Annotated in this window: 47 protein-coding genes and 1 tRNA gene (1 of these 48 cut by a window edge); 29 read left to right on the top strand and 19 right to left on the bottom strand. The window is 63.1% G+C overall.

What is annotated here, in order from left to right; genetic code table 11:
- The coding region (locus FOY53_RS02630) for a tyrosine-type recombinase/integrase (protein ID WP_222435210.1) at positions 1-687 on the top strand (687 nt) is incomplete at its 5' end.
- Between the two features lie 85 nt (positions 688-772).
- Here FOY53_RS02630 and FOY53_RS02625 read toward each other — a convergent pair.
- Positions 773-862: transfer RNA gene (locus FOY53_RS02625), tRNA-Ser, on the bottom strand.
- A gap of 1014 nt (positions 863-1876) precedes the next feature.
- On the opposite strand from FOY53_RS02625, the gene FOY53_RS22970 reads away from it, so the two are divergent.
- Positions 1877-2038, top strand: a complete 162-nt coding sequence (locus FOY53_RS22970; RefSeq protein ID WP_186766489.1) for a hypothetical protein — start codon at positions 1877-1879, stop codon at positions 2036-2038.
- 148 nt (positions 2039-2186) lie between these two features.
- Entirely contained in the window at positions 2187-3056 is an 870-nt protein-coding gene (locus FOY53_RS02620) for a bifunctional allantoicase/(S)-ureidoglycine aminohydrolase (RefSeq protein WP_146585382.1), read from the top strand.
- Here the strand turns inward: FOY53_RS02620 and bhcR are convergent.
- The gene (gene bhcR / locus FOY53_RS02615) at positions 3037-3888 is read right to left on the bottom strand and encodes an HTH-type transcriptional regulator BhcR (protein ID WP_146585380.1); all 852 of its coding nucleotides are present in this window, start codon (positions 3886-3888) and stop codon (positions 3037-3039) included. The two genes, FOY53_RS02620 and bhcR, sit on opposite strands and share 20 nt — an antisense overlap.
- Positions 3889-4056: 168 nt before the next feature.
- Here bhcR and bhcA point away from each other — a divergent pair, with 168 nt between their 5' ends.
- The 8 genes from bhcA (at position 4057) to FOY53_RS02575 (ending at position 13883) form a co-directional block, all read left to right on the top strand.
- Positions 4057-5223 carry an L-aspartate--glyoxylate aminotransferase BhcA gene (gene bhcA, locus FOY53_RS02610; RefSeq protein WP_146585378.1) on the top strand — a complete coding sequence of 389 codons (1167 nt, stop codon included), beginning with the start codon at positions 4057-4059 and terminating at the stop codon, positions 5221-5223.
- 29 nt (positions 5224-5252) lie between these two features.
- A complete protein-coding gene (gene bhcB, locus FOY53_RS02605) occupies positions 5253-6203 on the top strand; it encodes a beta-hydroxyaspartate dehydratase BhcB (RefSeq protein WP_146585376.1) in 951 nt (316 codons plus the stop codon).
- 13 nt (positions 6204-6216) lie between these two features.
- Positions 6217-7380: a 3-hydroxy-D-aspartate aldolase BhcC gene (bhcC, locus tag FOY53_RS02600; protein ID WP_146585375.1), complete on the top strand. Its 1164-nt coding sequence runs from the start codon at positions 6217-6219 to the stop codon at positions 7378-7380.
- Between the two features lie 77 nt (positions 7381-7457).
- The gene (locus FOY53_RS02595; protein WP_146585373.1) at positions 7458-8903 is read left to right on the top strand and encodes an NCS1 family nucleobase:cation symporter-1; all 1446 of its coding nucleotides are present in this window, start codon (positions 7458-7460) and stop codon (positions 8901-8903) included.
- Positions 8904-9004: 101 nt separating this feature from the next.
- On the top strand, positions 9005-9970 hold the full coding sequence (bhcD, locus tag FOY53_RS02590) for an iminosuccinate reductase BhcD (protein WP_146585371.1): 966 nt from the start codon (positions 9005-9007) through the stop codon (positions 9968-9970).
- A gap of 107 nt (positions 9971-10077) precedes the next feature.
- Complete coding sequence (locus FOY53_RS02585; protein ID WP_146585369.1) at positions 10078-10590, top strand: AmiS/UreI family transporter; 513 nt, start codon at positions 10078-10080, stop codon at positions 10588-10590.
- A complete protein-coding gene (locus tag FOY53_RS02580; RefSeq protein ID WP_146585367.1) occupies positions 10587-11588 on the top strand; it encodes a type I glyceraldehyde-3-phosphate dehydrogenase in 1002 nt (333 codons plus the stop codon). The genes FOY53_RS02585 and FOY53_RS02580 overlap by 4 nt, the downstream gene beginning before the upstream one ends.
- A 15-nt stretch (positions 11589-11603) precedes the next feature.
- Positions 11604-13883, top strand: a complete 2280-nt coding sequence (locus FOY53_RS02575; protein WP_146585365.1) for an NADP-dependent malic enzyme — start codon at positions 11604-11606, stop codon at positions 13881-13883.
- Positions 13884-14409: 526 nt separating this feature from the next.
- Here the strand turns inward: FOY53_RS02575 and FOY53_RS02565 are convergent.
- From FOY53_RS02565 to puuE, 3 genes are read right to left on the bottom strand one after another with little or no spacing between them, the layout of a single operon-like run.
- Positions 14410-15846, bottom strand: a complete 1437-nt coding sequence (locus tag FOY53_RS02565) for a uracil-xanthine permease family protein (RefSeq protein ID WP_146585361.1) — start codon at positions 15844-15846, stop codon at positions 14410-14412.
- A gap of 58 nt (positions 15847-15904) precedes the next feature.
- A complete protein-coding gene (locus FOY53_RS02560; protein ID WP_439332533.1) occupies positions 15905-16402 on the bottom strand; it encodes an ureidoglycolate lyase in 498 nt (165 codons plus the stop codon).
- Positions 16399-17814, bottom strand: a complete 1416-nt coding sequence (puuE, locus tag FOY53_RS02555) for an allantoinase PuuE (RefSeq protein ID WP_146585359.1) — start codon at positions 17812-17814, stop codon at positions 16399-16401. The genes FOY53_RS02560 and puuE overlap by 4 nt, the downstream gene beginning before the upstream one ends.
- Positions 17815-17964: 150 nt before the next feature.
- Here puuE and uraH point away from each other — a divergent pair, with 150 nt between their 5' ends.
- Positions 17965-18318: a hydroxyisourate hydrolase gene (gene uraH / locus FOY53_RS02550; RefSeq protein WP_146585357.1), complete on the top strand. Its 354-nt coding sequence runs from the start codon at positions 17965-17967 to the stop codon at positions 18316-18318.
- Between the two features lie 7 nt (positions 18319-18325).
- Here the strand turns inward: uraH and FOY53_RS02545 are convergent, their stop codons facing one another.
- A complete protein-coding gene (locus tag FOY53_RS02545) occupies positions 18326-19246 on the bottom strand; it encodes a LysR family transcriptional regulator (protein WP_146585355.1) in 921 nt (306 codons plus the stop codon).
- A gap of 100 nt (positions 19247-19346) precedes the next feature.
- On the opposite strand from FOY53_RS02545, the gene FOY53_RS02540 reads away from it, so the two are divergent.
- The 14 genes from FOY53_RS02540 to FOY53_RS02480 all read left to right on the top strand — a co-directional run bounded on the left by FOY53_RS02540 (position 19347) and on the right by FOY53_RS02480 (position 32247).
- Positions 19347-20585 (top strand): urate hydroxylase PuuD, encoded by a 1239-nt coding sequence (locus FOY53_RS02540; protein WP_146585353.1) that lies wholly within the window; start codon positions 19347-19349, stop codon positions 20583-20585.
- An 18-nt stretch (positions 20586-20603) separates the two neighbouring features.
- Positions 20604-21437: an aspartate dehydrogenase gene (locus FOY53_RS02535; protein WP_146585351.1), complete on the top strand. Its 834-nt coding sequence runs from the start codon at positions 20604-20606 to the stop codon at positions 21435-21437.
- Between the two features lie 58 nt (positions 21438-21495).
- Positions 21496-21672, top strand: a complete 177-nt coding sequence (locus FOY53_RS22965; RefSeq protein ID WP_186766488.1) for a hypothetical protein — start codon at positions 21496-21498, stop codon at positions 21670-21672.
- 6 nt (positions 21673-21678) lie between these two features.
- Entirely contained in the window at positions 21679-21870 is a 192-nt protein-coding gene (locus tag FOY53_RS02530; protein WP_146585349.1) for a hypothetical protein, read from the top strand.
- A gap of 218 nt (positions 21871-22088) precedes the next feature.
- Complete coding sequence (locus FOY53_RS02525; protein WP_222435209.1) at positions 22089-22922, top strand: MurR/RpiR family transcriptional regulator; 834 nt, start codon at positions 22089-22091, stop codon at positions 22920-22922.
- Between the two features lie 176 nt (positions 22923-23098).
- Positions 23099-24127, top strand: coding sequence for a TRAP transporter substrate-binding protein (locus FOY53_RS02520; protein WP_146585345.1), 1029 nt, complete (start codon positions 23099-23101; stop codon positions 24125-24127).
- A 27-nt stretch (positions 24128-24154) separates the two neighbouring features.
- The gene (locus FOY53_RS02515) at positions 24155-24712 is read left to right on the top strand and encodes a TRAP transporter small permease subunit (RefSeq protein WP_146585343.1); all 558 of its coding nucleotides are present in this window, start codon (positions 24155-24157) and stop codon (positions 24710-24712) included.
- The gene (locus FOY53_RS02510; RefSeq protein ID WP_146585341.1) at positions 24709-26010 is read left to right on the top strand and encodes a TRAP transporter large permease; all 1302 of its coding nucleotides are present in this window, start codon (positions 24709-24711) and stop codon (positions 26008-26010) included. The genes FOY53_RS02515 and FOY53_RS02510 overlap by 4 nt, the downstream gene beginning before the upstream one ends.
- A gap of 13 nt (positions 26011-26023) precedes the next feature.
- Complete coding sequence (locus FOY53_RS02505; protein WP_146585339.1) at positions 26024-26704, top strand: aspartate/glutamate racemase family protein; 681 nt, start codon at positions 26024-26026, stop codon at positions 26702-26704.
- A gap of 272 nt (positions 26705-26976) precedes the next feature.
- The gene (locus tag FOY53_RS02500) at positions 26977-27744 is read left to right on the top strand and encodes a maleate cis-trans isomerase family protein (RefSeq protein WP_146585337.1); all 768 of its coding nucleotides are present in this window, start codon (positions 26977-26979) and stop codon (positions 27742-27744) included.
- A gap of 40 nt (positions 27745-27784) precedes the next feature.
- The gene (locus FOY53_RS02495) at positions 27785-28819 is read left to right on the top strand and encodes a TRAP transporter substrate-binding protein (RefSeq protein ID WP_146585335.1); all 1035 of its coding nucleotides are present in this window, start codon (positions 27785-27787) and stop codon (positions 28817-28819) included.
- An 83-nt stretch (positions 28820-28902) separates the two neighbouring features.
- A complete protein-coding gene (locus FOY53_RS02490) occupies positions 28903-29457 on the top strand; it encodes a TRAP transporter small permease subunit (protein WP_146585333.1) in 555 nt (184 codons plus the stop codon).
- A gap of 58 nt (positions 29458-29515) precedes the next feature.
- Positions 29516-30829, top strand: a complete 1314-nt coding sequence (locus FOY53_RS02485; RefSeq protein WP_146585331.1) for a TRAP transporter large permease — start codon at positions 29516-29518, stop codon at positions 30827-30829.
- Positions 30826-32247 carry an amidase gene (locus tag FOY53_RS02480; protein ID WP_146585329.1) on the top strand — a complete coding sequence of 474 codons (1422 nt, stop codon included), beginning with the start codon at positions 30826-30828 and terminating at the stop codon, positions 32245-32247. The genes FOY53_RS02485 and FOY53_RS02480 overlap by 4 nt, the downstream gene beginning before the upstream one ends.
- Here the strand turns inward: FOY53_RS02480 and FOY53_RS02475 are convergent.
- Positions 32221-32988, bottom strand: a complete 768-nt coding sequence (locus FOY53_RS02475; RefSeq protein ID WP_146585327.1) for a 2-keto-4-pentenoate hydratase — start codon at positions 32986-32988, stop codon at positions 32221-32223. The two genes, FOY53_RS02480 and FOY53_RS02475, sit on opposite strands and share 27 nt — an antisense overlap.
- Positions 32989-33113: 125 nt before the next feature.
- On the opposite strand from FOY53_RS02475, the gene FOY53_RS02470 reads away from it, so the two are divergent.
- Complete coding sequence (locus tag FOY53_RS02470; protein WP_186766487.1) at positions 33114-33848, top strand: GntR family transcriptional regulator; 735 nt, start codon at positions 33114-33116, stop codon at positions 33846-33848.
- A gap of 63 nt (positions 33849-33911) precedes the next feature.
- Here FOY53_RS02470 and FOY53_RS02465 read toward each other — a convergent pair whose 3' ends face one another.
- From FOY53_RS02465 to FOY53_RS02420, 10 genes are all read right to left on the bottom strand, one after another.
- Entirely contained in the window at positions 33912-35105 is a 1194-nt protein-coding gene (locus FOY53_RS02465; RefSeq protein WP_146585323.1) for a pyridoxal-phosphate-dependent aminotransferase family protein, read from the bottom strand.
- Between the two features lie 212 nt (positions 35106-35317).
- Complete coding sequence (gene hydA, locus FOY53_RS02460; RefSeq protein ID WP_146585321.1) at positions 35318-36727, bottom strand: dihydropyrimidinase; 1410 nt, start codon at positions 36725-36727, stop codon at positions 35318-35320.
- Positions 36728-36761: 34 nt separating this feature from the next.
- Entirely contained in the window at positions 36762-37439 is a 678-nt protein-coding gene (locus tag FOY53_RS02455) for a GntR family transcriptional regulator (RefSeq protein WP_186766486.1), read from the bottom strand.
- A 51-nt stretch (positions 37440-37490) separates the two neighbouring features.
- Positions 37491-38243: an aspartate/glutamate racemase family protein gene (locus FOY53_RS02450; protein WP_146585317.1), complete on the bottom strand. Its 753-nt coding sequence runs from the start codon at positions 38241-38243 to the stop codon at positions 37491-37493.
- Between the two features lie 21 nt (positions 38244-38264).
- Entirely contained in the window at positions 38265-39545 is a 1281-nt protein-coding gene (locus FOY53_RS02445; RefSeq protein WP_146585315.1) for a TRAP transporter large permease, read from the bottom strand.
- A complete protein-coding gene (locus FOY53_RS02440) occupies positions 39542-39994 on the bottom strand; it encodes a TRAP transporter small permease (protein WP_186766485.1) in 453 nt (150 codons plus the stop codon). Before FOY53_RS02440 ends, FOY53_RS02445 begins: the two co-directional genes overlap by 4 nt.
- Positions 39995-40077: 83 nt before the next feature.
- A complete protein-coding gene (locus tag FOY53_RS02435) occupies positions 40078-41064 on the bottom strand; it encodes a TRAP transporter substrate-binding protein (protein WP_146585311.1) in 987 nt (328 codons plus the stop codon).
- Positions 41065-41919: 855 nt separating this feature from the next.
- Positions 41920-42222: an SH3 domain-containing protein gene (locus tag FOY53_RS02430; RefSeq protein ID WP_146585308.1), complete on the bottom strand. Its 303-nt coding sequence runs from the start codon at positions 42220-42222 to the stop codon at positions 41920-41922.
- A 193-nt stretch (positions 42223-42415) separates the two neighbouring features.
- Entirely contained in the window at positions 42416-43663 is a 1248-nt protein-coding gene (locus tag FOY53_RS02425; RefSeq protein WP_146585306.1) for an Hsp70 family protein, read from the bottom strand.
- Positions 43664-43747: 84 nt separating this feature from the next.
- Complete coding sequence (locus FOY53_RS02420) at positions 43748-44761, bottom strand: zinc-binding alcohol dehydrogenase family protein (protein WP_146585304.1); 1014 nt, start codon at positions 44759-44761, stop codon at positions 43748-43750.
- A 101-nt stretch (positions 44762-44862) separates the two neighbouring features.
- Here FOY53_RS02420 and FOY53_RS02415 point away from each other — a divergent pair, with 101 nt between their 5' ends.
- Positions 44863-45237, top strand: a complete 375-nt coding sequence (locus tag FOY53_RS02415) for a winged helix-turn-helix transcriptional regulator (protein WP_146585302.1) — start codon at positions 44863-44865, stop codon at positions 45235-45237.
- A gap of 69 nt (positions 45238-45306) precedes the next feature.
- On the opposite strand, the gene mdeB is transcribed toward FOY53_RS02415, so the two are convergent.
- Positions 45307-47982, bottom strand: a complete 2676-nt coding sequence (mdeB, locus tag FOY53_RS02410) for an alpha-ketoglutarate dehydrogenase (protein WP_246107248.1) — start codon at positions 47980-47982, stop codon at positions 45307-45309.
- A gap of 132 nt (positions 47983-48114) precedes the next feature.
- Here mdeB and FOY53_RS02405 point away from each other — a divergent pair, with 132 nt between their 5' ends.
- Positions 48115-48579, top strand: coding sequence for an Lrp/AsnC family transcriptional regulator (locus FOY53_RS02405; RefSeq protein ID WP_146585298.1), 465 nt, complete (start codon positions 48115-48117; stop codon positions 48577-48579).
- Positions 48580-48599: 20 nt separating this feature from the next.
- Here FOY53_RS02405 and FOY53_RS02400 read toward each other — a convergent pair whose 3' ends face one another.
- Positions 48600-49812, bottom strand: partial view of a dihydroxyacetone kinase subunit DhaK gene (locus FOY53_RS02400; RefSeq protein WP_146585296.1) — the 3' portion only. It continues 416 nt past the right edge of the window; only the last 1213 of its 1629 coding nucleotides appear in the window; its start codon lies beyond the right edge, outside the window; its stop codon occupies positions 48600-48602.

Raw genomic sequence — 49812 nt, 5'->3', positions numbered from 1 at the left:
ATCCAAATCAGTATAAGGGGGTCACTTTTGGACGCCGATCACCCCGCCACGGGGTCAAAATTGCATGCTTGTTCACATTTAGCCATCGACCTTGAGTGGAGAGCTGATAATCCGGTTAGGCATGTCAAACCTATAAAAACTCGGTCTGCAGGTTTTCACACGTGGATTGAAGAAGAGATTGAGAAATTCTATTCAGTACATGCTGTTGGATCGACGGCCCACATCAGCATGACGTTGATGCTCTATACAGGCGCGGCGCGTGCGGACGCTGTGAACTTGGGTTGGGGGAATGTTGACGGAGATCGCATACGTTACCGGCGTCAAAAAACTGAAGACAACGGCGGTGTTCTCATCGACATCCCTGTGCATTCCGTACTGCGCTCGGCGCTGGACGCATGTCCGATCAAAAACTTTACTTTCCTTCAAAAAAAAGCTGGAAAAAATCGTTCGGCCAACGGACTCGGAAACAGTATGCGAAGTTGGTGCGACGCCGCCAACCTCCCGAAATGCACCTCGCATGGCTTGAGAAAAGCCATTGCGAGACGTTTGGCTGAGGCCGGCGCATCCCCTCATGAGATCATGGCCGTCACTGGCCACACTACTCTGGCTGAGGTGACTCGCTATACAAGGGACGCAAGTCGCCCTATGCTTGCTGATGAAGCTATCACGAGGCTGGGCCGGATCTAAAGGGGAACAAAACTTGACGAACCAAAATCTCAGGTTCGCCAATCGCCCCCATAAACCATTATGAATAAAGGATAAAATATGAAGGTGGCGGAGACGAAGGGATTCGAACCCTCGAGACCCTTCCGGGCCTACTCCCTTAGCAGGGGAGCGCCTTCGACCACTCGGCCACGTCTCCGCCGACGCGTATAGCCCGCCAAGCATAGGATATACAAGGCGAAATCCCTATTTTTGTCGATCATGCCATTTGCGGTCTCAACCCCTTGAAATGGCACCGAAAGGCACTGACCGGCACCCCTCGGGGGAAAGATTTGGTCCAATCTCTCACACGGGTTCGCGGCTTGGACGAGCGCGGGATTCCTCAAGGGAAGTTTTCCGGTCACGATTCGAAGCGCTTGGTCGGCGGGTTTCCGTGGTGTCTCCGACGGTCCAGCTCCTCGTCAGGAGGAGGTTGCACCATGACCGCACCGGCCCAAGATCCCGGCTACGCCACGCTGGGAGAGCTGACCGCCTACTGGCGGACGCCATCAGTGCGCGCCACGCGCGAGCTCGCCCGCACGGTCGGCCTCCGCCAAGTGCGGGGGAACACCCTTGGTTCGCGATATGGCAAGTCGAAGGGCTTGCGCCTCCAGTTCGCAGCAAGTGGGACGAGTTCAAGCTCTCCCACCTAACCACCGGCGATCTGGCCGAACTGCTCGGAGAGTCCGAAGGCTCCGCGAGACGGCGAGACCGCGCGAAACCTGATGCGGCCTTCCCCGATCCGGTGTTGATCCGAAAGAAGCCCGAGCTGTGGCGCGCATCGCACGTCAATGCCTGGTGCGCAGGCCTCCCGGCCCCCGTCTGTCCGCTGAAGTCGACATCGGCACAGGTTGCCACGACCGAGCCGCCAAAGGCCCCGTCGCAGCACGGCTAAAACGGTTTCGATCCCTTCGCTCAGAAACGGTCTGCGGCTAAGTCAAACGGCCAAAAGACAGCCTCTACGATATACGGAAAAAACAGACAAACACTGCCCTGCCCCCTGCCGGTCCCTCATTCATGACGAGAGACTGCAGGTTGGTGCTCTGCCATGGTTCCGGTTTCCAGAGCTGCATCGAAACTGGCTTCAGCTTCTGTCGGCGGGATGTTCCCGATCGGCTCGAGACTGTTGCTGCAAGCGCAATCAGCATTCTGTCAAATATCGATTCATTGAGACATGACTGCTGCGGTAGCCCTGGCGGCGGTGATGGCACTGGGGCCGCTGGTCGGGGGATATATCGGCGCGCGGCCAAGCCGCATGATGGTCAGGACCGACTTGCAGCAGCCGTTCGTGACAGCCGTGGGTGTTGCGATGGTGCTTGCGGTCGTCCTGCGGTGACCGCTGACCGGCATACCCATCATTGCCAAACAAGTCGGCATGAATTTTCAATTTTTCCCGAAAAGAGCTGTTTCCGCTTTGCGGGTGGCAGGCACAAGGCTTCGAACGCATAGTCCCTGCAACCTTCAAGTCGGCTGCAGGAGCCTCCATGACCGCAAAATATTACTTCCCCCACGGCGGCCATCCCGGCCAGGATCAGCTTCTGACCGACCGTGCGGTCTTCACCGATGCTTATGCGGTGATCCCGAAAGGAACGATGCGCGACATCGTCACCAGCTTCCTGCCGTTCTGGAACGACACACGGCTCTGGGTGCTGTCCCGTCCCCTGAGCGGCTTTGCCGAAACCTTTTCGCAATACATCATGGAAGTGCAGCCGGGCGGCGGTTCGGACCGGCCGGAGCCCGATCCGGGTGCCGAAGGCGTCCTGTTCATCGTCGGTGGCACTGCGCAGCTGACGGTCAATGGCGAGACCCATGAAATGACGCCGGGTGGCTATGCCTACCTGCCGCCGTCCTCCGACTGGACGCTCTCCAATCGCGGCCAGGAAGTTCTGCGCTTTCATTGGGTGCGCAAGGCTTATGAGGCGGTCGACGGGCTCGACCAGCCGGATGTTCTGATCCTGAACGAGAACGACATCGCGCCGACGGTCATGCCGGACACTGACGGCAAGTGGGCCACCACCCGTTTTGTCGATCCGACCGATCTGCGCCATGACATGCATGTCACGGTGGTGACGTTCGAGCCCGGTGCAGTGATCCCCTTCCTCGAAACCCACGTGATGGAGCACGGTCTCTACGTGCTCGAAGGCAAGGCGGTCTACCGGCTGAACAACGATTGGGTCGAGGTCGAGGCCGGCGATTACATGTGGTTGCGCGCTTTCTGCCCGCAGGCCTGTTACGCCGGTGGTCCGGGCAAATTCCGCTACCTGCTCTACAAGGACGTCAACCGCCACATGACCTTGCGTCCGGTGCATGGCGGCGGTGTCCAGCCCGCGAAGGTCAGGTCCGCGGCGGAGTAGCCACGCCGGCGATGGCCAGCGTCAATTCATAAGCCGCCTCGATCACGGGGCGGCTTAACCGTTCGATTTCGTCTTCGCTGACGCGACTGGTCGGGCCGGAGACCGAAATCCCGGCGATGGCTTCGCCATTCATGTCGAACACCGGGGCGGCGATGCAGCGCATGCCGATGTTCTTTTCCTCGTTGTCGATGGAATATCCGCGCGCCCGCACCGCAAGCAGGTCTGCTTTCAATTCACCTGGGTCGACGATTGTATGATCGGTGAACGCTTCCAGTTTGCCCGACCTCAGGAGCCGATCCAGGTGGGTTTCTTCCATCTGCGCCAGAAGAGCCTTGCCGATGCCGGAAGAATGCATCGGCGAGAGCGAGCCGGGCGGGAAAAAGGCACGGATGTTCGCATGTGTCTCGACCTGGCTCAGAAACAGCACGGCGCCGTTCTTTTCGACCCCGAGATTTGCGGTCTCGCCAGTGTCCTCCATCAATCGTCGCAGGATCGGCCGGGCCCGGTCAACGAGGCTGGTACGGCGCAGGAAACGCGCGCCGATCACGAAGGCCTGCGGGCCGATGTGCCAGGTCTGATCCTTGGGGTCGAAATCCACCAGCCCCCGGTCCTCCAGCGTCACCAGAATACGGTAGACGGTGGCGTTCGACTGGCCGGTCTCGGCCGCCAGGGCCGTGAGCGTCTTGCCCTGCGCTTCGCTGAGATACTCAAAGACCTCCATCGCCCGGTCGAGCGACTTTATGGTATTCTGCGCCGTCTTGTCGTCCCAGCCGCGCGGCCTGCCGCGCGCCCGTCCAGGCTTGGCGTTTCGTGCATTATCTTGGGAATCCATAAGAACCATCTGCTTTCACATGAAGAATGATTTTAAATTATGAAAAATTCAAGGCCCTGACAACACGTACTTTCTACGGCTTCGCATAAAGTAAAAAAACATTTCAAAAAAGTATCGTCACAAGAACCGTAGCCCTAGGTTGGCCTCAACGACGAAAAGGAGACGATCATGAGTTTTCAGAACCCGGTTTTCATACCTGGCCCGACCAACATGCCCGAGGCCATCCGCCAGGCCTGCTTCATGCCGACGATCGACCACCGCTCGCCGCTGTTTGGCAAAATCCTGCACCCCTGCCTTTCCGGTGTGCGCAAGGTCCTGAAATCGGACAGCGCGCATATCTTCATCTTCCCCTCCACCGGGACCGGCGGTTGGGAAACCACGCTGACGAACACGCTGAATGCCGGTGACAAGGTGCTCATCGCGCGCAACGGTATGTTCTCGCACCGTTGGATCGACATGTGCCAGCGTCACGGCCTTGACGTGCAGATTGTCGAAACCCGCTGGGGCAACGGCATTCCGGTCGATGAATACGAAGCGATCCTGAAAGCCGACACCGGCCACGCCATCAAGGCCGTGCTGGCCACGCACAACGAAACCGCAACCGGCGTGAAATCCGACATCGCAGGCGTGCGCCGTGCAATGGATGCCGCAGGCCACCCGGCGCTGTTGTTCGTGGACGGCGTGTCCTCGATCGGCTCGATGGACTTCCGCTTCGACGAATGGAAGGTCGACGTTGCCGTGACCGGGTCGCAGAAAGGCTTCATGCTGCCTGCGGGCCTGGCCATTGTCGGCTTTTCCGACAAGGCCCGCGCCGCGGCCGACAGCGCCACCCTGCCGCGCACCTTCTTTGACATCCGCGACATGGAAAAGGGTTATGCCAGCAACGCCTATCCCTACACCCCACCCGTCGGCCTGATGAACGGGCTGAAACTGTCGCTGGAAATGATCCTCGACGAAGGCATCGACAACGTGATTGCCCGCCACACGCGGATCGCGACCGGTGTCCGTCACGCCGTGGATGCCTGGGGCCTGACGCTCTGCGCCAATTCGCCCGAGGTCTATTCCGACAGCGTCTCGGCGATCCGCACCCCCGAGGGCTTCAACGCCACCGACATCGTGGCGCGCGCGGCCGAGAAATACGGCATGGCCTTTGGTGTGGGCCTCGGCGAAGTGGCTGGCAAGGTCTTCCGCATCGGTCACCTCGGCAGCCTGACGGACGCAATGATGCTGTCCGGTCTGGCCACCGCCGAGATGGTGATGAAAGATCTCGGTCTCGACATCAAGCTGGGGTCCGGTGTCGCCGCCGCGCAGGAATTCTATCGTCACGGTTCCTGAGCCGAGCATCCCTTGAGAGGACATTGAAAATGTACATCCCAACCTATCAGGACATGCTCGAAGCGCATGAGCGGATCAAGCCCTACATCCGCAAGACGCCGGTCCGCACCTCGGACTACCTGAACGAGCTGACCGGGGCCCAGCTGTTCTTCAAGTGCGAGAATTTCCAGGAGCCGGGGGCCTTCAAGGTCCGCGGCGCCTCGAACGCGGTGTTCGGCCTGAGTGACGAGCAGGCGAAATTGGGTGTGGCGACGCATTCGTCGGGCAACCATGCTTCCTGCCTGTCCTATGCAGCCATGAAGCGCGGCATTCCGTGCAATGTGGTCATGCCGCGCACCGCGCCGCAGGCCAAGAAGGACACCGTGCGTCGCTATGGCGGCAAGATCACCGAATGCGAGCCTTCGACCAGCTCGCGTGAAGAGACCTTTGCCAAGGTTCAGGCGGAAACCGGCGGCGATTTTGTCCATCCATATAACGATCCGCGCGTGATCGCCGGACAAGGCACCTGTTCGAAGGAATTCATCGAGCAAGTCGACGGGCTGGACTATGCGGTCGCGCCCATCGGCGGCGGCGGCATGATCTCGGGCACCTGCCTGACACTGTCGCAAGCGGCGCCCGAGACCAGGATCATCGCGGCAGAGCCGGAACAGGCCGACGACGCCTATCGCAGCTTCAAGGCGGGCCACATCATCGCCGATGACGCGCCCAAGACCATCGCCGACGGGCTTCTGGTGCCGCTCAAGGACCTGACCTGGCACTTCGTGTCGAACCACGTCTCCGACATCTTCACTGCGTCGGAGCAGGAAATCATCGACGCGATGAAGCTGACCTGGAAGCACCTGCGCGTGGTCATGGAGCCGTCTTCGGCGGTGCCGCTGGCCACCATTCTGAAAAATCCCGACACCTTCAAGGGCAAGCGTGTCGGCATCATCATCACTGGCGGCAATGTCGATCTCGACAAGCTGCCCTGGTACCAATGAGGGAGAGAAGACAATGAATGCACCTGTGAATTTCGACCAACTCGAAGTGGGCTATGACATCCCCGCCGTTCCCGGCATGGACGAAGCCGATATCCAGACCCCCTGCCTGGTGCTGGATCTCGACGCGCTGGAACGCAACATCAAGAAGCTGGGCGACTATGCCAAGGCGCATGGCATGCGTCACCGCGCCCATGGCAAGATGCACAAGTCGGTCGACGTGCTGAAGCTGCAGATGGAATTGGGCGGCGCCATCGGCGTCTGCTGCCAGAAGGTCTCGGAAGCCGAGGTTTTCGTGCGCGGCGGCATCAAGGAAGTGCTGGTGTCCAACCAGGTCCGTGATCCGGCCAAGATCGACCGGCTGGCAAAACTGCCCAAGCAGGGCGCCAACATCATCGTTTGCGTCGATGACGTTACCAACGTGGCCGACCTGTCGGCAGCCGCCAGGAAGCACGGCACCGAGCTCGGCGTCTTCGTCGAGATCGACTGTGGCGCGGGCCGCTGCGGCGTGACCACCACCGCCGCCGTGGTCGAGATCGCCAAGGCCGTGCGCGACGCCGACAACCTGACCTACAAGGGCATCCAGGCCTATCAGGGCGCGATGCAGCACATGGACAGCTACGACGACCGCAAGGCCAAGATCGAAGCTGCCGTCGCACAGGTCAGCGACGCTGTCGAAACGCTGAAATCCGAGGGCATCGAATCCGAGCTGGTCTCGGGCGGGGGCACCGGCTCTTACTACTTCGAGAGCAATTCCGGCGTCTACAACGAGCTGCAATGCGGCTCCTACGCCTTCATGGATGCCGATTATGGCCGCATCCTCGACAAGGACGGCAACCGCATCGACGCCGGCGAATGGGAAAACGCCTTTTTCCTCCTGACCTCGGTGATGAGTCACGCGAAAGATGACAAGGCGATCTGCGATGCCGGTCTCAAGGCGCAGTCGATCGACAGCGGACTGCCCTTCATCTTTGGTCGCGACGACGTGGAATACATCAAGTGCTCGGACGAGCATGGCGTGATCGCCGATCCGAAGGGCGTGCTGAAGGTCAATGACAAGCTGAAGCTTGTGCCGGGCCACTGTGACCCGACCGCAAACGTGCACGACTGGTACGTCGGCGTGCGGAACGGCAAGGTCGAAACCGTCTGGCCGGTCTCGGCCCGCGGGAAGGCCTACTGAGCCGTCTAAGCGCCAATGATACGCGGGCCGGTTTCCGGCCCGCATGCATTGAAAAATCTTGAGAGGAGGAGAGAACCATGAGTGTTGTCGCTCAGGACCATGTGGCTCACGGGGGCACCCTGGACCCCAATGCCATGAACACGCTGAACCCGGTCAGCGCCGAGGAAAAGACCTGGGGATGGTTCGCCATCTTCAATATCTGGGCGAACGACGTACAGTCGCTTTTCGGCTATTCGCTCGTGGCCTCGTTGTTCATTTCTTACGGCGTCGGTGGCTGGACTGCCTTCGCCGCCTTGATTGCGGCAGGCCTGTTCACGATGTGGATGGTAAATCTGTCCGGGGCGCCGGGAGAGAAGTACGGTATCCCCTATCCGGTTCTGGCGCGGGCCAGCCTGGGCACGGAGGGCGCCAAGCTGCCGGCCATTCTCAGGTCGACGGTCGCGGTGTTCTGGTACGGGGTGCAGGTCTATTTCGCCTCAACCGCCGTTGCGCTTCTGATCCGCTCGCTGACCGGCGCCGGCGGCGGCGCGGAATTCCTGGGCCTCACCGGGATCGACTGGTTCTCGTTCGTCATCGTCTGGGCGTTTCACATCGTCATTTTCTGGCGCGGCATGAACTGGGTCGAGGCATTTCTGAACATCGCGGGCCCCTTCGTCTATCTGGTCATGATCGGCCTCGTCATAGTGCTCTGGCAGCGCTCCGACGGTGAATTGCTCTCGGCGACGGCCACGATCTTCGCCAATCCCGAAGGCACCTTTGCCACCGAGTTCAAGGGCTTCGTCGCCATTGTCGGCACCATGGTGGCTTATTTTGCTGCGGTGATGATCAACTTTTCCGACTTCTCGCGCTATGCCAAGGACAAGCCGACCATGCTTATCGGCAACCTCACCGGCCTGCCGCTCAACATGATCCTGTTTTCGGCGCTGGCGCTTCTGACCACCGGCGGGGCGGCCGTGGTCTTTGGCGAGGAAATCATAAACCCGACCGAGATCGTCGAGCGCACCGACAGCGTCCTGCTGGGCGTGATCGCGGCGATCACCTTCTTCGCGGCAACCGTCGGCATCAACCTCGTGGCCAATTTCATCCCCGCGGTGAACGGCATCGCCAACCTGTCGCCGGACAAGATCAGCTTTCGCAATGCCGGCCTGATCACCTCGGTCTTTGCGCTGGTGATCGGCGGTTTCTGGAACAGCTTCATCAGCCAGTTCGGGATCACGGGCTTTGTGAACACGCTGGGCGCGACGCTGGCTCCGATCTTCGGGATCATGATCGTCGATTACTACTGGCACCGGAACCAGGAGCTGAACGAAGACGACCTCTACAACATGTCGGGCGGCGCCTACCACTACGGCAACGGCTGGAACGGGTCCGCGGTCAAGGCCTTCGGCTTCGCGGCGATCTTCTCGGTCATCACGGTCTGGGTGCCGTGGTTCTCCTTCCTGTCGGGATACACCTGGGTCATCGGTGCCATTCTCGGCGGGGCGCTGTTTCACTACTTCGCCAAGCGTCAGCCCAACGCCTGAACACCTGCCATGCCCGGCACCGCCGGGCATGGCTCCCAAGGGTCCTGCGACACGGACTTCGCGGACCCGAAGATTAGACACATAAGCAAGGACACTTTAAAATGCTGATCGTACCCGAGCGCGAGATCGCCGACCTTATGACCCGCAAAGCGGCTTTCGACGCCGTCGAGAAGGTCTTTGCCGCCATGGCATCGGGCGAGGCCTACAATTTTCCGGTGGTGCGCGAAGCCATCGGGCACGAAGATGCGCTTTACGGCTTCAAGGGCGGCTTCGACCGCGCCGGGCTGACGCTGGGCCTCAAGGCCGGCGGCTACTGGCCCAACAACCTCGACAAGCGCGGCATCATCAACCACCAGTCCACAGTCTTCCTGTTCGATCCCGACACCGGCAAGGTCAAGGCAATGGTCGGCGGCAACCTTCTGACCGCGCTGCGCACCGCCGCCGCGTCTTCGGTGTCGATCAAGCACCTGGCCCGCAAGGATGCCAAGGTCATCGGCATGGTCGGCGCAGGCCATCAGGCCAAGTTCCAGTTGCGCGCCGCCCTGGAGCAGGGCACCTTTGAAAAGGTCATCGGCTGGAACTTCCACCCGGAGATGCTGCCCAACCTCGAAGAGGTCGCCAAGGAAGCCGGCCTGCCGTTCGAAGCCGTGGAACTTACCGGCATGACAGAGGCCGATGTGATCATCACCATCACCTCGTCCTTCGATGCGATCCTTCACGCCGACCATGTCGCGCCAGGCACCCATGTCGCCTGCATGGGCACCGACACCAAGGGCAAGCAGGAAGTCGAGGCCGCGCTCCTGGCCAGGGCCCGCGTCTTTACCGACGAGGTTGCGCAATCCGTCTCGATCGGCGAGGCGCAGCATGCGATCCAGGACAAGACGATCAAGATCGAAGACGTCGCCCAGCTGGGCGCGGTGATCAACGGCACCAACCCGGGCCGGACCTCGGATGACGAGATCACCCTGTTCGACGGCACCGGCGTCGGCCTGCAAGACCTCGCGGTCGCGGCAGCCGTGGTCGACCTGGCGGTCGAAAAAGGCGTCGCCATCGAAGTGGATTTCTGACTCCGCCCACGGCGGTTTTCTCTCTCCGAGATCACTGGTTCTACCTCGGGTTGCGCTCTAACGGGCGCAACCACCTTCTTCCTGCGTGCTCAAAGGACTGTTTCGCTATGCTCCTGCCGCTGTCGCTTCTGTTCGTGGGGGCCGTTCTGGTGCTCAACGGCCTGTGGATGTCGGGCCGCATCGACGATCGTGAGATCGTGCTGATCAACGGTGCCACTGCCGCGATCACCGCCGCTGTGGCCACGGTGTCGCTGGTACGGGCCGAAAATGTCGAAGACGTGCGCGCGGTGGCGATGACGCTGCTGTTCAGCGTGACCTACCTGTGGGTGGCGTTCAACCGGGTCAGCGGCTCGGACGGGCGCGGGCTGGGGTGGTTCTCGCTGTTCGTTGCGCTCTCGGTCCTGCCCGAAGCGATCCGAACGCTGAGTACGGCATCATCGGTCATGGAAACCTGGCTGGGCCTGTGCTGGCTGGCCTGGGCCGGACTGTGGTTCCTGTATTTCCTGACGTTGGCGATGCAACGCTCTTTCCGCAAGCAAACCGCGCTGGCCACACTGCTGAGCGGTGTGTTGACCGCATGGTTGCCTGCGCTGTTCCTGATGTATGGATCACAGACATGAGCCGCCCGATCCGGGTTTTCATCAACGGATTTGGCCGTATCGGCCGGACCATCTTTCGCCAGCTTCTGACCGAAGAGGCAAGGGCACGGTTCGACATCGTGGGCGTGAACGACATCGCGCCGTTGGATACCTGCGCTTATCTGCTGCGCTACGACAGCGTTTATGGCCCGCTCCCGCAGCCGGTCGAGACCGGACAAGGCTGGTTGAGCATCGGCGCGCAGCGTATCCGGTTTTTCGGCACCGCCGATCTGCGCAAACTGGACCTGCGGGATGTGGACGTGGTGCTGGAATGCACGGGGCGGGCACAGGACCGGGCCACTGCCGAGGCGGGGCTGGACGCCGGCGCAGGCAACGTGCTGATCTCGGGGCCCTCTTCCGCCGCCGATGCCACGCTGGTCATCGGCGCCAACGACAGGGAGCTGGGCAAGGCACGGATCGTGTCGAATGCCTCCTGCACGACAAATGCCATCGCACCACTTCTGCGCAGCCTCGATCTCGGCCTCGGGATAGAGCGGGCGCATGTGACGACGATCCATTGCTACACCGGCAGCCAGCCGACAGTCGACCGGCCGGGCAGCAGCCTCGAGCGCAGCCGCGCCGCGGCGGTGTCGATGGTCCCGACCACGACAAGTGCCGCCGATCAGGTGATGGGCATTCTGCCCGAGTTCCGGGGACGGCTGAGCATCGCCGCGGTCCGCGTCCCCTGCCTGTCCGTTTCGGCCATCGACGCAACCATCCAGTTCGTCGAAAGCCTGGATCAGACCATGAACGACTTTCTGCGCGAGGCCTTTGACGGCTCGCGCCTGATCGGGCTGGTGGAGGATCCGTGCGTGTCCACCGACTTCCGTGCGCGCCCGGAATCACTGGTGATCGCGCTGCCCGAAACCCAGACCAACGGGACGCGTCAGGTGCGCCTGTTCGGTTGGTACGACAATGAATGGGGCTTTTCGGCCCGAATGATCGAGATGGCGGAACGCCTTGCGGTCAGACACCCGTAATCGGAGGAGAGAAACATGACGCTGGACGCATCCCAGAAAGAGGTCGAACGCCAAAGGGCGCTCGATTATCACGAATTCCCGAAACCCGGAAAACTGGAAATCCGGCCGACCAAGCCGATGGCGACCGCGCGCGATCTGGCACGCGCCTATTCGCCGGGCGTGGCCGAAGCTTGCACCGAGATAGCGGCGGACCCGGCCAAGGCGACCCGCTATACCGCGAAACGCAACCTGGTTGCCGTGGTGTCCAACGGCACCGCGGTCCTAGGGCTGGGCAACATCGGGGCACTGGCGTCAAAGCCGGTCATGGAAGGCAAGGCCGTCCTGTTCAAGAAGTTCGCCGGCATCGATTGCTTTGACATCGAGGTCGACGAGGCCGACCCAGAGGCGCTGGCCGACATCGTCTGCAAGCTTGAACCCACATTCGGGGCGATCAACCTAGAAGACATCAAGGCGCCGGACTGCTTTACCGTCGAACGCATCTGCCGCGAGCGGATGGGCATTCCGGTGTTCCATGACGACCAGCACGGCACGGCCATCGTGGTGGCAGCGGCGGCGCAGAACGCGCTGAAGATCGCGGGCAAGTCGCCCGAGAACGTCCGCATCGTCGGCCTTGGCGCCGGGGCTGCCGGCGTGGCCTGTCTGACCATGCTGCACAAGATGGGCGTGCCGCTTGAAAACATCACCGTGTTCGACCGCAACGGCGTCCTGCATCCGGACCGCAAAAACCTGGCACCGGAACAAATGCTGTTTGCCAGGTCGAAAGACGGCGCGACATTGGAGCAGGCTCTGAAAGGTGCCGACATGTTCCTCGGGCTTTCCGGCCCCGGCGCGCTGCCTGCCGACGCCGTCCGCGAGATGGCGGACAACCCGATCATCTTTGCCCTGGCCAATCCGATCCCGGAAATCATGCCGGAAGAGGCCCGCGAAGCCGCGCCCGGGGCCATGATCGCAACGGGTCGCTCCGATTATCCCAACCAGGTCAACAACGTGCTCTGCTTCCCGTTCATCTTCCGCGGTGCGCTGGATTCGGAATCGAAAGAGATCAACGACGCGATGAAGCTGGCCTGTGTCGACGCTATTGCCTCGCTGGCGCGCCAGACGACTTCGGCAGAGGTTGGCCTCGCCTATGAAGGTGAAACGCTGACCTTCGGGCCGGACTACCTGATCCCGAAGCCGTTCGATCCGCGGCTGTTGCCGACCATCGCCGTAGCGGTCGCCAGGGCGGCCATGGAGTCCGGCGCCGCACGCCGCGATCTCGATCTCGACGCCTATCGCCAGAAGCTCGAGGCCGAGGTATTCCGCTCGTCGCTGATCATGCGCGGCGTCTTTGCAGCCGCCCGCCGCTCGAAACGCCGGATCGTTTTTGCCGAAGGCGAGGACGACCGCGTGTTGCGCGCCGCACAGGCAATGGTCGAGGACAGCGTCGATACACCGATCCTGGTCGGCCGCCCGGATGTGGTGGCGCAACGCCTGGAGCGCGCCGGACTGAGCATCGTTGCGGGCCGCGACTTCGAGATCGTGAACCCGGAAAACGATGATCGCTACCGCGACTACTGGCAGGCCTATCATGAAGTGATGCGCCGTCAGGGCGTGACGCCGGACTTGGCCAAGGCCGTGCTGCGCACCAACACGACCGCGATCGCGGCAACCATGGTGCATCGCGGCGAGGCCGACAGCATGATCTGCGGTTCCTTCGGGCAGTACCACTGGCACCTGAATTACGTGACCCAGATGCTGGCAAACGCCGAATTCTCGCCGGCCGGCGCGCTGTCGCTGGTTATTCTCGATGAAGGTCCGTTGTTCGTGGCCGACACTCATGTCAACGTCGAGCAAACACCCGAGACGCTGGCCCGCACCGTGCTGGCCGCAGCCCGCCATGTCCGCCGTTTCGGCACCGAGCCAAAAATCGCGCTCTGTTCCGGCTCGCAATTCGGCAATCTCGACAGCCGGTCGGGGCGGGTGATGCGCGCCGCGCTGGAGATCCTGAACAGCGAAGCACAAGACTTCGAATACGAAGGCGAGATGCAGGCCGATGCGGCGCTGGACCCCGAACTGCGCGAATGGCTGCTGCCCGGCAACCGGCTGACCGGCCGGGCCAATGTGCTGGTCTTCGCAAATACCGACGCTGCGGGTGCGGCGCGCAACCTGCTCAAGAGCGCCGCAGGCGGTCTGGAAGTCGGGCCGATTCTGATGGGTATGGGCAACCGCGCTCACATTGTGACCCCGGGTGTCACCCCGCGCGGCCTGCTGAATATCGCGGCCCTGGCCGGCTCGGACGTGTCGAGCTACGGCTGACAAACGGCCCGGCCGCGCCTGGTGCGTACGGCCGGGCCACATCTCTCCCGCACCCGAAAGACGTTCCGGCAGCGCGGAGCAGAAAGACATGCCGGACATGACTGGCGCGCCTGTCACCCTGCATGCGGCTCACTCGGCTCGTTGATCGGTGGTCTGTTCGACACCTTCCGCCACATCTTGTTGAGCCAGAATGCCGGTCTTGTCGGCGTGACCGGCATCCGCATGCCCGGCAGAGTGGACCGAAACCAGCGAGAAGCGGACGCAAACACCGGCTTTACCGGGAAGCGAAACCCGAGCCCCGGCCGATGACGGCCGGGGCTATTTGTTTCTTGCCCGTCGCATGCCGGGCCACTGAAGAACATCTGTCTGACCGAGCGGTCGTTTCTTCCCGCCAGCACCTGGGCACGATCCGGCGCCGCTCACAAACCTGCCCTGCCAATAGCAAGCCCACTGCCATTCCCTCCGCCGGATACGAAAACGGCGCTCCGAAGAGCGCCGCAATCCTTAGGTTACAAGGGGTTTGCTCTCAGACGTGGTCGTCGTGGGCCAGTGAGCCTTCGCCGTGACCCGCCATGCCTCCGGACATTTCCTCCGTGGCTTCATCGGCCAGCTCTTCCGGCAGGACCAGGTTCAGCACGATGGCCAGGAAGGCCGCCGGCAACAGACCCGAGGTCAGCAAGACACGGGCGGTTTCCGGCAGGTGCTGGAGCGCACCGGGTTCCAGCTGAAGACCCAGACCAAGGCTGAGGGAAATCGCAAAGATCACCATGTTCCGCCGGTTCCAGTGCACATCCGACAGCATCGAGATACCTGCAGCCACGACCATGCCGAACATCACGATCACGCCGCCGCCAAGAACCTCGATCGGCACGGTGCGGATGACCCCGCCGACCTTGGGGACCAGACCGCAGATGATCAGGAAGATCGCGCCGCAGGTCACCACATGGCGGCTCATCACACCGGTCATCGCGATCAGACCGACGTTCTGACTGAACGAGGTGTTCGGGAAGCCGCCGAAGATACCCGCCAGCGCCGTGCCGAAACCGTCAGCATAGGTCGCGCCGGTGATTTCCGCGCTCGTCGCTTCGCGTCCTGCGCCACCCTTGGTGATACCCGATACATCACCGACCGTCTCGATGGCCGAGATAAAGGCCATGAGGCAGAAGCCGATGACCGCTGCGATCGAGAACTCGACCCCGTACTTGAACGGCTGCGGCAGCGCGAAGGCGGCGGAGCGTTCCCAGGACCCAGTGATGGCCTCGACTGTCAGCATGCCGACCGCAATGGCGTAGACGTAGCCCACGAGCAGGCCGATCAGAACCGCCGAGATCGACAGCATGCCCTTGGTAAAGAACTTCAGGCCGAGCGTGACAAGGATCACGATGATTGCTGCGGACCAATTCAGCAGGCTGCCGTATTCCGGCGTGCCGATGGCCGGGACACCGCCCGCCGCGTACTGGATGCCGACCTTGACCAGCGCCAGACCGATCATCGTCACCACGAGTCCGGTTACCAGCGGCGGCAGGGCAAATCGCAGCTTGCCGACGAAGGTACCGATAAAGGCATGGAACATCCCGCCGATGATGACGCCGCCAAAGAACGCGGCAAGCGCATCGACGCCCTTGCCCGCGACCAGCGGGATCATGATCGGCAGAAAGGCAAACGAGGTCCCCTGCACAATGGGCAACGCCGCGCCAACCGGCCCGATCGTGATGGTCTGAAGCAGCGTCGCGACGCCGGCAAACAGCATCGACATCTGGATCAGATAGAGCAGTTCTGGAAAATCGGCTGACCCCGACCCGAAACCGAAACCCGCAGCACCGGCAACGATGATCGCAGGCGTTACGTTGGATACGAACATCGCCAGGACGTGCTGGATGCCCAGAGGTATGCCCTTGGCCAGGCCCGGAAAGTAATTCGGGTCGCGGAGTTGCTCCGGTGTCCCGATAGTTAGATCAGCCATTTATTTTCTCCCCACTGTTAGCTGTATCTGGCCGCCTATCCTCCCGGCGGCCAGGTCGTCAGGCAGCCACCACTTCGAAAGCGGTGTCGAACCAATGCTCTTGCAGATTTGCCCCGTCGCCGATCCGGTCGACCACGGCAAACAACCCCGAACCGCCAAGCGGCGTCAGCACACCGTGCCAGACGTTGCGGCCGATATTGACCGCCTGTCCCGGTGCGGTGACATAGGCGCGCGGCGCGCCGGGACGGCCGTCGTCGTCCTCGGCCAACACGACCAGAAAACCAAAATCGCTCATCGGGATGAACGCCTGCGATCCCAACGGATGGCGCTCCATCATCTCGAGGCGAAACGGAAGCGAGAATACCTCGGAGTTGAACAGGCTGATGCCCGCCTTGCCGTCGATGATGTCGAGGTCTGCGAGGTCGTGAAACCGGCCGCAAAGCCCCTTGTTGATCAGCTTGTCCGGCTCACCCGTGCATTCGATCAGTTGGGCTAGGCCCGCCATCGCATCGGCGCGGGCGGGCAGCGCCGGTAATCTGTCCAGTGTCACACTCACGGCAATAGATCCTTCAAGCGGAATTCGGCGATGCGTTCCACCTGGCGGCAGGCCTCGACAAACTCGGTTTCGGTGTCATTGCTGATGCGGCGGCCGAAATTTTCCAGGATCGACGCCTTGTCGTGATCGCGCACGGCGATGATGAACGGAAAGCCGTGCTTTTCGACATAATCCGCGTTCATCCGGATCAGCGTCGCACGCTCTTCATCGGTCAGCATGTCGAGGCCGGCACCCGCCTGTTCCGACGCGCTTTCAGCCGTCAGACGCCCGGCGGCCGCCAGCTTTCCGGCGAGGTCGGGGTGCGCGGTCAGCACGCCCTTGCGCTTGTCGTCACCCGCAGACCGGAACACCCGGCAAAGAGCGTTGTGCAGCCCCAGCGCGCTGTCATGTGCCGGACCTAGTTCAAGGCCGTGCGCGCCTTCGGCAATCCAGGCGGAATGCTCGAAAATGCCGCCGAAGTTGGCCACGAAATCCTCGCGGCTCATCTCGCTGGGTCTTGCGCGCCGCTCATGCGGGTGGGTCTTTGCCCAGTGCTCGGCAATCTCCAGCCGGGTCGGGCACCAGACATCGTCAAAGCCCTGGATGTAGTCGATAAAGCGCTTCAGCGCCGCGATCTTGCCGGGACGGCCGATCAGTCGGCAATGCAGGCCGATCGACATCATCTTCGGACTGCCCTCCTGTCCTTCGGCATAAAGCGTGTCGAAAGCGTCCTTGAGATAGCTGCCGAAATGCGCGCCTGTGTTCCAGCCGGGTGCAGTGGCAAAGCGCATGTCATTCGCTTCGAGCGTATAGGGAATGATCAGCTGGTCGCGGTCGCCGTATTCCTTCCAATGCGGCAGGTCATCGTCATAGGCGTCCGAGATATAGTCGAACTGCCCGGTCTCGGCGGCCAGCCGCACTGTATTCTCGCTGCACCGCCCGGTGTACCAGCCGCGGGGTGCCTCGCCCACCACCTCGGTGTGGAGGCGGATCGCCTCGGCAATTGTCGCGCGCTCGTCCTCTTGGGGCATGTCCTTGTGCTCGACCCACTTCAACCCGTGGCAGGCAATCTCCCAGCCTGCGGTCTTCATGGCTGCCACCTGCTCGGGGTTGCGGGCCAGGGCCGAGGCGACGCCGTAGATCGTCACCGGGATGTCTGCCCCGGTGAACAGGCGGTGCAAACGCCAGAACCCGGCGCGGGCGCCATATTCGTAGATCGATTCCATGTTCCAGTGGCGCTGGCCCTGCCACATTGCGGCGCCGGGAATGTCAGAGAGAAAGGCCTCTGATGCCGCGTCGCCATGCAACACGTTATTCTCGCTGCCCTCTTCGTAGTTGAGCACGAACTGCACCGCCACCTTTGCACCAGCGGGCCATTGGGCGTCAGGAATGCGGGGACCGTAACCGATCATGTCGCGCGGATATCGTGTCACTGTGGAACTCCTCGTAGATTTACCTCTTCATATCCCAAACAATACCAAATTTTTTTCAAATTTTTCTATAAGGTGCATCTTTTACGGTACTGTTTGTGGACGACGGGCCGTCCCGACTACAAAGTCCTAGGCGATATAAGGAGGCTATCCGTGACCGGCTATCTGACAACACATGTCCTCGACACCGCGCGCGGCTGCCCTGCGGAAGGGTTGGACATCGACCTTTACCGGATCGAGGGCGACATCCGGACCTTGATCAAATCGTTGAAAACCAACAGCGACGGGCGCACCGACGAACAGATCCTTCCCGCCGAAAGCTTCGAGACCGGCACCTATGAGCTGGTATTCCACGCCGGCGCCTACCTCGATGCCTGCGGGACACCGCCGGAAGAGCCGCGCTTCCTCGACATCATCCCGATCCGTTTCGGAATGTCGGAGCCGTCGCATTACCATGTGCCGCTGTTGCTGTCGCCGTTCGGCTACGGCACATACCGCGGCAGCTGAACGCAAATCAGCCTTTCTGGGTGGTGTTGCGAACCGCGGCACCGATCCGGTCGATCATGAAGTCCATGAACAGCCGGCTCTTGGGATCCTGGCCGCGTCTGTGCGAGTAGAGGCACGCCATCTGGATGGGTTCCGGCGGGGTTTCCGTGGCCACCGGGACCAGGGCGCCGGATTGCAGGTGCTCGGAGACCTCGAAAATCGGTTTCAGCGCGATGCCTTTTCCCGCCAGGGCCCAATCGGTGAGAACGTCGCCGTCGTCGGATTCATAGCGGCCCTTGACCGGAAAGCGCTCGGGACCGTCCTTGGTCATCAACCGCCACTGAAACTCTGCGGCGCCGGGGAACCGCAGGTTGAGACATTCGTGCTGCTGGTCAAGAATGTCCTGACCATTTGCCGGCATGCCGCGCTTTTCCACGTAGGAAGGCGCGGCGCACAGGACACGCTCGACGTCGGCGATCTTGCGGATCCGCAGGTTGCTGTCCTCGGGCTGGCCGAGGAAAAAGGCAAGGTCCAGTCCCTCCGTGGTGAGATCGACCTTTCGGTCGGTCAGTCGCAGGCGCACACTGACCTCGGCATATTCATCCAGGAAATCCGGCACTGCAGGTGCAATCAACCTGCGCCCCACCCCAAGCGGCGCCGCCACGTAGAGTGACCCCTTGAGGTTCTCGGTCATGTCCACAATCTGTGCTTCGGCGTTTTCGACCGCTTCGAGGATCTCGATCGCGCCGCGGTAAAACGACTTGCCCTGCTCCGTCGGATTCAGGGACCGTGTCGTGCGCTGGAACAGCCTCACGCCCAGATGTTCTTCGAGCTGCGCGATCCGTGCCGAGGTCACCGCTGGTGAAATTCTCAGGTCGCGCCCGGCGGCAGACATGCTACCCAGTTCGTAGACACGGACAAACGTGCGGATGCTGTCGAAATAGGACATTATTCGGATTTCTTTGAGACTGCTTGGCGTTTCCCGGCAATACCAGAACAAACCGCACTTGGCTAGACTGGCCGCGAACTCGAAACTTGGGAGAACCGCCATGTACGACCTGGCAATCATTTGGGATTGGATCGCTTTTTCGGTGCGATGGCTCCACATCATCACCGCGATGGCATGGATCGGCGCCTCGTTTTACTTCGTGGCACTCGACCTGATGCTGAAACCCAATCCGAACCTGCCCGATGGCGCGCATGGCGAGGAATGGGAGGTGCATGGCGGCGGCTTTTATCACACTGTCAAATACCTCGTGGCCCCTTCCGAGATGCCCGAGCATCTGACATGGCACAAGTGGCAGAGCTATTCGACCTGGCTCTCTGGCGCCGCGCTTCTGATGATCATCTACTGGGTGGGCGGCGAGCTGTTCCTGATCGACCCGACCAAGGCCGACCTGTCGCTGTGGCAAGCGGTACTGATCTCGGGCGGCTCGCTCACCATCGGCTGGATCTGCTACGACTATCTCTGCAAATCCAAGCTCGGCGAAACCCCGACGCTGCTCATGCTGCTTCTGTTCGGGATCCTCGTCGCGATGTCCTGGGGGTATAACCAGATCTTCACCGGCCGGGCCGCCCTGCTGCACCTCGGGGCCTTTACCGCCACGATCATGACCGCCAACGTGTTCTTCCAGATCATGCCGAACCAGCGCATCGTGGTCGAGGATCTCAAACAAGGCCGGGTTCCGGATGCCAAATACGGCAAGATCGCCAAGCTGCGCTCGACCCACAACAACTACCTGACACTTCCGGTAGTCTTCCTGATGCTGTCGAACCACTACCCGCTGTCCTTTGGCACCGAGCATGCCTGGATCATCGCCAGCCTGATTTTCCTGACCGGTGTCACCATCCGTCACTACTTCAACACCATGCACCGCACCGGCAAGGGCCCAAACTGGACGTGGCTCGTGACCGTGGTGATCATGATCCTGATCGCCTGGCTCTCGACCCAGCCGGGAATGGACACCTACGAGGAAAGCGAAGCCCGTGATCTGACCGCTTACGAACAGAAGTTCGCCTCTGCCGACACTTTTGACGACGCCTTCAACGCGGTGGTCGGCAATTGCTCGATGTGCCACGGGCGCGAGCCGTCCTGGAACGGGATTCACTGGCCGCCCAAGGGCGTGGTGCTGGAGACCAGGGCCGATGTGGCGCGGCATGCGGAGCAGATTTACCTGCAGGCCGGACGCAGCCACGCGATGCCGCCGCCGAATGCGATCCAGATGGCGCCGGAGGCCCGTCAGCAGATCGTGCGCTGGTACCGCGACGCCAAAGGTGGTGATGGTTGAGAATGCAAAGGCGGTGACATGCGACTTGGTCTGATTGGATACGGCACCATCGCCCGACAGCTTGTCGGGCTTTTGACCGTCGATCCGACATGGCAGATCACCGTTCTGGTGCGCCCGCAGGCTCTCGACGCCGCGCGGGCGCATGCGCGCGAGACGGGCGCGCCTGCCGCGCTGCACTTTGTGACCTCACGCGCGGCGCTTCAGTCAGAAAATCCGGACCTCGTCGTCGAATGCGCGGGTCAGTCCGCGGTCGCAAAGCATGTGGAGCCGCTGCTTTCTGGCGGCACCGACTGCCTGATCGTATCGGTTGGCGCTTTGGCCGATGCGGACCTGCACCACAGGCTGACGCTGGCGACCCGATGTGGCCGATCGCGAATGATCCTCCCCGGCGGCGCGATTGGCGGGCTCGATCTTCTGGCCGCGTTGTCCGGCGCCGGCGACGTCAAGGTCACCTATCGCGGCACCAAACCGCCCGCCGCCTGGAAAGGAACGCCAGCCGAAACCCGCCTGACCCTCGACGACCTGACACAGCCGACGACCATTTTCACCGGCACGGCCCGCGAGGCTGCCACCCTCTTTCCCAAGAATGCCAACGTGGTGGCCGCGCTGGCGTTGGCCGGGCCGGGGTTCGACAATGTCATGGTGACGCTGGTTGCCGATCCTTCGGCCGTCGGCAACCGGCACAGCTACGAAGTCCGGTCGCCGATCTGCACGTTCAGCGCCGATATCGAGAACACGGCGTCCGATGGCAACGCGCGGACGTCGATGGCCACGGTCTTCAGTCTCCTGCACGAAATCCGGTCTTACCGGGCAGGACACCCCGTACGAGACCGGGATATCGGATCGACCTGACCGAGTTCCGCAGGACCGCTTCGCCCTGATCCCCAAAGGGGCGTTCGGCGGCCGCAGAATGCTGGTGAAGATCATCGCCGACGAGCACGGCAAGGGCTTTGCCATCATGGTCGCTGACATGTGCCCGATCACATCTTACTCTGCGCCCGACCGCGAACAGCGCGCGTCGATTGCCAAGGCCATCACCTCGAGGGACGCCAGGATAGCGCGCCGTCAGCCGGTACGGCTGTTTTGATCGTTTATGATAGACCGACCGGCCACAGCCTTCCGCGACATCCACCTGGGCCGGGCCCATTCGCTGCTTGCCGAGACGGATATGAGCGGCATGGAAGATGCCGTTACCGGCTGCTTTTGCGATGTGGCTCTGGTGTCGCGCTATTTCCAGGCGCAGTTCGACGAAGAAACACAGTCTGGCAAGCGTCGCAGGACATGACCGTGCGGCGCTCGGGGCCGGACGCTGTTGCCCCCTGCCCCCGGAGTTGACCGGAGAGGTTTCAATGTCGTCGTGGCGAGGATCGTGAACGCCATTGCTCGACAGACCCCGCAAACCTTTCGGGGAACCACCACCTGCCTTGGTCCGGAAATACGCTCCGACTTGGCAAAACCGGGATCAGGTTGTATCTAAGAAAATACATTTTCATGGAGGCGGCCGTGTCGGACCTACCCTTTCTGGCGCGTGTACGCCGCCATCTTCCCGAGATGCACCCCGCAGAACGGCGGCTGGGCGATCTTGTCTGCGGCTTTCCGGGCGAACTTGCCAGCTACTCTGCCTCTGAACTCGCCGCTCTCGCCGGGGTGTCTAACGCCACGGTGACCCGATTTGTCCGCCGCCTTGGCTACGACTCCTATGAGGATGCCCGGCGCGACGCGCGCGACGAGGCCAGCAGCGGGTCTCGTCTGTACCTGCAACAGAAGGGACAGGACGATCACGCCGGTCCTGACAGATTTCTCGAGACTGACATCCGCAACCTGCGCGACACCCTGGGGGATATCCCGCACGCCGACGCCGATGCGCTGAGCCAGGCTATCCTGGATGCGCGCAAGGTCTGGTGCGTCGGCTTCCGGGCCTCAAATTCCCTTGCCAAATATCTGCAATGGCAGCTGATACAGGCGGTTGATGACGCGGTTCCCGTGCCCGGCGGAGGCCAGACCATGGGTGAACACGTGGCGCGGATGAGACCGGCCGACGTTGTGGTCCTGTTCGGTTTGCGGCGACGAATCTCCGGGTTTTCCAACTTGCTCGAGGCGATCTCGCGCACTGGCGCGACCATCGCCCTGGTCACTGACGAGGGTGTGCCGGTCAACCCCGACGTCCGCTGGCACTTCCGCTGTGCCACCCGGTCGTCAGGTCCGCTGTTCAGCCACGTCGCGGTGATGGCCCTGATCAACCTGATCGCCAATCGCACGATCGAACTGGCGGCCGAATCGGGGCGCGAACGATTGCAGCACATCGAAGGCTACAACGACCTGCTGCGGGAACTCTGACGAAATTACGCCGCTGAAGACTGCGGCACCCCCAGAAAAATACTGTATCCAATCCGGGCGTTGCCGCAGTGCAGCAAAGAAAATTGCGTTTCTTACGTGAAAACTTCTTTGTGATTTCGCGAAAATGAGTTTTCATTGGTGCATCGAATTGCGTCTCATCCAAAAAGGACATCGCCATGCGCACCATTCTTGCCACCACCGCCCTGCTCGCCCTTGGGCAGACCGCCGCCGCCGAGACCGTCTCCCTGCGTGTTCTCGGCCAGCCGGTCGGCTCCGGCCTGATCCAGCAGCAGAAGGAACAGCCCTTCTTCGAGACCCTTGCCGAGACTGCCGGTCTCGATGCCACGGTCGAATATCTCCCCGTCGACGTCGCCGGCATCCCCGACAATGACGGCATGCGCGTCATCCGCACCGGCCTGTTCGACATCGTGTCCTTCCGCGGCCCGCAGGTGAGCCGCGACGAACCCACAATGCTGGGGCTCGATCTTGTCGGCCTGAACCCGGATTTCAAAAGCGGCAAGACCCACACCAAGGCGTTCCTCCCGGTGGTCGATGCCTCGGTACAGGATCGTTTCAACGCCAAGGTTCTGGGCGTCTGGCCCGCCGGGCCGCAGGTGGTGTTCTGCAAACCCGAGATCAGCGGTCTTGCCGACCTCGAAGGTCTGAAGGTCCGGGTCGGTGATCAATCCGCCGCCGCCTTCGTCGGCCAATTCGGCGCCACCGGCATCCCGCTGCCCTTCGGCGAAGTTCAGCAATCGCTGGCCCGCGGCGTCGTGGACTGCGCGATCACCGGCCCCTCTTCGGCCAATTCCGCCGGCTGGCCGGAAGTGACCACCACCGTGCTGCCGATCGCGCTGCAACTCGCGGTCAATGGCTATGCCATCAACCTCGACAGCTGGAACAAGCTTGATGGCACACAACAGGAACAGCTGCAGGGCGCCATCGACACCCTGGTGGACGACGTCTGGGCCTATTCCGAAGAGCTCTACGTCGATGCGATGAACTGCAACACCGGTCAGCAACCCTGCGAGCACGGCACCAGCTATTCGCTGAACAGCGTGCCGGTCACCGATGCTGACCTCAAGGCCGTCGCCGATGCGCTGGTCGGATCGTCGCTGCCCGCATGGGTCAAGCAGTGCAATGCGGTGAACGAAACCTGCGAGGCGGACTGGATGGCTTCGGTCGGCGCCAAGCTGGGCCTCTGAGGCCAGGCGGAAGGAAGGGATGTACCAATGAAGACCTACTCGCGGATCTGCGCGATCGTCTTCGGCCTGATGATGACGGCGCTCTGCGTCGTCATCGCGGTCGAGACCGTGCTGCGCAAGCTTCTCAACCACTCGCTGGCCGGGGTCGACGAGCTTTCGGGCTATGCCATCGCCATTGGTGCGCCCCTGTGCTTTGCCGTCACGGCGGTAGAGCGCAGCCATATCAGGATCAACCTGCTGCACATGCGGATGCCGGAACGGGTACAGGCGATCCTGAACCTGGTATCGGCATTGAGCCTCGCGGCTCTGGCGATATTCCTCGCGGTCTTTACCGTGCGCACCGTTCAGGAAACCCAGATGTTCGGCTCGGTGGCGCAGACACCCTGGATGACGCCATTGATCTGGCCGCAGACGGCCTGGTTGATCGGCATGGGGATCTTCACGATCTCGACCGTGCTTCTCGCGCTGCGTGCCCTGTCACTGGCTGTGCAAAAGAATACCGCTGGCCTCACCCGCGAATTCGCCCCTGAGACCGTCGAAGACGAGCTCGAAGCTGAACTGTCCGATCTGGAGGCACGCGCATGAGTATCACTGTCATTTTCGCAGGCTTCATGGCCATGCTGCTCTTGATGTTCCTGTCGATGCCGGTTGCGGTGTCGATCCTCACTGTGGGCGGCGTTGGTGGCTACATGGCCTACGGCATGCCCTTGGTCGAAACCATGGGCGGCGTCGTCTGGGGCACGCTCAACAACCCTGTCATGACCGCGATCCCGCTGTTCATGCTGCTGGGCGAACTGCTGCTGCGTGGCGGCATCGCCGACCGGATGTTCGACACGCTGGCGGTCTGGCTTGGCCGGTTGCCCGGTGGGCTGCTGCACACCAACATCGGCACCTGCGCACTGTTTTCGGCAACTTCGGGCTCTTCTGTCGCCACCGCGGCGACGGTCGGCACCATCGCCTTGCCGGCCCTTGGAGAGCGAGACTACCCGATCCGTCCGGCGCTTGGCACCCTGGCCGCCGGCGGCACGCTCGGCATCCTCATCCCCCCCTCGGTCAACCTGCTGGTCTACGGCTCGCTGGCCAACGTCTCGGTCGGGCAGCTCTTTATCGCCGGCATCCTGCCGGGGATTCTGCTGACCCTGCTGTTCTCGGCCTATGTTGCCTTCAGCTATCCCGACGCTGGCCGCAATTCCGATGCACCCGAAGTCTCGAAGGCCGAGAAGCGCCGGTTGCTGCGCCACCTGATCCCGCCTGCGGTGATCTTTGGCATCGTCATGGGCTCGATCTATGGCGGGCTCGCCACGCCCACCGAAAGCGCGGCACTTGGTGTCATCGCGGCCTTCTATTTCGTCTGGAAGGGCGGACGCCTGAAATGGGATCTGCTGGAAAATTGCTTCATCCAGTCGGCCCGGACCTCGGGCATGGTGATCCTGGTGATCGTCTGCGCGCTGCTGCTGAACGTGACCCTGTCGATGACAGGCGGAACACAGGCGGTGACCCGCTGGGTGACCGGGCTGGGCTTGTCGCAGACCTGGCTGCTGCTGCTCCTGGTGGTGTTCTACGTGATCCTCGGCATGTTCATGGACGCAATGTCGATGCTGGTGCTGACCGTGCCGATCGCTGTGCCCATGGTAACGGCCCTTGGGGTCGATCCGGTCTGGTTCGGCGTCTTCGTGGTGGTGATGTGCGAGATCGGCCTGATCACACCGCCGGTCGGCATGAACCTCTTCGTGGTTCAGGGCGTGCGCAAGGGCGGTGGCGACTTCAACGACGTGATCCGCGGCGCGACACCCTTCGTGATCATCATGATCCTCTTTGCCGGGTTGCTGGTTGCGGTGCCGCAGATCGCCATGCTTCTGCCCGACATGGCAGCGGGGCGCTGAGGTGGAGAAAGTGTTGACATCCCCCGCCCTGAGCCAAGCCGCCCGCCGCCGGATCCTGGTGGTGAACCCCAACGGCAACCCCGAGGTCACGCGCCTGGTGTCAGACATGGCGACACGGTTGCTCGACCCCAAGACCGCGGTTCGGGTGGTCTACACCGAGGACAGCCCACGCTCGATCGAGACCCCGGCCGATCGCAACAAGGCAGAGCCCTTGGCGCTCGAACTGCTTGCGCAGCATCCGGGTTATGACGCCTACGTCATGGCGTGTTTCGACGACATCGCGATATCCGATGCCCGGGAATTCCTGGATGTGCCCATCCTTTGCGCGGCAGAGGCGGCCATCTCGCTGGCCAGGTTCTTCGCGCCACGCTTCTCCATCGTCACGACGGTGGAGACCATGGCACCGGGTATCCGCACGTTGGTAAGGTCGCTCGGGGCTGACAAGATCTGCACCGTTCGAGCCGCCGGGATCGGCGTCGCGACTGCGGCAGCGGGGGGGGCCGAGGTTGAAGCCAAGCTCGATGCTGCAATCGAGCTCGCCCGCCGCGAGGACGGCGCCGAAGCGATCATCCTCGGCTCTGGCGGGTTGACCGGACGCGCCGAGACGCTCTCGGCCAGGCATGGCCTTCCGGTGATCGGCGGCATCGAGGCGTCGATTGTCATGGCCGAAGTTCTGGCCAACCTTCGGACCTGACCAGACCACCTAGAAGGCGCCCCGTGAACAGTTCCGGGGCGCCTGTTCCGCTGGCGAAGACTGGACGACCGGGAGCGCCCGGTCCGGCACGCCAATGACGGCTTTGCCATGGGCAGACAGCCCCCGACGATTCGGCGGCAGCGACTCAACCAGCATCACATTACAAAATCAATTTTTGCCGTATTATTATGTACTTATAAGTTTTTTAATTTTTTATTTGATATTTACAATACCATCCACCACGATCACCGAAACCACGTTGGAGACTTCAGATGCAAACCAGGACCCGCGTCGGCTTGCTGACCCCTTCCTCGAACACAGTCATGGAACCCCGGGTCTGCGAGCTGCTGTCAGCCAGCCCGGAGATCACCGCGCATTTCGCGCGCTTTCGCGTCACCCGCATCTCGATGGGACGCGACGCGCTCGACCAGTTCACCTTCGAGCCGCAGCTCGCCGCCGCCGAATTGCTGGCAGAAGCCAAGTGCGACGTGATCGCCTGGGGCGGCACCTCCGGCGGCTGGCTCGGGGCGCAGAACGATGTCGACCTGTGCCATGCCATCACCGAACGCACCGGGATCCCCGCCACCACCTCGACACTTGCCACGCTGGACGGTTTCCGCGCCCTTGGCGCCGGGACCTACGGCCTTGCCACGCCTTACCTCGCCGAGGTGCAGGAGGCGATCGTCAGGAATTTTGCCGAGCTTGGCTTTGAATGCCTCGCTGAACGGCACCTTGAAGATCCGGGCAACTTTTCCTTTGCGCAATACCAAGAAGCGGAAGTGGCCGAGCTGATCCACCATGTGGCCGCCACCGGGCCCGGTGCCATCGCCGTATTCTGCACCAATTTCGACGGGCCCCGCGTGGCCCCCGACATCGAACGGGCCACCGGGATTCCGGTGCTCGACAGCATTTCCGTCACGCTCTGGCATGCCCTGCGGCTTGCCGGGGTCGACACTGCGGCCCTCGCCAAATGGGGCCGGATATTCCGCTACGAGCTGCCGACAGGCGCCCGCAGCGGGGGCACGCCGGTAACGGCGTAACAGCGGCCTTGGCCGCAACACATCCGATGGGAGGAAAGACATGAAGACTTTGATGACCCTGGCCACGACGGCACTGTTTGCCGTCACCGCCACGGCCCAGGCCGAAGGCTATACGTTCAAGGCGCTGGGGCAACCGATCGCCACCGGCCTGATCCAGAAGAACGTGGAACAGCCATTTTTCGAGAATTTCGCCGAAAAGACCGGCATCGACGCGGTGGTCGACTACAAACCCCTCGATGTCACCGGCATCAAGGACACCGAGCAGCTGCGCATTCTCAAGGCAGGCCTGTTCGACATTGTCTCACTGCGCATGAGCCAGATTTCGCGTGACGAGCCGACCATCCTCGGATTGGATCTCGTCGGACTCAATCCCGATTATGCCACCGGCCGCAAGACCATCGAAGGCTTTGCCGACAAGGTCGACGCGCAGCTTCAGGCTAAGTTCAACACCAAGCTGCTGGGGGTCTGGCCCTTCGGTCCGCAGGTACTGTTCTGCGAGCCCGAGATCGGTCAGCTTGCCGATCTGAAAGGCAAGAAGGTCCGCGTCTATGACCAGAACCTTGCGAATTTTGTCTCTTCCGTGGGCGGCACGCCGGTGCCGATCGGCTTTCCGGACGTGCACCAGTCGCTGGCGCGCGGAGTTGTCGATTGCGCCATCACCGGCCCGAGCTCGGCCAACTCTGCCGGCTGGCCCGAAGTCACCAACTACATGCTGCCGGTGGCCTTTCAGCTGGCGCTCAACGGCTACGGCATGAACCTCGACGTCTACAACAAGCTCTCGGCTGAAGACCAGGCCAAGCTCGACGCCGGCTTCGATGCGCTGGTCGAAGAAATCTGGACCTATTCCGAAGAGCTGTTCGACGACGCGGTGCGCTGCAACGTCGGCCAGAAGCCCTGCGAGACCGGCAAGGAATATGATCTCAAGCTGGTCGAGATCACCGACGCCGACAAGGCGATCATCGAGAACGCGGTGAACGAGATCTCCTTCCCGGCCTGGGCAGAAGTCTGCGACAAGCAGAACGCGACTTGCTCGGCCGACTGGCTGGCCGCGCTCGGCACCGCGAGCACCCAATGAGCGGACGGACAACCGACGGGGCCCAAGTGGCCCCGTCTTCCCCCACCGCCGCGCGCCAACAACCCCGTTCAGGAGGCGTCACGATGGAAAGCTTTGCCGCGCTCGCAGCGCGCCTGTTCGGTGCAGCCCTTGTGGCCCTGTCGATCTTTGTCTCGCTCGAGACCATATCGCGCAAGCTGTTCAACTTTTCCTTCGAGGGCGCTGACGAGCTGGGCGGCTATGTGCTCGCCGTGGGCTCGAGCCTCGCCTTTGTGGTGGCATTGATCGACCGCGCGCATATCCGTATCGACGTGCTGCACGCACGCTTTCCCAAGCGGCTGCAAGCGATCGTGGACTGGCTGTCCATCCTGTCGCTCGCCGGGCTCGGGCTGTTCATCATGTATGTCGGTCGGATCGTGATCGTCGACACGCTGGCGTATGGATCCACCGCGCCCACACCCTGGGCAACCCCGCTCATCTGGCCGCAGGCGGCCTGGTACGCTGCGCTGTGCATGTTCGCCCTTTGTGCGATCTACCTCGCGGCACGGGCCACGATGCATGTGGTCAACGGGCGGCTCGATCTGGTCAGCAAAGAGTTCCAGCCGAAAGGCGCAATGGAGGAACTCGAAGAAGAAATGAGCGATCTGGAGCGTCGATAACCGACGCTCCGGTCATGACATACGGGGCGCCACGGCGCGCCCCTCGAGGGAGGCACTTATGGGCGTAGGCTCTGTATTCGTTGGCTTTGCTGGGATGATGGGGCTCTTGCTCATGTCCCTGCCAATCGCCGTAATCATGGTAGTTCTGGGGGTGATCGGCGGCGTAATGCTGTACGGTTGGCCGCTGCTAAATTCGATGGGACCGGTGATCTGGGGGGTTCAGAACGAAAACATCCTCACCGCCGTGCCTCTGTTCATCCTGCTGGGCGAGCTTCTGCTGCGCAGCGGCATCGCCGACCGCATGTATGGTGCACTGGCGATCTGGCTCAACCGGTTGCCGGGCGGGCTCTTGCACACCAACATCGGCTGCTGCGCGCTCTTTGCCGCGACTTCCGGCTCTTCGGTGGCAACGGCCGCCACCGTCGGCACCGTGGCGCTGCCCAACCTCAAGCGGCGCGGCTATGGCGCGCGCCAGGCACTGGGGTCGCTGGCCGCAGGCGGCACCCTGGGCATTCTGATCCCGCCCTCGGTCAATCTGCTGATCTACGGGTCGCTGGCAAATGAATCGATCGGCCAGCTCTTCATCGCGGGCATCATCCCCGGCATCGCGCTGACGCTGCTCTTCATGGTCTACATTGCGGTGGAATCCTATTTCATTCCAGCCTCAACGGGCGAAGATGAGCCCCGCGCGCCCCTTTCGGTCAAGATCGCGGCGCTGAAGCACCTTGTGCCGCCCGCGATCATCTTTGCGGTGGTCATGGGTTCGATCTACTTCGGCATCGCCACACCCACCGAATCCGCAGCCCTCGGCGTCGTGGTTGCTCTGGCTTTCGCCGCCCGCGAAGGCAAGCTGTCCCTCGAGTTCTTCGACAACTGCTTCCGTCAGACCGCCAAGACCACGGGCATGATCCTGCTGATCATCACCGCCGCCTTCATGCTGAACGTCACACTTGCGCTCGGCGGCATTGCCCAGACCATGACCGAATGGGTTGCCTCCTTTGGCCTGTCGCCCTGGGCGCTGCTGATGGCGCTGATCGTCTTCTACCTGTTTCTCGGCATGTTCATGGACGTGCTCTCGATGCAGGTGCTGACCATCCCCGTGGCCCTGCCCATCGTCACCGCGGTCGGCATTGACCCGATCTGGTTCGGCATCTTCATCGTGCTGATGTGCGAATTGGGAATGATCACCCCGCCGGTGGGTATGAACCTCTATGTTGTGCAGGGCGTGCGCACCGATGGCGGGCCGTTCCGCGACGTGGTACTGGGAGCGATCCCATATGCACTGATCATGATACTCTTCACCATCCTGTTGATCTTTGTACCGCAGATCGTCACATGGCTGCCGGAAACCATGAGCGGGCTTGCGCGATGACGGATCCAACCTGGAAACTGGGGGCGGCCGCATTGTCGGCCGCCTATCGCGCGGGCCGCATCAATCCGGTCACCGTCGCCGCGGACCTCACCGCGCGCATCGCCGCGCTCAACCCCGGGCTCAACGCCTATGTTGCCCTTGCAGATGACCTGGCCGACCAGGCCGCGGCGTCGCGGGTCCGCTGGGCTGCAGGCCAGCCGCTGTCACCGCTCGATGGCGTGCCGGTCGCGGTCAAGGACAACCTGCATGTGGCGGGATTGCCCACCACCTGGGGCAGCCGTGTCCTTGACGGCCCGGCGATGGCGGACGAACTGCCGGTGGCGCGGCTCCGTGCCGCCGGGGCCCTGCTGGTCGGCAAGACCAATACGCCGGAATTTGCTGTCGAAGGCTACACCTCCAACGCCCGCTTCGGCACCACCCGCAATCCCTGGGATCCGGCGCTGACGCCGGGCGGCTCCTCCGGGGGGTCGGTGGCCGCGGTGGCAGCAGGGCTGGCCTGCATCGCCATCGGCACCGATGGCGGCGGCTCCACGCGCCGCCCCGCCGGCCATACCGGCCTTTACGGGTTGAAACCTTCGATCGGGCGTATCGCCCGCGGCGGCGGCCTGCCGCAAATCCTCATGGATTTCGAGGTGATCGGCGCATTTTCCCGCGAACTCGCGGATCTGACCCTGCTCTACCGTGCACTGGCCGGGCCGAACAGCGGCGACCCCGACTCGCGGGCACTGCCCGAGGCCCCCGCCGCGCGACAGGGCCTGCGCATCATGTCGGTGCCGCTGCTCGGCACGCATCCCTGCGACCCGCAGATCCTCGATGCGCATCGCGCCCTTACCCTGCGTCTCGAAAACCTCGGGCATCACGTCACCGAAGGCGCGCTGCCGCTTGATCTCTCCGAGATCGACGCCTTCTGGGGGCATTTCGCGCAGATCGGCCTGGCCCGGCTTGCTGCGACGCTGCCCGCGATGCAGGAGAAGGCCTCAGCACAGTATCTCGCCATGGCCGAGACCGGCAAGGCCGTGCCTGCCACTGCGCTCTTCGCCGCACTTCAGGCGGTGCAGCGCCTTCGGTCCGAATGCTCGCGCCTCTTTCGCGATTGGGATGTCATCGTGATGCCTTGCGCCGCCGCCCAGCCCTGGCCTGCCGGTGAAAGCCACCCCGAAGAGATCGCCGGCCAGCCGGTCGGCCCGCGCGGCCATGCCATCTATACCGGCTGGGTCAACGCCGCAGGGCATCCGGCGCTGGCTGTGCCCGCCGGACGGGACGCGGCCGGCCTGCCGATCGGCTGCCAGCTGATCGGGGACATGGGCGCCGAAAGCCAGCTGCTTGATCTCGCCGCGACACTTGCGGCGGCGGAAAAGCGGGCCTGGGAATGGCCCGCCTTTGCCCTTGCCTCAACCGAGCCTGCCAAGGTGAAGTGACACCTCGCCGAGGCCGTCGATCCGCCCGAGGATCGCGGCCTCGGTCTCGACGTAGGGCAGCCCGTTGAGCGAACCGGTGATCACCACCTGCCCGACGGTCAGCCCGCCGCAATGGTCACCGACCATCTCTTCCAGCGCGAGGAAATTCTCGAAGGCATCGCCGCCCGGCACCTGGGCGGCCCCGTCGAGCAGCATCGTGTCACCCACCCGCAACGACGCCTGAACCGCGCCCATCGGCAGATCCTGCCAGTCCTTTACCGGCGCGCCCAGCACCAGTCCGCCGTTGATCTGGTTGTCGGCCAGCTTCAAAAGCGGCGATGCCTCGCCGTTGAACCGTGTGCGCACGACCTCGATCACCGGCAGCGCCGAAATGCATTCCGCCACCCGAAGCCGGCGGTCCGGCGCATCGCGCGACGGCAAGGGCGCGTCGACCCGAAAGCCGATTTCCAGCTCGATGCCGATGGGCTCACCTGCTGGCACCACCAGTTCTGCAGGATGGGTCATCACGTCGGCGGCGAGTATCGGCGCCATGATCCGCGGCGCGTCGGGCTTGTTGGCCACCTTGAAACCGCCGACCGGCCCGCAGGCCGCGACGATACCGGCCTGCACGGCATAGGCATCCCGCTCGGAAAAGGCCGCGCCGGTGTAACCGCGCGCATCCACCGGGCGGCCGCTGCGGCGGGCCTCCAGCATTGCGTCGATCAGTGATGCGGTCAAATCATCCTGTGTGGTGTCAATCATTTGTTTATGACTTTCAGAAAGTTAGGGTTATCTTAATTATATGTTTTTCGACTATCCACGGCAAGCTGTGTCGTTTACAAAAGTCGTTTCCGGGGCAGGCTTCGGGAGAAAGCACAGGGGGTTTGATGAAAACGCGCAAGACCGAGCATCCACGGCGCCGGGTCACCAACCGCGGCAAGCAGGTGATCAGCCGCATTCCCTTGCACGAGCAGGTGGCGGACGCCGTACGCAGCATGATCATTACCGGCACCCTTGCCCCGGGCGAGAAAATCCGCATCTCCGAACTCGCCGAAGAACTCGACGTTTCGATGACCCCGATGCGCGAAGCCTTGAAGATCCTCGCCAAGGAATCCCTCGTCGAGTTGATGGCCAATCGCGGCGCCCGGGTCTCGGAGATCTCGGCTGAAGGCACACGGTCGCTTTTCGAGGTGATCTCGCGGCTCGAAGCGCTGGCCGCCGAACTGGCCGCCGAGCGGATCACCGAAGACGAACTGGCCCGGTTGGATGACCTGCACGCCCGTATGCTCGAGAGCCACGCCGCAAACGATCTGCCCGGCTATTTCGACTGCAATCTGAAAATTCACAATCTGGTGGTCGATGCGGCCAAGAACCCCGATTTGACCCGGGTCCGGACCCTGCTCGGCTTTCACGTCGAGCGTGCGCGGTTCCTGTCTGTCGCCACCTCGGCGCACCGCGAAGTGTCGATGGAAGATCACTCGGAACTGATGCAGGCACTCAAGGCCCGCAATGCCGCCGCGGCCCGTGACATCTGGCAGGTGCACCTGCAACGTGCGGGTGACGAGGCCTGTCGTCTGGTCGCGCGCTGGCAGGAAGAAGTCAGCGCCAGCGCAACGGGATGATCGTGTCTGCGGCCTGAAAAAAAGGCCGCGCGCGTGGCCCGGCCAAGTTGGGGAGCGTTGGTGTTACGCGGCGCGGTCCTGCCGTCCGTCTGCACGTGCCGTGGCGAGGAAATCCAGGGCCGCCTGTGCACCGCCCTTGCTATGTGGCACCCCGGCGCGCGCGAGGCCCATCTCGATGCCCGAGAGCGTGCCCATCAGCATCAGATCGTTGAAATCCCCGAGGTGGCCGATGCGGAATACCCGGTCCTGCAACTGGCCCAGACCATTGCCGAGCGACATGTTCAGCTCTTCATGGATGATCCGGCGCAGCGCATCTGCCGAATGGCCCTCGGGCGTCATCACCGCCGTCAGTACTGGCGAGCGGTGCTCCGGCACCCGGCACAGCACCTCGAGCCCCCAGGCCTCCACCGCACGCCGGGTGGCTTCGCCGTGGCGTTCGTGCCGCGCGAACACCGCCTGAAGCCCCTCTTCGTGGAGCATGTCCAGCGCCTCGACCAGCCCGTAGAGCAAGTTGGTGGCAGGCGTATAGGGAAAATAGCCGGTCTTGTTGGCGGCGATCATTTCGCCCCAGTCCCAGAAGGACCGCGGCAGTTCCGCCTGGCTGGACGCGGACCGCGCCTTGGCGCTCACCGCGTTGAAGGACAGCCCGGGCGGCAGCATCAGGCCCTTCTGCGATCCGCCGATGGTCACGTCGACGCCCCAATCGTCATGGTGATAGGCAACCGACCCCAGCGACGAGATCGTGTCGACCATCAGCAGCGCCGGGTGGCCGGCGGCGTCGATGGCGGCCCGGACGGCCGCGACATCCGACACCGCCCCGGTGGAGGTCTCGTTGTGCACCACGCAGACTGCCTTGATCTCGTGCCCGCTGTCGGCGCGCAGATGGTTCTCGATGGCTGCCACATCGGCGCCCTGGCGCCAATCGGTCCCGATCACCTGGGGTGCGAGGCCAAGCCGCCGGGCCAGCCGCTGCCAGAGCCAGGCGAAATGCCCGGTCTCGCACATCAGGACCGCATCTCCCGGTGACATGGTGTTGACCATGGCGGCCTCCCAGGCCCCGGTTCCAGAGGCCGGATAGATGATGACATCCGCCTCGGTGCCGAAGATCGTCTTCATCCCGTCAATCGCGCGACGGCCAAGGTCGCCAAACTCCGGAGAGCGGTGGTCCATGGTCGGATGATCGATTGCCCGCAAAACGCGGTCAGGCACAGTACTGGGGCCGGGTATTTGCAGGAAGTGACGTCCGGGCTTGCGCATTTCTGGTCTCCAAAGCTTGATTTCTTACGTCGTTCCAACAGCCTATGGCATTTTCAATTTTTAATCTAATCATTTTTATATCGTTGATTTAAAACACTTTATGCCAATTTTCGCGACATTCACGCCAGCATCTCGGTCCTGAAAGACAGGACGGGGGAATCGGTTCGATCCGAGCCCCCCGGCACGCAGTCACGCAGTCACGCGCCCTGCGCTCAGATCCCCATATCCGGCGGGCCGCACTCGAGGAACCGGCCCCGGCCCTTGGCAGCGCGCAACTCTCCTCCGTCGATCACGATCTCGCCGCGCGACAGGACCGTCTCCGGCCAGCCGGTGACCACCCGTCCCTCATAAGGTGTGTAATCGACGTTGTGGTGCAGCATGTCATTGCTGACCGTCACCACGCGCTCGGCATCCCAGATCGCCAGATCGGCGTCTGCTCCGACCGCAATCGTGCCCTTGCGGGGATAGAGCCCGTAGAGCCGCGCCGGATTGGTGGCAGTCAGGGCCACGAACCGGTTGAGCGAAATGCGCCCCTGCCCCACCCCTTCGGAAAACAGCAGCGGCAGCCGGGTTTCCACGCCGGGAATGCCGTTGGGCACATGGGCAAAGCTCGCGCCATCGCCGCAGAGCTTCTTGCCGGTCTTGCTGTCATAGGCAAAGGGCGCATGATCGGACGAGAACACCTGGAAGGTGCCGTTGGCCAGCCCGCGCCAGACCGATTGCTGGGCGGCGGCATCGCGTGGTGGCGGTGAACAGATGTGCTTGGCACCCTCGAACCCGTCAAGATCAAGGTCGGCGGCGGTGAGCAGGATGTATTGCGGACAGGTTTCGGCAAAGACCTTCAGCCCCTTGGCCCGTGCGACGGCAATCTGTTCCATCGCCTCGCCCCCCGAGACATGAACCACCAGCATCGGCACGTCGACAATCTCGGCCAGCGAGATCGCCCGATGCGTTGCCTCGCGTTCGGCAATCGCAGGCCGCGCGTCGGCGTGATGTCGCGGCGCGGTCTGGCCGGCGGCTTCCAGCGCTTCGGTCAGCCAGGCGATGGCGTCGGAATTTTCCGCATGCACCATCGTCAGCGCGCCTTCGCGCTTGGCCAGCGCCAGCACCTCGATGATCTGGCGGTCGTTGAGCTTCAGGTCATCGTAGGTGGTGTAGATCTTGAACGAGGTATAGCCCTCGCGGATCAGCGCCGGCAACTCCTGGCCCAGCACCTGCGGCGTCGGGTCGGTGACGATCAGGTGGAAGGCGTAGTCGATCACCGACTTGCCCTCGGCGCGGGCGTGATAATCCTCGATCGCGGCGCGCAGGCTCTGGCCTTTCTGCTGGCACGCGAAAGGGATCACGGTGGTGGTGCCGCCAAAGGCCGCCGAGCGGGGCCCGCTTTCGAAATCGTCAGCCATGACCGATCCGTCGCTGCTGGGCTGATCGAAGTGGCAATGCGCATCGACCCCACCGGGCAGGATCAGCTTGCCACTGGCATCGATCTCTTCACGCCCGGCCCCGAGCGCACGGCCAAGCGCAGTGATGACACCGCCGGAGATGCCGATATCGGCGGTGAAAATGTCGGCGGCGGTGGCGATCCGGCCACTGCGGATCACGAGGTCAAATTCGTTGCTCATGTCTTTCCCTTCTGGATGGATGGGCGCGCGCAGCTCAGCCGCCGCGTTGCGCCAGAACTTCTATGGTCTGCGCCCCCGAGGCCATCAGGTGACGCCGCCAGATCCGCCGCGCCGCTTCCGGATCACGCGCCTCGAAGGCCACCATCAGCTCACGGTGTTCCTGCACCGCCGCGCCGCGCCGGCCGTCGTTGCCAAGCGCGATGTAGCGCACCCTTTCGGCCTGCTGTGCCAGGCGCGCCCGCTGGCCGCCAAGGATCGGATTGCGCGCGAAGACCACGATGAGATCATGGATCCGGCGATTGAGATCGAAATAGCGGCCCCGACCAGCGGTCCCGGCGACGCTCTGCATCTCTTCGTGCAGGCCCTGCAATTCCGCCAGCTCGGCGTCTGTCATGCGCTTGCAAGCCAGTTCGGCGGCCAGCGCCTCGGTGCCCGAGATCACCTCGAAGAGGTGCCGGGTCTGTTCGACCGTCACCGCCGAGACGCGCGCCCCCCGGTTTGGCGTCATCTCGATCAGCTGCTCGCTGGCCAGGAGCTTGATCGCCTCCCTGAGCGGGGTGAGCGAGACGCCGATCTCCTCGGCAAGCTCCTTGACCGCGAGACGGGTGCCGGGGGGCAGTTGGCCGGTGATGATCCGGTTGCGCAGCTCTTCGGCCACGCGTTCATGCAGGTGTTGGCGGCTCAGCCTTACCTTCTTTACCGGTTCCGCCATCCCGCACCTCACTGCCTGGTTCATCACAAACGGTCCGGTCCCGCCGGGCGCTCACGCCCCGTCCGCATGGGCAATCCGGGCCGCCAGAGCGTCGCCGAGCCCGATCGAAGGCTTGGCCGCCGGTCGCGCAAAGCTGCCGCGCGACGCGCCCACCGGACGCAGCGCCGCAAGGGTCACCGCCTGCAGCAGCGCCGCCGCGGCGCAATCGATCACCGGCACCGGAATGCGGTCACGCACCTGTTCCGCCAGCCCCGAGAGAGGCGCCCCGGCAAGCACGATGACATCGGCGGCATCTTCCTCCACGGCGCGCATCGCGAGGCCGACCAGCAGGTCGGTCTTTTCCGCCTGCACATCGGAGATGGAGCTGAACTGGCCGTCGAGCATCCGGACCGAGGCGCAGCGCGCCCCCAGCCGGTGCCAGTCGACGCATTCCCGGTACCACGGTCCCAGCGCCTGCGCGAAGGTCACGATGGAAAAGCGTCCGCCCAGCATGCAGGCGGTCAGCATCCCCGCCTCGGCCAGCCCGACCACCGGAATGTCGAACAACTCGCGCGCCGCGCCGAGCCCGGGATCACCAAAGGCCGCGATGATGGCCGCATCATAGTCCTGATGCCGCTCGGCGAGGATTTCGAGCACCGAAAGTCCGCCCAGCACCGCCTCGGTCCGGGTCGAGATATAGGGCACCCCGGTCGGGGCGGTCACACTGTCGAGTGTCACCCCCTCTGGCAGGACCCTGCGAGCCGCCTCGGTCAGAAGCTCGGTCAACGCCTCGGTGGTGTTGGGATTGATAAGAAGTATCTTCATGGCAATTCTGCTTTCGCGCGATCAATATCCGAGCACGTGGGGCAACCACGTCACGATATCGGGGAATATCAGGCACAGGATGAGCACGGCGTATTGCACCGCCACATAAGGCCAGACGTTGCGGATCAGGTCGGTCATCGAGACCCTCGTGATGCCGGACATCACGAAGAGCACCACGCCCACCGGCGGGGTCATCATGCCGATGACCAGGTTGAAGACGAAGAGGAAGCCGAAGAGCAACGGGTCGATGCCGAAGGTCCCGGCCACGGGAGCAAAGAGCGGGACCAGCATGATGTAGGCCGCGTTGGATTCGATGAACATGCCGACCACGATCAGCAGGCTCATCACCAGCACCAGAAAGACCATCGGGTTGTCGCTGACGCCTTTCAGGAAATCCGCCATCATCGCCGGCACCATGTCTATGGTGAAGAGAAAGGTGACCCCGGAGGCAAAGGCGATCAGCGCGCCGACCATGGCGGCGCCGATGGCTGCCTTGAACAGCGCAGGCGCCAAGTCCGAAAGTTTCAGTTCGCGGGTCACGAAGAAACCGACGATCACCGCGTAGGCGACGGCAATGCCAGCGCCCTCGGTGGGGGTGAACACGCCTCCGACGATTCCGCCGACCACTACCACGGGCATCGCCAGCACCGGCAGCGCCCGTCGGCACTCGCTGATTGCATTGCGGATCGAGAAACGGTCACCCGTCAACTTGAAACCGCGGCGCACCGAGAGCCAGGAGGCCACCGCCATGAAACCCAGCGTCAGCAGGATGCCCGGCACCACGCCGGCCATGAAGAGCCCACCCACGGAAACGGTCGAGCCGGCCATGAGCGCATAGACGATCATCGCGTTCGATGGCGGAATGATCGCGCCGAGATTGGCGGCCGAGGCGACCACGGCGCTGGAATAGCCGTCGTCATAGGTCTTGCGCATCGCCGGAACCAGGGTCGACCCCAGCGCCGAGGCCGAGGCCACCGCCGCGCCCGAAACTGCTGCCAGCATCATGCCGGCGACAATCGCCACATGCGCCAGCCCGCCGTGCACGCGCCCGACAAGCGCGTTTGCGAAATGGATCATCCGCGTCATGATTCCGGCGCGCACCATGAGCTCGCCCGCCAGCATGAAGAGCGGGATGGCCATCAGCGGAAAGCTGTCCACCGCATGCATCATGCGCTGCGGCATCACGCTCAGCTCGATCCCGCCGGCCAGCAGCCCGCCCAGCGTTGCCAGACCCAGCGCAAAGGCCAGCGGCATGCCGAGAAGGGCGAAGAAAAAGAAAACGATCACGACAATCAGGGTCATGCGAAAGCCTCGTCATTCCAGGTGTCGCGCCCGCCCCAGGCCAGCAGCAGCAGATGCGCCACGCTGTGTAGGGCAGCCAGCAACACGGCAATGTAATAGATCGCCGCCGTCATGTTCAGCGTCGGCATCATCTCGGGCCAGGTGTAGGCCGTCACTTCCCAGGCGAACCAGAAGATCACCGCCATGAGCCCCGCCGCCAGCACCGAAGATGCCCGGAACAGCCGGTCCTGCCAGATCTCGGGAAACTTCACGAACAACACGTCGATGCCGACGTGCACACCACGGCGAATGCCGTGCGGAATGGCCATGAACATGGCCCAGACAAAGGCCAGCCGCGCAACCTCTTCGGACCAGTCGATGGCGCTGGCAAAGGCGTAGCGGAACACCACTTGCGTCACCACCAGCAGTGCCATCACGCCCATCGCGCCGATCACCGCGTATCTGGTCACGGCGTCCACCCGCATCAGCGCGCCCCGCGCCCTGAGAAAAGCCGGCCCCCCAGTGGGAGGCCGGCCATGAGAGAATTGCGCGGTCATTCGGCAGCCGCTTCCTTGAGCACGAGATCGATCAGCTCTCCGCCAATCCGCTCTTTCAACTCGCCGATCACCGGCTGGCTGCGCTCGCGCAGTGCCGCGCGTGTCTCATCGCTGAGCGGGGTAAAGGTCATGCCGGTGTCGATCAGTGCCTGTCTGGATGCCTGGTCCTCGGTTGCCGCGGTCTCCCGCTGCCAGGTGATCGCCTCGTCCGCCGCGGCGCGCAGCGCGGCCTTGTGGTCGTCCGAAAGTCCGTCGAACTTGCGTTTGTTTGCCGCCAGCACGATGTAGTCAAAGAAGTGCCCGCTATCGGAAAGATGCGCCTGCACCTCGTCGAAGTTGCGGGAGGCGATGATCGAAAAGGGGTTTTCCTGGCCGTCCAGAACACCCTGTTGCAGAGCCGAATAGACTTCTGAAATCCCCATGGAAACCGGGTTCGCGCCGATCGCCCGGAATGTGGCGAGATGTGTCTCGTTGGGTTGCAGGCGGATCTTGAGCCCCTGGAAGTCATCGACGCTTTCAATGGCGCGCGTGTTGTTGGTCACGTTGCGCGAGCCAAGCTCCATCCAGCCCAACGCGACAAAGCCACGCTCGGCGAGCTTTTCGGCCAGCACCTCACCGGCCTTGCCGTCGATGACCCGAAACGCGGTTTCGCGGTCGGGATAGGCAAAGGGCAGCGAGACAGCCTCGAGCTCGGGCACGGTGCGCGACAGATAGGCCGAGCCGATCCAGGTGCCGAAGACAACGCCCGAGCGGACCTGGTCAACGTTTTCCTTGGCGCCGCCAAGCTGCATTGCCGGAAAGGTTTCGATGGTCAGATCGCCACCGGTCTTTTCCGATACGGCATCGGCAAAGCGTTCCATGGCAAGGGAACTGGAGTGGTCGACCGGGAAGTTTCCGGCGATCCGCAGCGTTTCGGCCAAAGCCGGTGCGGAAGTGGCGAGTGTCAGCGCGGCAACAGCGGCCCACGCAAAAGTCGGTTTCATCAGGTTTCTCCCATTACAACAAACAAAGCACCGACCAGTTTCACTGCGGCCGCCTCCGTGCTCTGTCCCAACGCGAACAGGGTTGATCATGCGAGAGCAGAAATCAAGAAAATTTTATATTAAAAATTATAATTAACGTAACGCACTAATTTATAAGAAATATTACGAATACACATCACCTGATGACCTGACATTTCATCGTCCGGCAACTGCGTGTTCGACCTCATTCATTCCGCGCCGGGAGCGCGCAAAGCCTCTGTGCATCCACACGGCGCTATCCGCTGCCCGCCTCAATTCGCTGATGCTCGCTTCGGCCAGCAAACCACTTTACATTCATGGGCTGCGGCCTGCGCCGGTCAGTCTCGGCGTTGGCACCGGCACGACTGCCACCGCACAGCTGTCGAACCGGATAATCGATCTCTTACAGAACCCGGCGATTGGCTGGGCCATTGACCGTTGGCCGCGGGCCCCGTCTGTGCCCGGCTTGCAAGCGGACTCGCGGCCAGATTACCGTTTCTGATTTCGCTCACGCCCGGTCCAACCGTGGACCGCGCCGACAGCCCGCCCCCCGGATGATCAGCAACCTGCTTGCGCGACAGCCCACAGGTCTGCATCGGCTCCACCAAAGAGCTTTCGGTTCGCCAGCCTCCATTCAGACCGTTTCCCAGGATTCCGGCCCAAGACGGTGCGCCGCCTCTCAGGCGGCGAATACATCCGCAGACCCTGGGCATCAGAGCCAGTAGCCCCGATCCGAACCCCGATCCGATGGCCGGGCCGAAGCGACGAGCAAGCCGCGGTTCCGTTTAATCGGTGGACGGACTGATCACGCGACCGGCGACACCCAGGTTCAGATGCTCAGATCTTTCGCAGATATGCCCAGGAAACGTATCCCTTCAGACCGCGCGCCCGCTCGAGGGAGACGTTGCACCAGCGCGTGCTGCCGGTTGACTGGCAACTGTGCACGCGCAAGACCGTTCCATTCGGAAGACCTACGATCACGCTGTAGCCCGTTCCGGGCCCCCCGCGCATTTTCAGCATGTCCTCTCCCTCGACGCCGAACACTTCGAAACGCCCGAGAGAGGCAGCCATCGCGGGGTCAGCGCCCAGGATGGCTCCCATCACACCTGACACCAGCGCGGCAATGACGGTTCTGCGCATTTCGTTCTCCTGCATGCTGCCTCGAACGCCTTTGTAATCCGCCTGAGGCGGCAAAGGAACAGGCACATGCGCGCAAAGTGCGGCGATGCAGAATTTCCCGTTGCGGGGCGCGGCCTGTTGGCAGGAATTTGCCAAGTGACCGGTCTGCTGTGCGTTCGGTCACGGCCGTGGTGGGTCGGGCGGATGCGCCCGGTTATGCAGCCTCTCCGGTCGCAAGGGCAAGACCGTCGATCACTGCGGTAAAGGCGTCCGAGCGCTGAAGCTTCGCCCCCGGACACACGTCCTGAACATGGCGTGTGATCATCGACATCAGGCTGGAACCGCCGACGAGGATCACGGTGCCAATCTGCTGCGGCGCGGTGCCTGCCTTGAGCAGCGTCTCGTACAGTGCGCCATTCAGGCGATCCCCGAATTCCACCAGTGCGGCATTCAGCGTACCCGGCGTGATCGGTGCCGACAGTCCGGCCTCGACAAACGCCATGTCGATCCTGGACTGCGGGACCGAAGCGTTTGCCGCGATCTTGCCCCGCTCGACCGCAAAGGCGAGTTCGTGGCCCAGCCTGTTGCGGATCACGGCGTCAAGCCGGGCGATCTTGTCAGGCTCCAGCGTGTGGCGCCGCAGGTCCTCGATGCTGCGCTCCGTATCGCGGGAGTACAGAAACGGTATCTTTGCCCATGTCGCGAGTTCGCGGTAGATCGCATTCGGCACCGGCAACAGACCGGTGCCGAAAGTGCGGCGCAGCTGGCCACCCTGTCCCAGCAACGGCATGACATGGGTCATCGAGACGGCATGATCAAAATCCGTGCCCCCCAGCCGGATACCGTGGCTGGCAAGGATCTCGACCCGCCCGCCTGTCATCCGGAACACCGAAAAATCGGACGTGCCGCCGCCGATGTCGACAATCAGGCCGGTCTCTCCGCTGCCTCCGATTCCATGCCCGGTGCGGGCGGCGGCTTCGGGTTCGGCGAGAAAGCGGACCTCGTCGAACCCGGCCGCATGGTAACAGGCCCGCAAATCCGCCTCGGCCCGGGCATCGCGCCCGGGATCGGACGAATGAAAATGCACCGGGCGTCCCGAGAGAACGCGCGTCAGTGTTTCGCCGGTCTCGGCTTCGGCGCGCTCCCGGATGCGGATCAGAAACGCCGTGACGATTTCGGAAAGGGTGCGTCGCCGGCCTTCGATCTGCCGCTCTTCGTGCAGCAGCGATGTGCCCAGAATGCTTTTCAGCGCGCGCATGTAGCGCCCTTCCTCTCCGGCGATCAGGGCTTTGCCCGCGGCTGCGCCAATGCGCATCGTGCCGCGATCCGCGGGAAAGAACACGGCCGTCGGCAGGATATCCTCGTCACCTTCGATCCGGATGCGCCGCGGCACACCGCCGTCAAGCACGGCGGCGGCCGAGTTCGAAGTTCCAAAATCTACAGCAAGAACGCGGGCGCACATCGACGTCATCCTCTGACCGGAAAGGGCCGGTACCTATCCAAGAGGTGCAGCTTCGGCAAGACGTGCCGGTGCGCCCGCGCTGTCTCAGAATCCCTCGAGCACGATCTTGCCGCGGGCGGTCCCGGTTTCGATAAGGGCATGCGCCTTTTTCAGGGTCTCGGCGTTGATCGGGCGCAGGGTTTCGGTCAGGGTGGTGCGGATCTTGCCGCTGTCGACCAGATCCGCCACCGCGTTCAACAACTTGCCCTGCTCGGCAATGTCGGGGGTCCCGAACATCGCGCGGGTGAACATCATTTCCCAGTGGATCGACACCGCCTTGCGCTTGAACCCCATGATATCAAGGGATTTTGGGTCGTCGATCAGGCCGAAACGTCCCTGCGGCGCGATCAGTTCGACAATCTCGGCAATGTGACGGTCCGTTTGCGTGGTCGCGAAAACAAAGGCCGGCGCGCCGATATCCAGCGCCGCGATCTGCGCCGCCAGCGGCTGGCTGTGGTCGATCACGTGGTGCGCGCCCAGTTCCCGCACCCAGTCCTGCGTTTCCGGACGCGAGGCTGTGGCGATCACCGTGAGATCGGTCAGTGCCCGTACGAGCTGGATCGTGATCGACCCGACACCGCCGGCACCACCGACAATCACGATGGCATTTGCCGCGCCCGGCACGGCCCGGCGGATGTCGAGGCGGTCAAACAGCATTTCCCAGGCGGTGATCGCGGTCAGTGGCAGCGCAGCGGCTTCGGCATCCGACAGCGTAGCCGGTTTTTTGCCGACAATCCGTTCGTCCACCAGATGAAAGGCACTGTTGGCGCCGGGGCGGGTGATGGATCCGGCATAAAACACCTGATCGCCGGTTTTGAACAAGGTCACCGCGTCGCCGGTTTCCACCACGGTCCCGACCGCATCCCAGCCCAGCACCTTGTAGGCGCCCGCTTCGGGGTCGGCGCTGCGGCGTACCTTGGTGTCGACCGGATTCACCGAAACGGCCGCGACCTCGACCAGAATGTCGTGCCCGGTGGGCTGTGGGCGCGGCAGTTCGATATCCTCGAGCGCATCCGCGCGGTCGATGGTCCCGCTGTTTCTGTATCCGATGGCTTTCATGGCACTTGCTCCGTGTGATTGATGTGGGCATTAATTGCGCCTATACACGCCATAGCGCAATACGCACAAAAAGTGCCTATAGTATCAAAAAGGGTACTGTAATGAACAAACCCCGGCATTCGCGGTTCGACTGTGCCCCCGGCTGCGCGGTCGAGGCGGCCATCGGGTTGATTGACGGCAAATGGAAGTCGATCATCCTGTTTCATCTGCTGCCCGGAACCCTGCGCTTCAACGAGATCCGCCGGGCCGTGACCGGCTGCTCGCCCAGAATGATGACCAAACAGTTGCGCGAACTCGAAGTGGACGGGCTGATCAGCCGCAAGGTCTATGCGCAGGTGCCCCCCAAGGTGGAATACACGCTGTCGCCCCTTGGCCGCAGCATGGAGCCGATCCTGCTGGCGCTCAAGACCTGGGGCGACGCCAACCTCAGCCGGTACGGAAAACCGCGCGTCGTCGATCCGCGAGTCCCTGACTGACACCCAAGGGCGCGCGAACCGGACAGCCCTGCCCATACGGGCACGGAATTTGGTCTGGCCGGAAGTCGCTCACACCTGCCAGGGCGCGGAGTCGGCCGGGTCGATGCCCAGATCCACGACGGCCTGTGCCAGCACTTCGCGCCCGACTGTGCCCTCGCGGACCAGGGCGTCGATCGCTGCCAAGGCGATGTGCTGGCGGTCAACCTCGAAAAACCGGCGCAGCGCGACGCGGCTGGCCGATCGGCCGAAACCGTCCGTGCCCAGAATCGTCATCCGGGCCCGCACATACGGCGCAATCTGCGCAGGCACGGCGCGCACGTAATCGCTTGCCGCGATCACCGGCGCAGGGCCTGCCAGCAGGGTTTCAACATGGCTGGTCTCTGACTGCCCCGTCAGTCGGTTCTGCCGGTCAGTCAGCGCAGCCTCTCGCGCCAGTTCGCTGAAGGACGTGGCCGACAGGACCTCTGCTGCAATGCCGTAGCCCTGTGCAAGGATCTCGGCGGCGGCCTGCACTTCGCGCAGGATGGTTCCGGCACCGATCAGCCGGACCTGCGCAGCGGCGTCTCCCCCGGGTCGGCTCAGTTGGTAAAGCCCGCGCAGAATTCCGTCCTCGACGCCCTGGGGAAGCGACGGCTGGGCGTAATTCTCGTTCATCACCGTGAGGTAAAAGAATTCATCGCGCTTTTCGTCGAGCATCCGCATCATGCCGTATTCCATGATCACCGCCAGCTCATAGGCAAAGCAGGGATCATAGGCGCGGCAGTTCGGCACCGTCGCGGCGATCAGGTGGCTCGATCCGTCCTGATGCTGCAATCCCTCGCCGGAAAGTGTCGTGCGGCCCGCGGTCGCCCCGAGCAGGAAGCCCCGTGCCCGCTGATCCGCCGCGGCCCAGATCAGATCGCCCACCCGCTGAAAGCCGAACATCGAGTAATAGATGTAGATTGGCAGCAACTCGACATCATGCGCCGAATAGGCGGTTGCGGCGGCGGTCCAGGACGACATGGCCCCGGCTTCGGTGATGCCCTCTTCCAGCAGCTGACCATCCTGCGCCTCGCGATAATACAGCATCGACCCGGCATCTTCCGGTTCGTACAACTGGCCCCTGGGCGCATAGATCCCGACCTGCCGGAACAGGTTGTCCATGCCAAAGGTGCGCGCCTCGTCGGCGACGATCGGCACCACACGGGGTCCGAACGCCTTGTCGCGGATCAGCCCGCTCATCATCCGGACCGCGGCCATGGTGGTGGACATCACCTTGCCGTCGGCGCAAAGCGCGAATCCGGCGTAGACATCGGGTGCCGGGCGGGCGGGCGCGCTGGTCCGGGCGGACGCCGCGCGCGCAGGCAGGTAGCCGCCCAGCGCCGCGCGCCGTGCCTTGAGATAGCGCATTTCGGCGCTGCTCTCGTCCGGGCGATAGAATTCCAGCGCCTCGACCGCAGCGTCGCTCAGCGGCAGCTCGAACCGGTCACGGAACGCCAGCAGGGCGGCAACGTCCAGCTTTTTGGCCTGATGCGCGATCATCCGGGATTCCCCGGCCCCGCCCATGCCGTACCCCTTCTTGGTCTTGGTCAGGATCACCGTCGGCTGACCCTTGTGCGCCTTTGCCGCGGCAAAGGCCGCGTGCAGTTTGTAAAGATCATGCCCGCCGCGTTTCAACGCATGGATCTGCGCATCGCTCATGCCCGCGACCAGCGCGGCCGTGGCGGGGTCGGCATCAAAGAACCTGTGCCGGTTGTAGTCGCCGTCCTTGGAGCCCAGGGTCTGATACTCTCCGTCCACGGTTTCGGCAAAGCGGCGCAGCAGCACATTGTCCGTGTCGCGCGCAAAGAGGTCATCCCATTCCGATCCCCACAGCACCTTGATCACGTTCCAGCCGGCCCCGGTGAACAGCGCCTCAAGCTCCTGGATGATCTGGCCATTGCCGCGTACAGGTCCGTCCAGCCTCTGGAGATTGCAGTTGACGATGAACGTCAGGTTATCCAGTCCTTCGCGCGCTGCGAGGGTCAGCGCGCCGATGCTTTCGGGTTCGTCCATCTCTCCGTCGCCGAATACGCCCCAGACATGGCGATCCTGGGTGTCGGCCAGCGCGCGCGCCTGAAGGTAACGCATGAACCGCGCCTGATAGATGGCCGACATCGGTCCGATCCCCATCGACCCGGTGGGCAGCTGCCAGAACGTGTCCATCAGCCAGGGGTGCGGATAGGAACACAGGCCCTTGCCCGGCACCTCCTGACGGTAATTGGCAATGTCCTCTTCGCCCAGTCGCCCTTCGAGAAAGGCGCGGGCATAGACACCGGGGGCAGAATGCGGCTGAAAGTACACGAGATCGCCGGCAAAGCCGTTGCCTGCCGCGCGGAAGAAGTGGTTGAAACCGACCTCGAAAATCTCGGCTGCCGAGGCATAGGATGCAATGTGCCCGCCCAGTTCGCCATAGGCACGGTTGGCCCGCACCACCATCGCCAGAGCATTCCAGCGGATGATCGAGGTGATCCGCTCTTCCAGCGCGGGATCGCCGGGATACGGTGGCTGCTGTACCAGCGGGATGGTGTTGCGATAGGCCGAGTAGGGCAAACCGGATGTGGTCACACCCAGTTGCCGCGCCTGCTCCCACACCTGTTCAAGGATGAATTTCGCCCGGTCCCGCCCCGCAACCGCGGACAGCGACTGAAGGGCGTCCAGCCATTCGGCCGTCTCGACCGGATCGGGGTCGTTCTGGCGGGCGGGCAATTGAAACGGTCTGGTCATCATGGCCTCCTGACGTGTGCAGGAAGGTTACGGGCATGCCCGCGCCGATGGGGGTCGGATATGGCTACACTTTGTACGCTGATTGCTGTAAATCAGCGCGTAAGTGTCAAACCAAGATGAAATCCGGCGCCGATGAGTGGAATGCTTGACAGCCTCGACCTCCGAATCCTGAAGGAACTGCAACGGGACGCACGCCTGTCGCACCAGGAGTTGAGCGAGCGCATCGGCCTGTCCCCGTCCCCCTGCGCCCGCCGCATCCGGAAACTTGAAGAGGCCGGCATCATCACGGGCTACACCGCACGCATCAACGAGCAGAAGCTGGGCTTTCAGTTCAGCGTGTTCGTGTCGGTGCGGCTGGATCAGCAGCGCGACAACCGGCTGGTCAGCTTTGAACAGGAAGTGACGCGATATGCCGAAGTGGTGGATTGCTGGCTGATGACCGGCAGCTTTGACTATCTCATGCGCGTCGCCGTGCGCAACCTGAACGAGTTCGAACATTTCCTGACCGGACGGCTGACCAAGATTCCGGGAGTGGCCTCGATCGAATCCTCGATCCCGATCCGCCGGGTCAAGGATCAGGCGACACGCATCACCTGATCCGTGCCGCCGCGTTGGGGTCAGGCCAGTTCTTTTGCCAGATGCTCGAACAGACGCGCGACCGCTTCGGCACCGGGGTCGACATGACCTTCCAATTGATCGGCGTTGATGTACGACGCGCGCCCGGCCCGGGCATGGGTCATCGCCGCCGTTCTGTCCGCCCCGTCGCGGGCCGCCTTTGCCGCTGTGGCCATGTCAACCTGCATCCCGTCCAGCGCCGGCCGCAGTGCATCCACCATGGTCCGGTCCCCGAGGTTGGCACCGCCGATTTCCTGCATCCGCTGCAACCCGGCAACCAGGGCGTCGCGCATCGGCAGCCCGGAGGACGACGCATCCCCGGCGGCGGCAAAGAAGATCGCCAGCAGAACGCCGGACGAGCCCCCCATCGTCTGGCTCAATTCCTGCTCGATCGCGCGGTAAAGCTGGGTCGGATCCGCCAGCGGCATGTGATCCAGGGCCTCGATCAACGCCCGCGCGGCCCCGGCCAGGGTAGAACCGGTGTCACCGTCGCCGGACTTGGCATCCAGCGCGTTCAGATCGCCTTCGGCATCGATCAGCACGTTGCAACAGCGGGTCAGAAACGCCTTGGTCGGTTCGTGCGCCGAGGGTGTCGCCTTGATCGGTGACAGTCCGTCGGGCAGCACAACCACCGTGTCGGCAACGAGTTCGACCACTCCCGGCCAGGCCCTGACGCCGCTGGGCGCGGAGAGAAGCGCAAGTTCCTGCGGGTCCGCCTGCAGTACGGAAATCGAGAATCCGCGCATGTCCAGCGACGTCATCAGCGCCCCCGGCCCGACAAGGTGGCTGATCTGCCCTCCAATTGCGGACCGGCGCAGCTCTGCCACCAGCACCGACATTTCCAGCACAGACACCCCACCGAGATTGTTCAGCAGCGCGACGCAGGGTGCGCCGCCCATCACGTTCTGCAGTTTGTTCGCCATCGCCATCATCGCCTGGCGCGCACTTTCATAGGGGATTTGCTCGACCCCGGCTTCGCCGTGGATGCCCAGCCCCAGTTCCGCCATGCCCGGCGGAATGCGTTTCTCCTTGGGCGAACCCGGAACCGTGCAGGTGTCCAGCGACATGCCGATGCTGTGGATCTTGCCGATCACCTGATCGGCGGCCGCAGTGACATCCTCGAGGCTGGCGCCCTGCTCTGCCAGCGCCCCCGCGATCTTGTGCACAAACAGCGTGCCCGCCACACCCCGCGCCTGCGGCAACGCGGGCAGGGCG

The organism is Puniceibacterium confluentis (genome assembly GCF_007923445.1).
GTDB lineage: Bacteria > Pseudomonadota > Alphaproteobacteria > Rhodobacterales > Rhodobacteraceae > Puniceibacterium > Puniceibacterium confluentis.
This window is presented reverse-complemented; position numbering and strand designations above follow the sequence as displayed.

What these genes read in the sequence shown, in the direction of transcription:
- FOY53_RS22970 (WP_186766489.1), top strand. Translation starts at nt 1,877, where the DNA reads ATGACTGCTGCGGTAGCCCTGGCGGCGGTGATGGCACTGGGGCCGCTG.
- FOY53_RS02620 (WP_146585382.1), top strand. Translation starts at nt 2,187, where the DNA reads ATGACCGCAAAATATTACTTCCCCCACGGCGGCCATCCCGGCCAGGAT.
- bhcR (WP_146585380.1), bottom strand. Translation starts at nt 3,888, where the DNA reads ATGGATTCCCAAGATAATGCACGAAACGCCAAGCCTGGACGGGCGCGC.
- bhcA (WP_146585378.1), top strand. Translation starts at nt 4,057, where the DNA reads ATGAGTTTTCAGAACCCGGTTTTCATACCTGGCCCGACCAACATGCCC.
- bhcB (WP_146585376.1), top strand. Translation starts at nt 5,253, where the DNA reads ATGTACATCCCAACCTATCAGGACATGCTCGAAGCGCATGAGCGGATC.
- bhcC (WP_146585375.1), top strand. Translation starts at nt 6,217, where the DNA reads ATGAATGCACCTGTGAATTTCGACCAACTCGAAGTGGGCTATGACATC.
- FOY53_RS02595 (WP_146585373.1), top strand. Translation starts at nt 7,458, where the DNA reads ATGAGTGTTGTCGCTCAGGACCATGTGGCTCACGGGGGCACCCTGGAC.
- bhcD (WP_146585371.1), top strand. Translation starts at nt 9,005, where the DNA reads ATGCTGATCGTACCCGAGCGCGAGATCGCCGACCTTATGACCCGCAAA.
- FOY53_RS02585 (WP_146585369.1), top strand. Translation starts at nt 10,078, where the DNA reads ATGCTCCTGCCGCTGTCGCTTCTGTTCGTGGGGGCCGTTCTGGTGCTC.
- FOY53_RS02580 (WP_146585367.1), top strand. Translation starts at nt 10,587, where the DNA reads ATGAGCCGCCCGATCCGGGTTTTCATCAACGGATTTGGCCGTATCGGC.
- FOY53_RS02575 (WP_146585365.1), top strand. Translation starts at nt 11,604, where the DNA reads ATGACGCTGGACGCATCCCAGAAAGAGGTCGAACGCCAAAGGGCGCTC.
- FOY53_RS02565 (WP_146585361.1), bottom strand. Translation starts at nt 15,846, where the DNA reads ATGGCTGATCTAACTATCGGGACACCGGAGCAACTCCGCGACCCGAAT.
- FOY53_RS02545 (WP_146585355.1), bottom strand. Translation starts at nt 19,246, where the DNA reads ATGTCCTATTTCGACAGCATCCGCACGTTTGTCCGTGTCTACGAACTG.
- FOY53_RS02540 (WP_146585353.1), top strand. Translation starts at nt 19,347, where the DNA reads ATGTACGACCTGGCAATCATTTGGGATTGGATCGCTTTTTCGGTGCGA.
- FOY53_RS02535 (WP_146585351.1), top strand. Translation starts at nt 20,604, where the DNA reads ATGCGACTTGGTCTGATTGGATACGGCACCATCGCCCGACAGCTTGTC.
- FOY53_RS22965 (WP_186766488.1), top strand. Translation starts at nt 21,496, where the DNA reads ATGCTGGTGAAGATCATCGCCGACGAGCACGGCAAGGGCTTTGCCATC.
- FOY53_RS02530 (WP_146585349.1), top strand. Translation starts at nt 21,679, where the DNA reads ATGATAGACCGACCGGCCACAGCCTTCCGCGACATCCACCTGGGCCGG.
- FOY53_RS02520 (WP_146585345.1), top strand. Translation starts at nt 23,099, where the DNA reads ATGCGCACCATTCTTGCCACCACCGCCCTGCTCGCCCTTGGGCAGACC.
- FOY53_RS02515 (WP_146585343.1), top strand. Translation starts at nt 24,155, where the DNA reads ATGAAGACCTACTCGCGGATCTGCGCGATCGTCTTCGGCCTGATGATG.
- FOY53_RS02510 (WP_146585341.1), top strand. Translation starts at nt 24,709, where the DNA reads ATGAGTATCACTGTCATTTTCGCAGGCTTCATGGCCATGCTGCTCTTG.
- FOY53_RS02500 (WP_146585337.1), top strand. Translation starts at nt 26,977, where the DNA reads ATGCAAACCAGGACCCGCGTCGGCTTGCTGACCCCTTCCTCGAACACA.
- FOY53_RS02495 (WP_146585335.1), top strand. Translation starts at nt 27,785, where the DNA reads ATGAAGACTTTGATGACCCTGGCCACGACGGCACTGTTTGCCGTCACC.
- FOY53_RS02490 (WP_146585333.1), top strand. Translation starts at nt 28,903, where the DNA reads ATGGAAAGCTTTGCCGCGCTCGCAGCGCGCCTGTTCGGTGCAGCCCTT.
- FOY53_RS02485 (WP_146585331.1), top strand. Translation starts at nt 29,516, where the DNA reads ATGGGCGTAGGCTCTGTATTCGTTGGCTTTGCTGGGATGATGGGGCTC.
- FOY53_RS02480 (WP_146585329.1), top strand. Translation starts at nt 30,826, where the DNA reads ATGACGGATCCAACCTGGAAACTGGGGGCGGCCGCATTGTCGGCCGCC.
- FOY53_RS02475 (WP_146585327.1), bottom strand. Translation starts at nt 32,988, where the DNA reads ATGATTGACACCACACAGGATGATTTGACCGCATCACTGATCGACGCA.
- FOY53_RS02470 (WP_186766487.1), top strand. Translation starts at nt 33,114, where the DNA reads ATGAAAACGCGCAAGACCGAGCATCCACGGCGCCGGGTCACCAACCGC.
- FOY53_RS02465 (WP_146585323.1), bottom strand. Translation starts at nt 35,105, where the DNA reads ATGCGCAAGCCCGGACGTCACTTCCTGCAAATACCCGGCCCCAGTACT.
- hydA (WP_146585321.1), bottom strand. Translation starts at nt 36,727, where the DNA reads ATGAGCAACGAATTTGACCTCGTGATCCGCAGTGGCCGGATCGCCACC.
- FOY53_RS02455 (WP_186766486.1), bottom strand. Translation starts at nt 37,439, where the DNA reads ATGGCGGAACCGGTAAAGAAGGTAAGGCTGAGCCGCCAACACCTGCAT.
- FOY53_RS02450 (WP_146585317.1), bottom strand. Translation starts at nt 38,243, where the DNA reads ATGAAGATACTTCTTATCAATCCCAACACCACCGAGGCGTTGACCGAG.
- FOY53_RS02445 (WP_146585315.1), bottom strand. Translation starts at nt 39,545, where the DNA reads ATGACCCTGATTGTCGTGATCGTTTTCTTTTTCTTCGCCCTTCTCGGC.
- FOY53_RS02435 (WP_146585311.1), bottom strand. Translation starts at nt 41,064, where the DNA reads ATGAAACCGACTTTTGCGTGGGCCGCTGTTGCCGCGCTGACACTCGCC.
- FOY53_RS02430 (WP_146585308.1), bottom strand. Translation starts at nt 42,222, where the DNA reads ATGCGCAGAACCGTCATTGCCGCGCTGGTGTCAGGTGTGATGGGAGCC.
- FOY53_RS02425 (WP_146585306.1), bottom strand. Translation starts at nt 43,663, where the DNA reads ATGTGCGCCCGCGTTCTTGCTGTAGATTTTGGAACTTCGAACTCGGCC.
- FOY53_RS02420 (WP_146585304.1), bottom strand. Translation starts at nt 44,761, where the DNA reads ATGAAAGCCATCGGATACAGAAACAGCGGGACCATCGACCGCGCGGAT.
- FOY53_RS02415 (WP_146585302.1), top strand. Translation starts at nt 44,863, where the DNA reads ATGAACAAACCCCGGCATTCGCGGTTCGACTGTGCCCCCGGCTGCGCG.
- mdeB (WP_246107248.1), bottom strand. Translation starts at nt 47,982, where the DNA reads ATGACCAGACCGTTTCAATTGCCCGCCCGCCAGAACGACCCCGATCCG.
- FOY53_RS02405 (WP_146585298.1), top strand. Translation starts at nt 48,115, where the DNA reads ATGAGTGGAATGCTTGACAGCCTCGACCTCCGAATCCTGAAGGAACTG.